The 57,040-nt window shown below is 61.6% G+C and carries 57 protein-coding genes and 1 tRNA gene (2 of these 58 cut by a window edge); 39 read left to right on the plus strand and 19 right to left on the minus strand.

Annotated elements, in window-relative coordinates; genetic code table 11:
• On the minus strand, positions 1 to 2,044 hold the 5' portion of the coding sequence (locus PCS43_RS25595) for a carbon starvation CstA family protein (protein WP_007726338.1). 239 nt of this gene lie to the left of the window's left edge; only the first 2,044 of its 2,283 coding nucleotides appear in the window; the start codon lies at positions 2,042 to 2,044; its stop codon lies off the left edge, out of view.
• A 112-nt stretch (positions 2,045 to 2,156) separates the two neighbouring features.
• The gene (locus PCS43_RS25600; protein ID WP_037132028.1) at positions 2,157 to 3,734 is read right to left on the minus strand and encodes an FMN-binding glutamate synthase family protein; all 1,578 of its coding nucleotides are present in this window, start codon (positions 3,732 to 3,734) and stop codon (positions 2,157 to 2,159) included.
• Between the two features lie 92 nt (positions 3,735 to 3,826).
• Here PCS43_RS25600 and PCS43_RS25605 point away from each other — a divergent pair, with 92 nt between their 5' ends.
• The 6 genes from PCS43_RS25605 to PCS43_RS25630 all read left to right on the plus strand — a co-directional run bounded on the left by PCS43_RS25605 (position 3,827) and on the right by PCS43_RS25630 (position 11,502).
• Positions 3,827 to 4,345 (plus strand): CD225/dispanin family protein, encoded by a 519-nt coding sequence (locus tag PCS43_RS25605; protein ID WP_020970247.1) that lies wholly within the window; start codon positions 3,827 to 3,829, stop codon positions 4,343 to 4,345.
• A gap of 70 nt (positions 4,346 to 4,415) precedes the next feature.
• On the plus strand, positions 4,416 to 5,495 hold the full coding sequence (gene ychF, locus PCS43_RS25610; RefSeq protein ID WP_019744568.1) for a redox-regulated ATPase YchF: 1,080 nt from the start codon (positions 4,416 to 4,418) through the stop codon (positions 5,493 to 5,495).
• A gap of 291 nt (positions 5,496 to 5,786) precedes the next feature.
• Positions 5,787 to 7,505: an SIR2 family protein gene (locus PCS43_RS25615; protein ID WP_058226018.1), complete on the plus strand. Its 1,719-nt coding sequence runs from the start codon at positions 5,787 to 5,789 to the stop codon at positions 7,503 to 7,505.
• The gene (locus PCS43_RS25620; protein ID WP_058226017.1) at positions 7,505 to 8,083 is read left to right on the plus strand and encodes a hypothetical protein; all 579 of its coding nucleotides are present in this window, start codon (positions 7,505 to 7,507) and stop codon (positions 8,081 to 8,083) included. Before PCS43_RS25615 ends, PCS43_RS25620 begins: the two co-directional genes overlap by 1 nt.
• Entirely contained in the window at positions 8,080 to 10,518 is a 2,439-nt protein-coding gene (locus PCS43_RS25625; protein ID WP_058226016.1) for an AAA family ATPase, read from the plus strand. Before PCS43_RS25620 ends, PCS43_RS25625 begins: the two co-directional genes overlap by 4 nt.
• A 753-nt stretch (positions 10,519 to 11,271) precedes the next feature.
• Complete coding sequence (locus tag PCS43_RS25630; RefSeq protein WP_141695733.1) at positions 11,272 to 11,502, plus strand: hypothetical protein; 231 nt, start codon at positions 11,272 to 11,274, stop codon at positions 11,500 to 11,502.
• Between the two features lie 351 nt (positions 11,503 to 11,853).
• Here PCS43_RS25630 and PCS43_RS33535 read toward each other — a convergent pair whose 3' ends face one another.
• The 3 genes from PCS43_RS33535 to PCS43_RS25635 form a co-directional block, all read right to left on the minus strand.
• Positions 11,854 to 12,069, minus strand: a complete 216-nt coding sequence (locus tag PCS43_RS33535; protein ID WP_058226014.1) for a KTSC domain-containing protein — start codon at positions 12,067 to 12,069, stop codon at positions 11,854 to 11,856.
• Positions 12,070 to 12,232: 163 nt separating this feature from the next.
• Positions 12,233 to 12,511, minus strand: a complete 279-nt coding sequence (locus PCS43_RS33540; RefSeq protein WP_442972513.1) for a TIGR02391 family protein — start codon at positions 12,509 to 12,511, stop codon at positions 12,233 to 12,235.
• Positions 12,512 to 13,014: 503 nt separating this feature from the next.
• Positions 13,015 to 13,983: a pseudouridine synthase gene (locus tag PCS43_RS25635; RefSeq protein WP_058226013.1), complete on the minus strand. Its 969-nt coding sequence runs from the start codon at positions 13,981 to 13,983 to the stop codon at positions 13,015 to 13,017.
• A gap of 188 nt (positions 13,984 to 14,171) precedes the next feature.
• On the opposite strand from PCS43_RS25635, the gene PCS43_RS25640 reads away from it, so the two are divergent.
• Positions 14,172 to 14,247: transfer RNA gene (locus PCS43_RS25640), tRNA-His, on the plus strand.
• A gap of 296 nt (positions 14,248 to 14,543) precedes the next feature.
• On the opposite strand, the gene PCS43_RS25645 is transcribed toward PCS43_RS25640, so the two are convergent.
• A complete protein-coding gene (locus tag PCS43_RS25645) occupies positions 14,544 to 15,608 on the minus strand; it encodes a glycerophosphodiester phosphodiesterase family protein (protein WP_058226012.1) in 1,065 nt (354 codons plus the stop codon).
• A 95-nt stretch (positions 15,609 to 15,703) separates the two neighbouring features.
• On the minus strand, positions 15,704 to 16,546 hold the full coding sequence (locus tag PCS43_RS25650; protein WP_037126338.1) for a PE-PPE domain-containing protein: 843 nt from the start codon (positions 16,544 to 16,546) through the stop codon (positions 15,704 to 15,706).
• A 107-nt stretch (positions 16,547 to 16,653) separates the two neighbouring features.
• Between PCS43_RS25650 and PCS43_RS25655 the strand changes: the two genes are divergently transcribed.
• The 7 genes from PCS43_RS25655 to PCS43_RS25685 all read left to right on the plus strand — a co-directional run bounded on the left by PCS43_RS25655 (position 16,654) and on the right by PCS43_RS25685 (position 21,308).
• On the plus strand, positions 16,654 to 17,619 hold the full coding sequence (locus PCS43_RS25655) for an L-lactate dehydrogenase (RefSeq protein WP_037132004.1): 966 nt from the start codon (positions 16,654 to 16,656) through the stop codon (positions 17,617 to 17,619).
• Positions 17,620 to 17,659: 40 nt separating this feature from the next.
• Positions 17,660 to 18,046 (plus strand): phage holin family protein, encoded by a 387-nt coding sequence (locus tag PCS43_RS25660; RefSeq protein WP_003945275.1) that lies wholly within the window; start codon positions 17,660 to 17,662, stop codon positions 18,044 to 18,046.
• Complete coding sequence (locus PCS43_RS25665; protein ID WP_054831824.1) at positions 18,043 to 18,408, plus strand: VOC family protein; 366 nt, start codon at positions 18,043 to 18,045, stop codon at positions 18,406 to 18,408. Before PCS43_RS25660 ends, PCS43_RS25665 begins: the two co-directional genes overlap by 4 nt.
• A gap of 75 nt (positions 18,409 to 18,483) precedes the next feature.
• The gene (locus PCS43_RS25670) at positions 18,484 to 18,960 is read left to right on the plus strand and encodes an SRPBCC family protein (protein ID WP_003945238.1); all 477 of its coding nucleotides are present in this window, start codon (positions 18,484 to 18,486) and stop codon (positions 18,958 to 18,960) included.
• Positions 18,961 to 18,992: 32 nt separating this feature from the next.
• Entirely contained in the window at positions 18,993 to 20,321 is a 1,329-nt protein-coding gene (locus PCS43_RS25675) for a WS/DGAT domain-containing protein (RefSeq protein WP_030536239.1), read from the plus strand.
• A gap of 20 nt (positions 20,322 to 20,341) precedes the next feature.
• Positions 20,342 to 20,905, plus strand: coding sequence for a mismatch-specific DNA-glycosylase (locus tag PCS43_RS25680; protein ID WP_003945221.1), 564 nt, complete (start codon positions 20,342 to 20,344; stop codon positions 20,903 to 20,905).
• Positions 20,906 to 20,957: 52 nt separating this feature from the next.
• The gene (locus PCS43_RS25685) at positions 20,958 to 21,308 is read left to right on the plus strand and encodes a hypothetical protein (protein WP_058226011.1); all 351 of its coding nucleotides are present in this window, start codon (positions 20,958 to 20,960) and stop codon (positions 21,306 to 21,308) included.
• Between the two features lie 60 nt (positions 21,309 to 21,368).
• Here PCS43_RS25685 and PCS43_RS25690 read toward each other — a convergent pair whose 3' ends face one another.
• Positions 21,369 to 23,066, minus strand: a complete 1,698-nt coding sequence (locus tag PCS43_RS25690; protein ID WP_029536802.1) for a fumarate hydratase — start codon at positions 23,064 to 23,066, stop codon at positions 21,369 to 21,371.
• A 114-nt stretch (positions 23,067 to 23,180) separates the two neighbouring features.
• Positions 23,181 to 24,302, minus strand: coding sequence for a winged helix DNA-binding domain-containing protein (locus PCS43_RS25695; RefSeq protein ID WP_058226010.1), 1,122 nt, complete (start codon positions 24,300 to 24,302; stop codon positions 23,181 to 23,183).
• Positions 24,303 to 24,573: 271 nt separating this feature from the next.
• Between PCS43_RS25695 and PCS43_RS25700 the strand changes: the two genes are divergently transcribed.
• The 8 genes from PCS43_RS25700 to PCS43_RS25735 all read left to right on the plus strand — a co-directional run bounded on the left by PCS43_RS25700 (position 24,574) and on the right by PCS43_RS25735 (position 31,904).
• Complete coding sequence (locus tag PCS43_RS25700; protein WP_019744544.1) at positions 24,574 to 24,699, plus strand: hypothetical protein; 126 nt, start codon at positions 24,574 to 24,576, stop codon at positions 24,697 to 24,699.
• Between the two features lie 315 nt (positions 24,700 to 25,014).
• The gene (locus tag PCS43_RS25705; protein ID WP_058226009.1) at positions 25,015 to 26,019 is read left to right on the plus strand and encodes an alpha/beta hydrolase; all 1,005 of its coding nucleotides are present in this window, start codon (positions 25,015 to 25,017) and stop codon (positions 26,017 to 26,019) included.
• Positions 26,016 to 27,002, plus strand: a complete 987-nt coding sequence (locus tag PCS43_RS25710) for an alpha/beta hydrolase (protein ID WP_235808369.1) — start codon at positions 26,016 to 26,018, stop codon at positions 27,000 to 27,002. Before PCS43_RS25705 ends, PCS43_RS25710 begins: the two co-directional genes overlap by 4 nt.
• Before the next feature lie 85 nt (positions 27,003 to 27,087).
• The gene (locus PCS43_RS25715; protein WP_050656019.1) at positions 27,088 to 27,567 is read left to right on the plus strand and encodes a VOC family protein; all 480 of its coding nucleotides are present in this window, start codon (positions 27,088 to 27,090) and stop codon (positions 27,565 to 27,567) included.
• A 109-nt stretch (positions 27,568 to 27,676) separates the two neighbouring features.
• Positions 27,677 to 28,639 (plus strand): ABC transporter substrate-binding protein, encoded by a 963-nt coding sequence (locus PCS43_RS25720; RefSeq protein WP_231915195.1) that lies wholly within the window; start codon positions 27,677 to 27,679, stop codon positions 28,637 to 28,639.
• A 153-nt stretch (positions 28,640 to 28,792) separates the two neighbouring features.
• Positions 28,793 to 29,491: a CPBP family intramembrane glutamic endopeptidase gene (locus tag PCS43_RS25725; protein ID WP_020908494.1), complete on the plus strand. Its 699-nt coding sequence runs from the start codon at positions 28,793 to 28,795 to the stop codon at positions 29,489 to 29,491.
• A 69-nt stretch (positions 29,492 to 29,560) separates the two neighbouring features.
• Positions 29,561 to 30,961 carry an amidohydrolase family protein gene (locus PCS43_RS25730; RefSeq protein WP_058226007.1) on the plus strand — a complete coding sequence of 467 codons (1,401 nt, stop codon included), beginning with the start codon at positions 29,561 to 29,563 and terminating at the stop codon, positions 30,959 to 30,961.
• 1 nt (position 30,962) lies between these two features.
• On the plus strand, positions 30,963 to 31,904 hold the full coding sequence (locus PCS43_RS25735) for an antibiotic biosynthesis monooxygenase (protein WP_007726302.1): 942 nt from the start codon (positions 30,963 to 30,965) through the stop codon (positions 31,902 to 31,904).
• On the opposite strand, the gene PCS43_RS25740 is transcribed toward PCS43_RS25735, so the two are convergent.
• Complete coding sequence (locus PCS43_RS25740; protein WP_054801329.1) at positions 31,892 to 32,122, minus strand: hypothetical protein; 231 nt, start codon at positions 32,120 to 32,122, stop codon at positions 31,892 to 31,894. The two genes, PCS43_RS25735 and PCS43_RS25740, sit on opposite strands and share 13 nt — an antisense overlap.
• A gap of 895 nt (positions 32,123 to 33,017) precedes the next feature.
• Here PCS43_RS25740 and PCS43_RS25745 point away from each other — a divergent pair.
• A complete protein-coding gene (locus PCS43_RS25745) occupies positions 33,018 to 33,800 on the plus strand; it encodes a DUF1906 domain-containing protein (RefSeq protein WP_042920828.1) in 783 nt (260 codons plus the stop codon).
• Here the strand turns inward: PCS43_RS25745 and PCS43_RS25750 are convergent.
• Positions 33,787 to 34,287 (minus strand): nuclear transport factor 2 family protein, encoded by a 501-nt coding sequence (locus PCS43_RS25750; protein WP_007726289.1) that lies wholly within the window; start codon positions 34,285 to 34,287, stop codon positions 33,787 to 33,789. The two genes, PCS43_RS25745 and PCS43_RS25750, sit on opposite strands and share 14 nt — an antisense overlap.
• Before the next feature lie 235 nt (positions 34,288 to 34,522).
• Positions 34,523 to 35,953: an MFS transporter gene (locus PCS43_RS25755; RefSeq protein ID WP_047270338.1), complete on the minus strand. Its 1,431-nt coding sequence runs from the start codon at positions 35,951 to 35,953 to the stop codon at positions 34,523 to 34,525.
• Between the two features lie 85 nt (positions 35,954 to 36,038).
• Here PCS43_RS25755 and PCS43_RS25760 point away from each other — a divergent pair, with 85 nt between their 5' ends.
• Positions 36,039 to 36,497, plus strand: coding sequence for a MarR family winged helix-turn-helix transcriptional regulator (locus tag PCS43_RS25760; RefSeq protein WP_003945257.1), 459 nt, complete (start codon positions 36,039 to 36,041; stop codon positions 36,495 to 36,497).
• Here the strand turns inward: PCS43_RS25760 and PCS43_RS25765 are convergent.
• From PCS43_RS25765 to PCS43_RS25775, 3 genes are all read right to left on the minus strand, one after another.
• Positions 36,488 to 36,886, minus strand: a complete 399-nt coding sequence (locus PCS43_RS25765; RefSeq protein ID WP_042448789.1) for a hypothetical protein — start codon at positions 36,884 to 36,886, stop codon at positions 36,488 to 36,490. The genes PCS43_RS25760 and PCS43_RS25765 overlap by 10 nt on opposite strands.
• Before the next feature lie 78 nt (positions 36,887 to 36,964).
• Positions 36,965 to 37,708 carry an Rv1157c family protein gene (locus PCS43_RS25770; protein WP_003945233.1) on the minus strand — a complete coding sequence of 248 codons (744 nt, stop codon included), beginning with the start codon at positions 37,706 to 37,708 and terminating at the stop codon, positions 36,965 to 36,967.
• A 271-nt stretch (positions 37,709 to 37,979) separates the two neighbouring features.
• Positions 37,980 to 38,282 carry a 4a-hydroxytetrahydrobiopterin dehydratase gene (locus tag PCS43_RS25775; RefSeq protein ID WP_003945236.1) on the minus strand — a complete coding sequence of 101 codons (303 nt, stop codon included), beginning with the start codon at positions 38,280 to 38,282 and terminating at the stop codon, positions 37,980 to 37,982.
• Between the two features lie 16 nt (positions 38,283 to 38,298).
• Between PCS43_RS25775 and PCS43_RS25780 the strand changes: the two genes are divergently transcribed.
• Complete coding sequence (locus PCS43_RS25780) at positions 38,299 to 38,724, plus strand: (deoxy)nucleoside triphosphate pyrophosphohydrolase (RefSeq protein WP_007726279.1); 426 nt, start codon at positions 38,299 to 38,301, stop codon at positions 38,722 to 38,724.
• Here the strand turns inward: PCS43_RS25780 and PCS43_RS25785 are convergent.
• Positions 38,702 to 38,878 (minus strand): hypothetical protein, encoded by a 177-nt coding sequence (locus PCS43_RS25785; protein ID WP_003945207.1) that lies wholly within the window; start codon positions 38,876 to 38,878, stop codon positions 38,702 to 38,704. The genes PCS43_RS25780 and PCS43_RS25785 overlap by 23 nt on opposite strands.
• 324 nt (positions 38,879 to 39,202) lie before the next feature.
• Here PCS43_RS25785 and typA point away from each other — a divergent pair, with 324 nt between their 5' ends.
• From typA to PCS43_RS25815, 6 genes are all read left to right on the plus strand, one after another.
• Entirely contained in the window at positions 39,203 to 41,110 is a 1,908-nt protein-coding gene (gene typA / locus PCS43_RS25790) for a translational GTPase TypA (protein WP_007726276.1), read from the plus strand.
• 151 nt (positions 41,111 to 41,261) lie between these two features.
• Positions 41,262 to 43,046, plus strand: a complete 1,785-nt coding sequence (locus tag PCS43_RS25795; protein WP_030536226.1) for an ABC transporter family substrate-binding protein — start codon at positions 41,262 to 41,264, stop codon at positions 43,044 to 43,046.
• Positions 43,043 to 43,927, plus strand: coding sequence for an N-acetyl-1-D-myo-inositol-2-amino-2-deoxy-alpha-D-glucopyranoside deacetylase (gene mshB, locus PCS43_RS25800; RefSeq protein ID WP_007726273.1), 885 nt, complete (start codon positions 43,043 to 43,045; stop codon positions 43,925 to 43,927). The genes PCS43_RS25795 and mshB overlap by 4 nt, the downstream gene beginning before the upstream one ends.
• 107 nt (positions 43,928 to 44,034) lie before the next feature.
• Positions 44,035 to 44,193 carry a hypothetical protein gene (locus tag PCS43_RS25805; RefSeq protein ID WP_003945210.1) on the plus strand — a complete coding sequence of 53 codons (159 nt, stop codon included), beginning with the start codon at positions 44,035 to 44,037 and terminating at the stop codon, positions 44,191 to 44,193.
• Positions 44,194 to 44,285: 92 nt separating this feature from the next.
• Entirely contained in the window at positions 44,286 to 44,702 is a 417-nt protein-coding gene (locus tag PCS43_RS25810) for a hypothetical protein (protein WP_030536224.1), read from the plus strand.
• A 51-nt stretch (positions 44,703 to 44,753) separates the two neighbouring features.
• The gene (locus PCS43_RS25815) at positions 44,754 to 45,599 is read left to right on the plus strand and encodes a uroporphyrinogen-III synthase (protein ID WP_030536223.1); all 846 of its coding nucleotides are present in this window, start codon (positions 44,754 to 44,756) and stop codon (positions 45,597 to 45,599) included.
• Here the strand turns inward: PCS43_RS25815 and PCS43_RS25820 are convergent.
• Together PCS43_RS25820 and PCS43_RS25825 are read right to left on the minus strand one after the other, a co-directional pair.
• Positions 45,559 to 47,130, minus strand: a complete 1,572-nt coding sequence (locus tag PCS43_RS25820; RefSeq protein ID WP_081377527.1) for a PH domain-containing protein — start codon at positions 47,128 to 47,130, stop codon at positions 45,559 to 45,561. The two genes, PCS43_RS25815 and PCS43_RS25820, sit on opposite strands and share 41 nt — an antisense overlap.
• Entirely contained in the window at positions 47,127 to 47,630 is a 504-nt protein-coding gene (locus tag PCS43_RS25825; RefSeq protein ID WP_042926352.1) for a PH domain-containing protein, read from the minus strand. Before PCS43_RS25825 ends, PCS43_RS25820 begins: the two co-directional genes overlap by 4 nt.
• 82 nt (positions 47,631 to 47,712) lie before the next feature.
• Here PCS43_RS25825 and PCS43_RS25830 point away from each other — a divergent pair, with 82 nt between their 5' ends.
• The 8 genes from PCS43_RS25830 to PCS43_RS25865 all read left to right on the plus strand — a co-directional run bounded on the left by PCS43_RS25830 (position 47,713) and on the right by PCS43_RS25865 (position 56,900).
• Positions 47,713 to 47,901: a hypothetical protein gene (locus tag PCS43_RS25830; protein WP_003945217.1), complete on the plus strand. Its 189-nt coding sequence runs from the start codon at positions 47,713 to 47,715 to the stop codon at positions 47,899 to 47,901.
• A gap of 118 nt (positions 47,902 to 48,019) precedes the next feature.
• On the plus strand, positions 48,020 to 50,578 hold the full coding sequence (locus PCS43_RS25835) for a bifunctional FO biosynthesis protein CofGH (protein WP_073512618.1): 2,559 nt from the start codon (positions 48,020 to 48,022) through the stop codon (positions 50,576 to 50,578).
• Complete coding sequence (locus PCS43_RS25840; RefSeq protein ID WP_003945247.1) at positions 50,578 to 51,336, plus strand: hypothetical protein; 759 nt, start codon at positions 50,578 to 50,580, stop codon at positions 51,334 to 51,336. The genes PCS43_RS25835 and PCS43_RS25840 overlap by 1 nt, the downstream gene beginning before the upstream one ends.
• 146 nt (positions 51,337 to 51,482) lie before the next feature.
• Positions 51,483 to 51,806 carry a ferredoxin gene (gene fdxA, locus PCS43_RS25845; RefSeq protein ID WP_003945248.1) on the plus strand — a complete coding sequence of 108 codons (324 nt, stop codon included), beginning with the start codon at positions 51,483 to 51,485 and terminating at the stop codon, positions 51,804 to 51,806.
• A 5-nt stretch (positions 51,807 to 51,811) separates the two neighbouring features.
• Complete coding sequence (gene dapC, locus PCS43_RS25850; RefSeq protein WP_073512617.1) at positions 51,812 to 52,915, plus strand: succinyldiaminopimelate transaminase; 1,104 nt, start codon at positions 51,812 to 51,814, stop codon at positions 52,913 to 52,915.
• A gap of 64 nt (positions 52,916 to 52,979) precedes the next feature.
• Positions 52,980 to 53,660, plus strand: a complete 681-nt coding sequence (locus PCS43_RS25855; RefSeq protein WP_007726255.1) for a hypothetical protein — start codon at positions 52,980 to 52,982, stop codon at positions 53,658 to 53,660.
• 12 nt (positions 53,661 to 53,672) lie between these two features.
• On the plus strand, positions 53,673 to 55,085 hold the full coding sequence (locus PCS43_RS25860) for an acyl-CoA synthetase (protein WP_007726254.1): 1,413 nt from the start codon (positions 53,673 to 53,675) through the stop codon (positions 55,083 to 55,085).
• A gap of 213 nt (positions 55,086 to 55,298) precedes the next feature.
• Entirely contained in the window at positions 55,299 to 56,900 is a 1,602-nt protein-coding gene (locus tag PCS43_RS25865) for a substrate-binding and VWA domain-containing protein (protein WP_073512616.1), read from the plus strand.
• Here the strand turns inward: PCS43_RS25865 and PCS43_RS25870 are convergent.
• Positions 56,897 to 57,040 carry the end of an HNH endonuclease gene (locus PCS43_RS25870; protein WP_230691683.1) on the minus strand. 1,077 nt of this gene lie beyond the right edge of the window, so 144 of the gene's 1,221 nt are visible here — the last part of the coding sequence; the start codon falls outside the window, past its right edge — the gene reads right to left on this strand; the stop codon is at positions 56,897 to 56,899. The genes PCS43_RS25865 and PCS43_RS25870 overlap by 4 nt on opposite strands.

Raw genomic sequence — 57,040 nt, forward strand, 5'->3', positions numbered from 1 at the left:
ACAACGTGCCCTGGATGAAGGTGTTGCGAATGACGGCATCGATGGCTTCCGGAGTCTTCGCGGAACCGTGCGCCGTCTCGCCGGCAGCCTTCGCGTCCTTGAACACGTTGTGCTGAGCCCAGTACCCGATCGCGGGGTTGTCGGAGAAGATCTTCTGGTACGACGCGGTCATGGTTACGACCAGGTCCCACACCAGCGGCACGCCGGGAATCCAGGCCCATTTGAACAGGCCCTTCTTCATGACGATCGTCATGACCACCGTCAGTGCGATCGCGGCGAGTAGCTGGTTGGCGATGCCGAAGAGCGGGAAGAGTGTGTTGATTCCGCCCAGCGGATCGGTGACACCCATGAGCAGAATCGCGCCCCAGGCAGCGACGACGATCAGCGAGCACAGCCACGCGCCGATGCGCCACGACGGGTCCTTGAACTTCTTCGCCGGACCGCCGAAGTTGCCGAGCGAGTCGGAGAGCATGAATCGAGCGACGCGGGTGCCGGCATCGATCGTGGTGAGGATGAAGAGCGCCTCGAACATGATCGCGAAGTGGTACCAGAACGATTTCAGCGAGTCGCCGCCGAAGACGTCGCTGAGCACTTCGGACATTCCGAACGCGAGCGTCGGGGCGCCGCCGGTTCGCGAGATGATCGATTCTTCGCCGACGGCCTCGGCTGCCTGAGTCAGCACGTCCGGTGTGATGGGGGCAGTGCCGAGGGGCAGATTGTTGACGTATTCGGCTGCGGTTTCCGGTGTTCCACCGGTCAGTGCCGCGGGAGCGTTGAGTGCGAAGTACAGGTGCTGATCGAGGATGCAGGCGGTGACCAGAGCCATGATCGCGACAAACGATTCGGTCAGCATGCCGCCGTACCCGATCATCTTGGTCTGGCTTTCCTTCTCGAGCAGCTTTGGCGTCGTACCTGACGCGATCAGTGCGTGGAAGCCCGAGAGCGCGCCACAGGCAATGGTGATGAACAGGAACGGGAACAGTGAACCGGCAAAGGCCGGGCCTTCGCCGTTGGAGGCGAACGGCGTCACTGCCGGCATGTTCAGCGCGGGTCGTGCGACCAGAATTCCGATGGCCAGCAGCGCGATGGTGCCGACCTTCATGAACGTCGACAAGTAGTCGCGCGGTGCCAGGAGCAGCCAGACCGGCAGCACCGATGCGGCGAATCCGTACGCGATCATCAGCCACGCGATGGTGACCTTCGAGAGTGTGAACCAGTCTGCGCCCCAACCGGTATCGGCAACCCAACCACCGGAGACGATGGCAAGGAGAAGCAGGACGACGCCGATCAAGGAGACCTCGGAAACCTTGCCCGGCCGCAGATACCGCAGGTACACGCCCATGAACAGCGCGATGGGGATGGTCATCGCGATCGAGAACACTCCCCACGGGGACTCGGCGAGCGCATTGACGACCACAAGTCCGAGCACCGCGATGAGGATGATCATGATGACGAACACGCCGATCAGTGCGGCGACGCCGCCGACAAGGCCGAGTTCTTCGCGGGCCATCTGACCGAGGCTGCGCCCGCGGCGCTTCGACGAGATCCACAGGACCATGAAGTCCTGCACCGCCCCGGCGAACACGACGCCGACGATGATCCAGATCGTTCCCGGAAGATATCCCATCTGCGCGGCCAACACGGGTCCGACCAGGGGGCCGGCACCGGCAATTGCCGCGAAGTGGTGACCGAACAGCACCCGACGGTCGGTCGGCATGTAGTCGGCGCCGTTCTCCATGATCTCGGCGGGAGTGGCGACGTCGTCGCGAGGCTTGACGATTTTGCGTTCGATCAACCGCGCATAGAAGCGGTAGGCGATCAGATAGGTACAGATTGCGGCCAACACGAACCACACAGCGCTGATGTGTTCACCGCGGACGATCGCAATCATGTACCAGGCGCCCGCGCCGACCAGTCCGAGAACAAGGAAGACGACGCGCGCAGTCGTGGAGATGGGTGTTTTGTCGATGACGCCGACAGGTGGCAGGTCAGGATCGGTTTTCAGGTACTCGACATTTGGTTCCGGCGCAGTCGTCAAGCTCATCGTCGAACTCCGTCCACTAGTGCACGTGTGGCCGCCGTCACAGCGGGCCATCTGTCACTGTAGGACCAGGAGGGTGAATCCGCGCGATCTGAAACGCGGGAGTCGACCGACGTCAGAATCGGTGAGCGTCGGCGTCGATCCAATCGGTGAGCCAGCTCTGCGGCGGGGAGTCGAGCAGTTCGCCCGGCATCAGCCAGTCGAACAGGTCGGCATAGGTGCGAGTGGTGAGACCGTCGACGCGGCGGTTGAGCATTCCCGGTTGCAGTTGGTCGAAGGAATCGATGCCCATCGACGCGATCATCTGTTGCGCGCTGGCGACGGTTGCCTTCTGGAATCGGTAGACGCGCTCGCTCTTGTCGGGGATGTCGAGTGCGCGGGTGCGTGCCGGATCCTGAGTGGCAACGCCGACCGGGCAGCGGTTGGTGTGGCACATCTGGGCCTGAATGCAGCCCACTGCGAACATCATTGCGCGGGCCGCCATCGTGAAGTCTGCGCCCTGGATGATGCGTTTGACGATGTCGGAACCGCTCGCCACCTTTCCGGAAGCGCCGACTTTCACGAGAGGGCGCAAACCAGTTCCCACCAGAGCGTTGTGCACCAGCATCAGGCCCTCGGTCAACGGCATGCCCATGTGGTCCTCGAACTCCACCGGACCTGCGCCGGTGCCGCCTTCGGAACCGTCCACGATGATGAAGTCGGGCGTGATGCCGCGTTCGATCATCGCCTTGCAGATTCCGAGGAATTCACGACGCGAGCCGACGCACAGTTTCATCCCGACCGGCTTGCCTCCCGACAGTTTTCGCAGGGTCGCGATGAAATCGACCAGTTCGACCGGGGTGCTGAACGCGGTGTGCGCGGGTGGCGAAATCACAGTCTGGCCGACGGGTACCCCGCGGGTTTCGGCGATTTCGGGGGAGACCTTGACTCCGGGAAGCACGCCACCCAACCCGGGTTTCGCACCTTGCGAGAGCTTGATCGAAATGGCCTTCACCTGGTCGGAGCCTGCGCGCTCGGCAAAACGGTCAGGATCGAATCGGCCGTCCTCGGTCCGGCATCCGAAGTATCCCGAAGCGATTTCCCAGATCAGATCGCCGCCGTGTTTGCGGTGATACGGACTGATCGCGCCTTCACCGGTGTCGTGAGCGAAACCGCCTTTGGCTGCGCCGGCGTTGAGGGCCTCGATTGCGTTGGCGGACAACGACCCGAAGCTCATCGCGGAGACGTTCAAGAGAGCGATGTCGTACGGCTTCGTGCAATCGCGTCCGCCGAGGCGAACTCGCGGAACGGTGTCGGGGGCGGTCCGTGCGCGAATCGAATGCGTCATGAACTCGTAGCCGATCGCATTGACGTCGCGCTCGGTCCCGAAGGGCTCTTCCGCCAGTGTTCCCTTTGCCCGCTCGTAAACCAGATCTCGCGTTTCGCGATCGAATGGCATTCCATCGGTGGATGATTCGACGAAGTACTGCTGGATCTCCGGTCGAATCTTCTCGAGGAGGAATCGCGCGTGCCCCAGGACCGGATAGTTACGGAGGATGCTATGGGACTTCTGAGTGAGGTCGTAGGTGCCCATCGCCGCCAGCGCGAGAGTGACGACAGCGATCACCCACCATCCGGGCGAGGCGACAATTGCGAGCGCGGCGGTGCCGAGACCCACTATCCATATCAAGAGCACGATCAGCATCCGAGTCACCTCGAGAGCGTAGGCGCTCACTGTGACACGGCAGCGGTAAGTCTCCACTAGGTTCTGCGATAGAGAACCGAATCCGACTCTTTGGGGGAATCATGACCGAACCGCAATATCCGACCGACCCGCAGGATCCGAAGGAGCAGCAGTATCCGAAGGAACAGCAGTATCCGGCGGGCCAGCAGTATTCAGCCGGTCAGCAATATTCAGCAGGCCAGGAGTATCCGACGGGCCAGCAGTACCCGACCGACCCGCAGTACTCAGCCGGACAGCAGTATCCGACCGGTCAGCAGTACAGCGCGACTCAGCAGTACAGTGCCGCTCCCACGTACGCGGCGCCTCAGTACGGTCCGCCGAAGTCCAACGCGGGATGGGCCGTCGCGTCGATCATCTTCTTCTGGCCTATCGCGTTCGCCGCGTTCAACCATCTCCACGACATCTACCCGAAGTGGGCGATGGGCGATCACCAGGGCGCGCAGTACGCGTCCGAGCGGGTGAAGAAGCTCGGGCAGATTTCGCTCCTCATAGCCGTCATCTGCTGGGTGTTGTTCATCGCGTTCTACGTCATCTTCCTGGTTGCGATCGTGTCATCCGTCGATTCGTATACCTACAACTGATCACCTGCCGCGACGTGACGGTGGGGCGAGTACCCGTCACGTCGCCGCGAGGCCGTAGAATCCACAGACCGTGAGCCTTACCCTCGGAATCGTCGGACTGCCCAACGTCGGCAAGTCCACCCTTTTCAATGCACTGACCAACAACGACGTGTTGGCAGCGAACTACCCGTTCGCGACCATCGAACCCAACGTCGGTCTGGTCGAGCTGCCCGATCCGCGGCTGCAGAAGCTCGCCGAGATCTTCGGCTCCGAGCGCATCCTCCCCGCGACCGTGTCGTTCGTCGACATTGCCGGCATCGTCAAGGGAGCGTCCGAGGGCGCAGGCCTGGGTAACAAGTTCCTGGCCAACATCCGTGAAGCGGACGCCATCTGCCAGGTAGTTCGCGTCTTCGCCGACGACGACGTCATCCACGTCGACGGCAAGGTCGACCCGGCCTCCGATATCGAGGTCATCGAGACCGAACTCGTGATCGCCGACATGCAGACCTTGGAGAAGGCTCTCCCGCGTCTGGACAAGGAAGCTCGCAAGAACAAGGAGCTCAAGCCGGCCCACGACGAGGCACTCAAGGCTCAGGCCTTCCTCAACGAGGGCACGACGCTCTTCAGCGTCAAGGACAAGCTCGACTTCTCGCTGCTGCGTGAACTGAGCCTGCTCACCACCAAGCCCTTCCTGTACGTCTTCAACGCCGACGAGTCTGTGCTCACCGACGCAGCGAAGGTTGCGGAATTGCGCGCATCCGTCGCACCGGCCGACGCTGTGTTCCTCGACGCGAAGGTCGAGCAGGAACTGCTCGAGCTGGACGAGGAAGATCGCCAGGAAATGCTCGACTCGATCGGTCAGACCGAGCCCGGCCTGCACGCGCTTGCACGCACCGGCTTCCACACCCTCGGACTGCAGACTTACCTGACGGCTGGTCCGAAGGAAGCTCGCGCCTGGACCATCCACAAGGGTGACACCGCTCCCCAGGCTGCCGGCGTCATTCACACCGACTTCGAGCGCGGCTTCATCAAGGCTGAAATCGTGTCCTTCGACGACCTCGTCGAGGCCGGTTCCATGGCCGCAGCCAAGGCTGCCGGCAAGGTCCGCATGGAGGGCAAGGAATACGTCATGGCCGACGGCGATGTGGTGGAGTTCCGCTTCAACGTCTAAATCTGAAAGCCAGCTCGATTCATTTGGGTGGCAGATCCTCCGCCAAAGTGGAAGACGCACGAATATCTCTCAGGGTCATCGTGCGTCCGGTCATTTCGCCATCAGGCGCACGGCCAAGTCCAATAGGTCACGGTTCTTGTCTAACCGGAATTGCGCTGTCGGAGGAGACAACACTCGCGCTGCCTGACAAATCGATTATGTGGTGGTGCGGGCTCATGCTCGGTACGGTAAGAGCGAATTGAATGGGTGCCCCGTAGCCCCGCCCCGAACAGATTCACAGAGGAGCATGGCGTGACCGGTGACCCGGGCAAAATGTCGATCGGTGAAGCTCTCGCTCTATTACGCAGGCAGTCACCTGGATTGCTTGAAGACCTCTCAACCGCTGACCGGGTGCTGTGGGTTGGTTCCGGTGTCTCGTATGGCCTGGTTCCGGGCTTGAAGAAGCTCCTTTGGAGTGTCCTGGATTTCCTGCAGCGTCGTATCAATGACCCCGCCGAGGGTGAAGATCATCGGCGAGCGTTGGAAGAGATTGTCGCAGAACACCTTCCACACGAGCTTGTGGCCTTCCGTGCCGACCCAGCCAATTGGGCCATTCCAGGCGACCTCGCGGCGCTCGTCAATTCCTACAGTTCGATTCTTGGAACCGAGGTCGGTCAGCACCCATCGGATTACCTCCTTTGGGAGGCTATCGATGTACGCGAAACTTACGGTGCACTGACGCTGCAGCCTGGCGCGCAACATCGATTGATCGCATACCTCTTACATGAAGGCATCATCGAAAAGATCGTCACTACAAATTGGGATGGTTTGATCGAGAAAGCTGTCGACGAGTCCAGTGGTCGAGGGCAACCCCCGTTACTTGGCGTCCTTATGACCAACGAGTCGTTTCGAACTGCTCGTGGTGCGACAATGCTCGTGAAGCAGCACGGATGTGCCGTAATGGCACGAGAAGATGTCTCATATCGAGAGTACCTGGTTTCGCAGACCAACGATATCGCTATCTGGTTGAATAGCAGCATCTACAGTCGCGTTGTCAGTGAGGTGCGGGCGGTCGCTAAGGATCGCAAGTCTCTGATGCTTGGGTTTTCGGCCCAGGACTACAACGTCCTTGTGCAGATAGCTGCTGCGAGTCAGGACATCCCGTGGACATGGGACATTTCTGCTCCTGCCTACATATTTGCTGAACCACAGGTCAATGCTAGCCAGAAAGCGCTGCTCAGTGCAGTCTATGGGGACGAATACCCGCAGAATAGGCCGGAGATCTGCGCTGCGTCGGCAGCAGGGATGTACTCAGGGCCGTTGCTTGGTGCGGGGGTGCTTCACCTCGTAATTGAGAAGTTCATGATTGGCGTTGATTATGCCCATGCCTTCGCGGTATCGGCGAAGGTGGTTGAGCAACTTAAGGTGGGGTTGACGCGACTTGAGGCTCACATCGCGGACGAGGCCGAATCCGACCTCGACCGGCTTGTCGAACTTCTCCGCTCAGGGGTGTCCGCACTGACGAGACGATACTTCCGCCCAGCGGATGGACTTATGTCCGGGGAGTATATGCCGGTCTATGGCAAGAGTCTAAAGAACGGTGCTGGGGAGGAATTTAAGAATCTCCGAATATCGGAGTTGGCCGTTGCGCTCGGATTGCTCGGGCTTGGATGTGAGCAAGGCTATTGGGCACTCACTCTGAGGACCGGTTTGGCTAGTGAAGGCGGTGTGATCGAGTTGACTCCGGCTAGGGCGACGGCCACGCCGCTAAAATTCGTGGTCACGAAGGACTGGGAGGCTACGAACTCGCTCAAAGGTACGGATCTGTGGGCTTTGGAATCGGGTGAACTGGTGGTCATTCAGGCGACAGGTGACGAGGCTCCGGCGCTGTCACGGGGTATTGGACGCGGTATCGGAAGCGGGCGCAAGGTCAAAAATGCGAGGCGTTCCGTGTGGTTGTCAGACTTGGCGAAATTCGCCGCGGATCCCATCGATTTGATGGGCGCGTTCCGTGCTGAGGTATCCGCATAATGTCGACTGCAGATAGGACGGCGACTCTGACGGCGATCGACGTCGCAATGCTCGGGGGTGGGTTCAAATCGATCGGCAGTTCTCTTGTCGTCGCAGGAGTGCCCTTCGATGTGATTGCCTCTTACGTAGGTGGGCCGGGGTCACTTGACCTCATTGTTGTTGTGGACGCGACCGAGGGGACATCCGAACAATTGCAACGCGGGTACTGGCTGGTTGAGCGTGTGGCGCGGGCGCTTGATCAAGTGGGGTCACGTCGTCCACTGACCGCGATAATCTTGCATGATCATGCTGCAGCAAGAGTGCCAACCGAAGACTTTTTGCGATTGGCTAGGGTGCTTCTGATAACGCATCCAGATCACGTGCAACGCGAACTTGCGCCGATATTACCGCTCGTCTTCGAAACTGGTTCAGAGATTGCTCACGATTCGCTTGACGAATTACTTGAACGAAACCAGTCTGGCAATGACGTAAACAAGCGTACATCTCTGATCGAGGCGGCGCAGCGGGGTGCTGAGCAAGTTGAGTCCGAGTTCCGGGAATGGTTGGATCAAGTCTTTGGCGAGGGGAGAACTCAATGACACGTCCGGCTCTCAAATCGCTTCTGATTCGCGACTTCCGGAGCATCTCGGGGGAGTGGAAAATTCCACTTGATGCGGGGATTGTTCTTGTACACGGCCCTAATGGTGCTGGAAAGACAAGTCTCTTATCAGCGCTCGAACTGGCGACCACAGGAACGATTTCCTATCTCGATCGTCTCGGCGATGACACGTATCGTAAACATCTCAACCATCGCGGATCGAAATCTGGCTTAGTCTCCATCGAGACGTTCGGGCTTGCAGAGGGTAACTTCGGCAGCGCGGTGTTGAATGCGACAGGAGTTGATTGCACACCCCTGCTTGCCGGGCAAATGGCCCAGACATTCGTAGAACGTTGCTTCTTGCCCCAAGCGACGCTCGGTCGACTCTTTGAAGTGTACGCAGCCAAGGAGAATCGCGGTGCGGTTACTCCTCTCGCGCGTTTCGTCAAGGAGATCCTTGGTCTGGACGCGATTGATGCGCTGATTGATGGATTGCAATCGACAAAACATATCGCGCGAGTTGAGAAGCTCAGCTGGAATTGGACCGCTGCTGAACGTCGACTCGAAGCCCTGAAAAAGGAGAAAGGGGCCGCAGCGACCACCCAGAATGCTGCGGCGGCACTGGTGAAAGACCTACGCGCGAAATTGACGAAAAATCTGGGGATTGACGAAGAGGAAGTCGCAGACGAGGACGTCGACCTTGCGATCAATGCGCTGATTGAGGCCGAGGCATTGCGTGCTAAGGAATCAGCTCAGTCGAGGGAGGCGCTTCTTCGTTTAGATGCCATTGAATCCACCGTCAGTCAAGAGCGCTTGCTTAGCACAGATCCGAATGATGCTCAGGACTTGTCTGAGATATCCTCGTCCGAAGCTCGCCTGGCAGAGTGGCGTTCGTCGCGCTCTGTACCGCTCGTCGAGTGGTTCGCAACCGCGACTGGCAGAGATAGCGTTAGGAATGAGCCCGAACCGTCGATGGTTCTGCGGGAATTGAGGTCAAAAGTTTCTGACCTTGATGCGGCTGCGGATGAGGCTCGGCGCCGTTTGGTCACTCTCGATGATTTCACTCAACAATTAGTGAGAACTCAAGAGTCGCTTGCAGATGCCGATCGTCGACTTTATGACCATAATTTGCGCTGGAATGAGACATCGAGCAGTTCCGCGTCAGCTGAGCTTGCTTCCTTGCTCGTTTCCATTCTTGATCACGTCGATGGCGACCGGTGTCCGGTATGCAGTCAGCATGTCGGACCCCCCGGTTCCCTTCGCGGAAGTGTGATCTCAAAGGTCGAGTCACTCAATCAGGATGCCGCCAGGCTCCTGGAAGCGGAACGCGCGAGGGCCCGATTGAATGGCGAGCGCAGTAGTATCGCGGCGCAGCTTCAAGATATCGAGACGCAAATCACACGTCTTGACCGAGCGGTTATCGAGAGCCAAATACGCGATGCAACAGCCAGGGCCGCAGTGCTCAGATCATTGGAGCCAATAGCTGAGGCAGGCCAGGTTGCGGTCGATGAGGTTGCGCGTCTGCGGGCGACCCAAGCATCATCAATCCGCAAGCGCACGCTCTTGGACGAATGTTTGGCAGAACTCATCGGGGTTGCGGACCTGCTCCGGGTCGAGTCTCCAACGGGCCTTATTACTCAAAGAATTGCGTCCCTTAAATCGGTGGCGCAGGCAGTGATAAATGAAGGCAGTGTGGCAAAGAATCGACTGTCAGATGTGAACCGTCTAAGTGAATCGTTATCTGCGGCGGTCGCAAGCCTTGAAGCCGAGAACGCAGCTGTTGCAGAGGTGGACACAGGTATTCAGGCACTCGCACGCCAATTCGGAGAAGCGAAACGAAGGAAGGAAGTCGCCTCGGATTTGCGCAAGGACGCCGAGCGTCTACGGACAGCTATTTCTAGTCGGGTATTTGGTGAACAGTTGAATGGGTTGTGGGCCAAAATCTTTAGTGCCCTTGTGCCATCCGAGCCCTTCGTTCCGCAGTTCAAGGCGATACCGGCAGGGTCCAGGCAAGACACGGTGGAAATCGAAACGATTCATCGCGATGGTCTTGAGGCGGCCAGCCCCGCGGCCATGCTAAGTCATGGAAATCTCAACACCGCGGCCCTGTCACTCTTCGTCGCCTTGCACTTCGCGGCGTCGTCTCGCCTGCCTTGGATCATATTTGACGATCCGGTTCAGTCGATGGACGAGCTTCATATCTCGAATTTCGCCTCGATGGTGAAACAGCTGACGCGCCAGAACGGTCGTCAGGTAGTAATCGCTGTTCATGAACGAGAGTTGTTCGACTACTTGTCGCTTGAATTAACGCCGGCGTCCGTGGGTGAGGAAGTCCTGACTGTTGAGCTTGAAAGAACTTACGGCAGAAGCGTCATCACATGGGATCGATTGCAGTTCAGGGAAGATACAGCATTGACCCCAATTCATGCAGCCTGAGTCGAGAAAACTGGACGGCGCGTCTAGTGCTGTCCAACTGGAACACGACTCTCCCCGGCAGTGGCCGTTTAAGGATTTGTGGTTAGTGACCGTTAGTATTCGTGCTCAAGGTCTGCGGCCGAACTGAGCCATACTTCTCTCAGTGGCGCAGACTTGATGGTTACGCTGCTTCTTCGATTCTAGTTGTGAGTGGATCGATTTCGTGGTTGACGTTGGTTAGCTACACAACGCGGTAGAGTTCCGTTTCAAAATCTTGACCCCTGTGGGAAGCAGTGAACATAGACGAGTCTCGCTCGCCTACATCTATCTCAGCACCATTTGCGCAAACGAAGCCCGTCTACGGGTCTAGAGCCATGGGGTCGACGATACCAATACGGGGCACGCGGCGATTGTCACGCGCTGAGAGTATGCCGTCGAAGTCTCCGATTGCGGTGCCCCTGCGATAGCGATCGTCGTAAAAGGCGCCTTGGTCTCCGTAATGTGGGGCGATCTAAGGTGCATCTCAAGAACCGCTGGGTCGATGGGTTCAACTTCACGCCACTCGGTGTACCAGTAGCGCTGGTATCGCGCAGGGGGAGACATCACTGACTCCTCGGGAGATTGCCAGACATCTGGAGGGGTACTGTGCTGTCCGTAGGGGTCGGTCCGAAGGCATCGAACGACAAGGACCGCGGACTCGTCGATCCGGCAATGCCGCGGCAAATCTGACCCAATTCGTGAAGATCGGATTACTGTACGGCCTGCATCTCGAACTTGAACGCACGCCAAGTGTTGCTCGGCGCTGGCACCGACGCCGAACTCAAGGGCTTCCTGACCACATCCGAGATTCAGGGCCAGGCGTCCGCCATTGAGCTGCTGACCACGGCGCGTAATGCGACCACCAGGTTGGAGACGAGTTGCTGCGCTGCAGGCTTCTTCGCGCTCAGCGATTGGGAACCCCTCGAGTTCGCCGCACTGATACCTCTGCAGAATCGGGCTTGGTAGTCCGATCGAGCGGGCACATACGCTCTGAGCGTCCCTCTGGTCATTTCGAAAGCTCTGGGTGTCCCTGTGGTCACCTCGAACCAGTCCTTAGGCAAGATTGGCGTGCTCGTCGACCTCGCGTTGTGAACGTGGCTACGGACAGGCATCTTTGAAACCCGTTGGTCGGAGACCCAGGGGACGACTTCGGCAGCAATCAGATCCGCGCACGTTGTGAGCGCCGGTCGAGACCGAGATCGACCAGTCGCTTGGCATTGTCAAGCTGGTCACTCCCGAAGCCTGACCAATTAGCACAACGCGCCCCACCTCGATATCGCAGAGATGGGACGCTTTACTGCTGTGTCGGAAGAAAACTCAGCCGATCTTCTTGTAGGGGTACTGCCTAATCCGACTATTCGTACGCGTCCAGGGGTTCGGGCCCCCGTCAGCCAGTTCGTGGTACAGGCCGATAGGTATGTTGTAGTACTCGTAGAGTCCGCCGTTAGCGAACTCGATCCGCATGGTGTTTGCGGACGCGTCGTAGCCTGCCGCACGGAGATTTGTGGAGATGGCGATCGGTATGAGGATCATTTGCTACTTTCGGGCTAGTTGAGTCGGATACGAGTCGGTCCGGAGACAAGAACGGTCGGCTTGCTCGATTGGTTCCCGGGGTAAGGCCTCCTGATCGCCAGGAAACCTCTGCCGATCCAATTCGGCTGGAGAATTCTCAATAAACTAATAGAACGACATGCCATTAATCCAAAATGGTCACCAGATCACATCCCTCGACACACCGCGCTAGAAGGCTGAGGGTGGAAAGCCTCTCGAGTGCTTCCTGTTCTGTCATTTCGGTAGTCCCGTGTGCAGCGGAATTCCGGATCGCGAGCTGCACTCCTAGTGCAAAGAGCTGTAAGTCATGAACGAAGTATGGCGGTTGTTCGACTTCCCTGGGATGAGTTCGATTATGGTGAAGTCTCCGGTCTTGAGGGCGAGTCACACTCCATTTCGGGGCATTCGTCAGACAGATGTTCACTAGGTGGAGGTGTCCGCAATACCGACACGCCTTCGGTACGCAGTAGATCCGAAACGCCCTAGATCAGGCTTACGGAGAGATCTGACGGTCTACTGGTTAAGGCACATTCCCGAGCCTTGCCGGTTTCTGTAAACGCCCTAAATTTGATTCCGCTTCAACGTGAAAGGCCCTGGTCAGCGTCCTGTTTTAGGTCGTCCATCGGCAGCAGCATCCGCCGAGACGCGGAACAGTTCGTCCGCGCCCTGCGAGTTTTGTCGTCCGCGTCGGGGACAAGGTTCGGTGCCAGGTCACGCCGGAAACAACTCTGCCGTCTGATCGACAGCGCCGATGAATGGCCGCACGTGTTCCGCGAGGAACTCAAGTAGTCCGTCTGACGCGGGGATCTCCCCAGCAGCGCTCCCGAGGTCTGCGTTGTCACCGGACGTCCACCTGCATGACTTTGCCTGGGTGCCAGGCCAGTGGCAGTCGCCAGGTGCCTGAGGGCACAGAAGGCAGACGGGCGCTCAGCAGTCAGACGCGGGCATCTCGCTGAGCGTCCGACGGGTGACGAACCGCCGCGCTCTCCCCGACAACGGGTCGGTGAATTCGAGTTCCCTCGCGAGCAATTGGAGCGGGAGGGAATGATCGTCTGGCGCGTCGGGCAGCAGGTCGGGGTATCGCCGGTCGCCCAGGATCCCGGCGCCGAGAGCTGCCAAATGCACCCGCAACTGGTGCATCCGTCCGGAGCGCGGACGTAGAACCGTGTGCAGCACAGCACGTCCGGAGGCACTCACGCCCATCCCTCGCGCCTCGATCATGGTCTCGGAGTTGGGTTCACGGCTGTCGTCGACGACGACTCGCAACTCGCCGCGTCGAGCTTCGATGTGGTTGCGGTAAACGAGAGGGACGTCGAGCGCTGGTGCATCCCGGCCCCGCCGGGTCGGTCGCGCCGACACCGCCTCGTAAACCTTCGTGACCTGACGCTTCTCGAACAGTGACTGGTACGCGCCGCGCGTCGCGGGGCGGGCCGAGAACATCACCACCCCTGCGGTGCCGCGGTCGAGTCGATGGATCGGGGTCAGATCTGGGTTGTCGAGACGAACCCGCAGGCGGATGAGCGCCGACTCACGCAGGTATCGCCCGCTCGGAGTGGTCGGGAGAAAATGTGGCTTGTCGATGACGACGAGATCGTCGTCGATGTGCAGGATCTCTTCGTGGAACGGCACCGGGTCCTCCGCCGGCAACTCGCGGTAGTACCAGACGAACCGGTGCGCACTGAGTTCTGTGCTCCGGCAGAGCGACTGGCCGTCGATACCCACGAACTCGCCGTCGTCGAACCGCCGATACAGGTTCTCGGCGTCCAGATGGTCGAACTTGGCCACGACGTACTCGGCGATCGTCGCCCACGGCCCCGAGAGCGGGATGCGTAGGCGCGTCGGGCCAACCCCGTTCTTGACGGGCAGCGGTGGAGACATGGACACGCAGGTCATCATTCCATCGACTGCTGGTCAGCGGTGATTCGGTGTGGCCTTGCCGAGGACGTCCCCGCGGGGACGCGGAAACCGAACTCACAGCGGTGGTCGGTGTAGATCGTCTACTCGAAAATCAGTAGCGCGGAAGAGATGCGGGCCCGTATGGTTCGGCAGAGAAAGATCGCAGTCGAAAAGCACTGCGGGCCATACCTTCTGTAGCTCAATTGGTGAGAGCACCCGACTGTGACTCGGGCGACGGCGGATCGTAACCGCCCAGAGGGACCAGCTCAGATACGGTTGAGGTCGGGCCTCTAGGCGCAGAGGCCGGCGGCCCTTTGCCTGCACAGTTGTCGAACGAGCCTGAGCCGGTATTCCCTGAATCGCCGGACCGCATTCCAGTCACCCGCCATTTCCGCGTCGGCAAGTAGGTATTCGCAGTTGTCCAACTGATCCTTCAAAGACATCATCAGAATTCACCTCCGATCACCCGAGCAAGTACCTGTCCAGGATGCGGCCGACGGGACCCCGGGGACATCGGCCGTAGTACCTGTTCAGGTACCTGCTTCGGTGCGCGGTGGAGGCTACTTCTTGACCGCAGGTGCAGGTAGTGGCATGCCTCGCTCGGCCAGAACGGCTCGGAGACGATCGGGGTAGTCGGTGATGATCCCGTCGACACCGAGGTCGATCAGGGCGTGCATGGTGGCGGGATCATCGACGGTCCACGGGATGACCTTCATGCCACGCGCATGTGCGCTCGCGATCATGTCGGCTGTCGGATAGAGGGTGAAACCGGGATCCTCGACCTTTCCGCCCTGCGGAGTTCCTTGGACGGGGGAGTAGGCGGAGGCACCAAAGGTTGCCACCGCAGCGATTCCGTCGCCACCGAAATCATCGATGTCCAGACCGCCGAGCCACGGTGATGCTCCGTCCTTGCCTACCTGGAGAAAGTCGCCATTGGTGAGCGCGACGACAGGCACACTCGGCGCGAGTTGACGGGTGAGCATGAGTGAGCCCCAGTCGAAGCTCTGAATGGTGACGCTGTCCAACAATCCGGCTGCCCGGATCGTGTCGAGGACAACAGAGACGAACTGCTCACGCGGGGCGGTCTCGTGAGGCGCTCCCGCTTCCACCTTGGTCTCGATATTGAGCTTGATTCCGGGTGCGTTGTACGACTTCACCAGGGCAAGCACTTCTTCGAGCGTCTGCATTTTCGCTCCCGGAACATTCTGCTGCTCAGGGTATCCGGCAAGGGGGAGAGTGCCGCAGTCCATGGTCTTGATCTGCTGCAGGCTCAGCGTGTTGACGAATTTGCCGACGTACGGGAACTCCGGGTCACCCGCAGTTGCGGGCTCGGTGTCGAGGCATTTCTTGTTCGAGATCTTGCGATCGTGCGTGACGACAGCGATCCCGTCCTCGGTGATCTGGGTATCGAGTTCCATTGTGCTGACGCCCATTTCGAGAGCATTGGAGAACGCGGCCAGGCTGCTCTCCGTGTACAGGCCGAGCCCGCCGCGGTGGGCTTGGACGTCGAACGTCGAAACCGGCTGGGGTGCTGAACTACCGAACGAACCGGACCAGTCGAGACTGCCGGTTGGCGATGCGTCGGCCGGGGTCGCCAGGGCGGTGAGGGGGAGTGCGACGGTCACGGCGGCACACGACAATATTCTGCTCAGTTGCATGAAAGGAACGTAGAGGCGTCGAATGGCTCGCCGGGGTTCGTTAGGTAAACTAACGGTAAAGGTCAGGCCGCGTGAATGCGCTGCCCGACGCCGCTCGCGTGGACCTTCATCCACGACGCCAGAAGCTCACACCCGGTCAGTCCGCTCTCGTCGAGAGGTTCGATCGCGTAGCTGATGTGTCTACCGCCGCGAGGGTTCTTGAGCTGAAATCGGTTCAGGTTCAACTTCGTCGGCAGGTAACCAAGTACTTCGAGGAACGCGGTGCGAATACGTCGTAGATCGGTACGCCACTGTTTCGGACTGAAACGAGTCTTCTGCGCATTCTGGAAAGCATTGCTACGAAGTAGTTCCCAAACCTTTCCTGCCCACACGCGTGCCTGCGAGAAGGACATCCAGCGCGTCAAGTCTGCGATGTCGCGAATGTAGCTGTCGTCGCTGGCATTACAGATCATGTCCTGCGGGTGCCCGATCCACTTGACCGGAATCCACGGCTGGATCTCGGGTCCGTCGCCGGCAACTCCGTGTCCCTCACAACCTTCGATCACGCCTGCCGGTTGTTGAGGATCGGAGATCAGTCCGACTCCGATGATGTTGGCGCGGTTCAGCGTCGGAAGAGCCGAGCGGATCACGGTGCATCCCTGTGAGTATCCGATCAGCATGACCGGGCCGTCTGTCTGTGCGATTTCGGCGGTGAGGGCCTTCACACCCATCGCGGTGCTGTGCCGAAAGCTCAGGCCACCGTCGGCGACCGGACCGTACGATGCGGGATAAGCGACCCAGCGAGAATCGAATCGACTGTCGAGTTCGTCTGTGACGGCACTGAGGAGTCCGCGCACACGGGCGCCGTGGTCGCCGACGTGGGATTCGCCGGTGCCGCCAACTGCAAGAACGGTTACCTCAGCCATGTCAGCGATCATCCACGTCGATTCTGAGAGGTCTGCATCCAAACCCTGAGAAGAGACTGGCAATCCGTTGTACTGCGAAATCGTTATCGAGCGAGCACCATTTACCCATGACGACGCCGAATCGTTCATCCAGACGAAAAGTGTCCGTTGTCGGTGCGGGAAGCGTCGGCACCGCAATTGCGTATGCGTGCCTGATACGCGGATCGGCCGACGCGCTCGCCCTCTACGACACCAACAGCGCAAAGGTCCGGGCCGAAGTTCTCGATCTCAACCACGGCACCCAGTTCACACCGCCGTGCACTGTCGACGGAGGCGATGACATCTCGGTCACCGCGGGATCCGACTTGGTCGTCGTCACCGCGGGCGCCAAACAGCATCCCGGTCAGTCGCGGCTCGAACTTGCCGCGGTGAACGTCAAGATCGCGCAGACACTGACCGAACAACTGTTGGCGGTGTCACCGGACGCGGTCCTTCTCTTCGTCACCAACCCGGTCGACGTGGCGACCTACGCAGCTATCCAGGCTGCGGGACCGTCGTACCGCGGCCGAATTTTCGGATCTGGGACCGTGCTGGACACGGCCCGATTGCGATTCCTGCTGGCTACCGAACTCGGAGTCGCGGTGGAGAACGTTCATGCCTTCATCGTGGGCGAGCACGGGGATTCCGAGATTCCGCTCTGGTCGAGCGCAACCATCGGCGGAGTGCCCGCAACCTCGTTCGTGGGACCGTCGGGTGGCGTCCTCGGCCCCGACCTACGCGCGAAAGTAGCGAAGTCTGTAGTCGAGAGTGCTTACGAGATCATCGAGGGTAAGGGTGCGACCAACCTCGCCATCGGATTGTCGAGCGCATTCATCGCGGAAGTCGTGTTGCGGGACGAACAACGGGTTCTGCCGGTGTCGACTTTGCAGAGCGGCGTCCACGGACTCGAGCACGTTTGCCTGTCCCTTCCCACGATGGTTGGTCGTGCTGGTGCCGGCCGAGTCCTCGAAGTACCGCTATCGGAAAGAGAGGCTTCGGGGCTCCGATCTTCTGCCCGGACATTGCGAGAGGTGCAGGAATCTCTGGGATTGTGAATATCTGTTCTCCTCGATATCCGACATATAGGATCAACAAATGATCAGCTTCCTGATTCGCGCCGCGATCTTCCTGGGTTCTGCCGCTGTCGGGCTTCTTGTTGCGTCGTTGATTCTTTCGGGCTTCTCGGCGCCCACATCCGGATTCATCGTTGCGGTCGTGATCTTTGCGATTGCGCAGTCGGTCCTGGCGCCGTTCATCGCCACGGTGGCAAAGCGCCATGCACCGGCATTTCTCGGCGGAATCGGATTGGTGTCGACATTTGTCGCGCTGTTGGTGGCGTCGCTCTTCTCCAATCTGTCGATCTCCGGTGTCTCGACGTGGATTCTGGGAACCGTCGTCGTGTGGCTGGTAACCGCCGTTGCGACGTTGGTTCTTCCGTTGTTGTTCGTGCGTAAGAAAGTTCAGGAGAAGAAGGCACAGTGACGCGCCCGAACATCGGTATGGACTACGCAGTCCTGGACTGCCCGGATCCGGCTGCATTGGCCAACTTCTACGTCCAGGTCCTCGAGTGGAAAAGTGTTCGCGACGAGGATGATTGGCACGTGATCGAAGGGCCCGGCGGGGGGCGGCTCGCATTTCAGCTCGCTCCGGATTTCGTTCCGGTGGACTGGCCGACCTCCGGTGTCGGGATCCATCTGGATCTGTTCGTGGATTCTCTCGACCCCGCCGAGGCTTGGGTGATCAGCCTGGGTGCGCAGCGGGTGACCGACATTCCGGAACATCAGACTTTCCGCGTGTACCGCGACCCGGTCGGTCACTTTTTCTGCCTGTGCCTGCGGGACTGAGTGTCGACTCGCTCCGATCTCGTCGACCGTGGATAATTCCGAACACTTGTCACGCCCGAGAATTGGAGATCGACGATGGCTTCGCAGAATTCCGACGAATTCCTGGTAGAACGTACGACGATCGTCAAGGCAGAAGCACCGGTCGTCTTCGCGTTGATCAACGATTTCCATCAGTGGACTCAGTGGTCGCCGTGGGAAGGTCTCGACCCGGCGATGCAGCGTACGTACGCGGGTCCTGACGCGGGCGTCGGGGCTTCGTACGCCTGGGCGGGAAACAAGAAGGCGGGCTCCGGTTCGATGGTGATCACCGAATCCGTCCCGAATGAACGAGTAGTTTTGGACCTGGCCTTCCTCAAGCCGTTCAAGGCGCAGAACGTCACCACGTTTCTCATCTCGCCGAATTCCGGTGAAGTTCAGGTGACGTGGAAGATGACCGGAAAGAAGAATCTGTTCTTCAAGATCTTCGGTTTCATCTTCAGCATGGACAAGCTTGTCGGAAAGGATTTCGAGAAGGGCCTGTCCCAGCTGAAAGCTGCTGCAGAAAAGAGCTGACAAGCCGGTGGTACCGTCTCCCGGTGTTACGGATGACGCCCACCGATGCCCAAACCTTCTGGATTTCGGAGAAGATCCCGAACGATCAGCTGCTGCTCTACTGTTTCGACGGGCAGAGCCAGCACATGGACGAGCTACGACGCTCGGTGGTCGAAAGAGCGTCGCTCATTCCGGATCTCAATGTTCGGATTCGTGAATCGCCGTGGCACCTCGACTATCCGGTGTGGGAGCCCATGCCGGTCGACGCCTCCTTGGTGAGAGTGCATGAGCTGCCCGAAAACTCGTGGCTCTCGTGCATTCACGGAATCGAGAAACTACTCGAGAACCACGTCGACCCGCGCGAGTCCCCGTGGACGCTGCACCTGTTTCACGGCGTCACCGGCGTGCCGCGCTGCAGTGGCCCGGCGCTGATCGCAGTTCTGCAGGTCGCTCATTCTCTGGCGGACGGCAAACGCGCGTCGGCGATTGCTCGCCAGCTGTTCTCGCCGCAACCGCCCGCGAAGCAGAAGACGGACGTGCGGCGTAGCGGATCAGCCGAGATTCTGGGCCGCGCCGCCCTGCGCCTTCCGGGCCAACTTGTTTCGCTGTTCCGCGACGGCCGGGCGGGGCACCGCGCGCAGTTACAGCTGCAGGCGGACACCGAATCGGGAGTTGTTGCGCCGCAGGCGGCGAGCCGTCCCAAGGTGCGCTCGAACATCCCTCCCGGACCGCACCGACTGGTGCGCATGGTCGTGCGGGACAGCGCAGATTTCCGTGGCGACGGCGTATCCGTCACAGTCGGAGCGATGACAGCCATCTCGGTAGCGATGGCGAACTACCTCACCGAGCGAGACGGCTCGGTACCGCCCGAATTGGGAGCTGAGGTGACCATCGCCAAGGCAGGTACACCCACGGCGCGCAATCACTTCCGCAATGCAGGTGTCGGGCTGTTCCCGGAAGTCGATGATCTTCGTGAGCGAGCCCAATTGATCAGGGAGTCGATGGACGAGCGTCGCGCACGTGCGTCCCATCCATCCAGCGCAGCGTCGGATCTCGCGCTGAACGCTGTTCCCGGCCCGCTGGTCCGTTGGGGCGTGCAGCAATACGATTTCACGGCAGTACCCGACGAGGTCACTGGAAACACCGTGGTGTCGAGTGTCGCGCGCGGTGACGCGGATCTGGTGCTCGGAGGCGGCGTCGTTCGGTTCACAGCGGGCTTCCCGAGTTTGTCGCCGGTCATGTCGTTGACCCACGGCGTACACGGGATCGGGGACACTGTGACGATCAGCATCACCAGCAGTCCGGCCTCGATTCCGGACATCGATGTGTACGAGCAGATGATGCACGACGCGATCGACGAGGTGCGCGAAGCGCTGTCGTGACGGCCTGATGTACTGGCTGCATGGGATTCACGCGCGCCGAACTGGAATCGTTCCGAGACGCCGAGATCGAGGATCTGATCGGGCCGGATTGCCGGCTGTTGTTCGTCGGTATCAATCCGGGACTGTGGACGGCGGCGACCGGCGCGCATTTCGCCAGACCGGGTAATCGGTTCTATCCGGCACTGCTGCGGGCAGGCATAATCGAGCATGCGATCGATCCTTCCGCGGGTATGTCGGACGCTGACACACAGCATCTGATCGATCGGGGAGTGGGCATCACCAATTTGGCGGTGCGGGCAACTGCGCGCGCCGATGAATTGACGTCGGAGGAACTCGCAACTGGCGGAGTTCGGGTCCGAAACATCGTGCGCGCAACCAATCCAGTAGTCGTTGCCTTCGCCGGGATCACCGCCTATCGAACAGCTTTCGGTGACAAGAAGGCGAAGGCCGGGCGTCAGGACCGTGATTTCGAGGGGGCAAAACTGTGGATCGTGCCCAATCCCAGTGGTCTCAACGCACACGAGACGGTGGACACCTTGGCAGCGAAATATCGTTCCGCCGCATCCGAAGCCGGAATTCTCTGAGAGAAGTCGCAGTTCCGTTCGGCCAGAACAAGGTACAAGTTAAAGTGCTTGTATGTCTGTTCTATACAACGTCTTTGTAGTGATTCACCTACTCGGCATGGCTGCCCTGGTCGGTAGCTACTTCACCGTCCTCAAGGCTCCTTCGATCACCGAGGTCATGGTGTGGGGTGCCAGGATGCAGTTCGTGTCCGGCCTGATCATCGTCGGGTTGGGCGAAGGCGCCCTGGACAAGAACTACATTCACGCGAAAATCGCTGTGAAGTTGGTGCTTTCGCTGGTCATCGTGGCGCTTGCCGAGATCACCCGGGCGAAGCAGAAGAAGGACCAGCCCAATCCGAATCTGGTGCACGTCGTCGGCGGGTTGTCGATCGTAACCGTATTCGTGGCCGCGCTCTGGACCTGACAAAGACACAAAAGAACCCCGGCGATCGAAACTCGCCGGGGCTCTTTGCTGTTGACGTGTCTACAGACCCGGACGCTTGCCGATCGTCAGGGTCACTTCACCGGTGTGCGCAAAGAAGTCGTTGCCCTTGTCGTCGACGACGATGAAGGCGGGGAAGTCCTCGACGTCGATCTTCCAGACGGCTTCCATTCCCAGTTCGGCGTACTCGAGGATGTCGACTTTCTTGATGCAGTCGAGTGCCAGGCGTGCTGCCGGTCCACCGATGGATCCGAGGTAGAAACCGCCGTGGGTGTTGCAGGCGTCGGTGACCTGCTTGGAGCGGTTTCCCTTGGCCAGCATGATCATCGAGCCACCGGCGGCCTGGAACTGCTCGACGTACGAGTCCATACGGCCGGCCGTGGTCGGGCCGAACGAACCGGACGCCATGCCGTCGGGCGTCTTGGCGGGGCCGGCGTAGTACACCGGGTGATCCTTGAGGTACTGCGGCATCTCTTCGCCTGCGTCGAGGCGTTCCTTGATCTTGGCGTGCGCGATGTCGCGTGCCACGACGAGCGGACCGGTCAAGGAGAGACGAGTCTTCACCGGGTGCTTGGAGAGCTCGGCCAGGATCTCCGACATCGGCTTGGTCAGATCGATCTTGACCGCAGCGCCCTTGCCGGTACCCGAAATGCCATCCGTCTCTTCGTCGAGCTGAGCGTCCGTGACCTCGGGCAGGAAACGGCCCGGGTTGAATTCGAGCTGTTCCAGGAACACGCCCTCCGGGGTGATCTTGGCCTTCGCCTGTCGATCTGCCGAGCAGGACACCGCAATGGCGACGGGCAACGAAGCGCCGTGGCGGGGGAGTCGAACGACGCGGACGTCGTGGCAGAAGTACTTACCGCCGAACTGTGCGCCGATGCCGATCTTCTGCGTGAGCTCGAAGACCTTCTTCTCGAGTTCGTGATCGCGGAAGCCGCGGCCCGTGATGGCGCCTTCGGTGGGCAATTCGTCGAGGTAGTGCGCGGACGCGTACTTGGCCGTCTTCATCGCGAACTCGGCCGAGGTACCGCCGACGACGATCGCGAGGTGGTACGGCGGGCAGGCCGCGGTGCCGAGTGAGCGGATCTTCGCCTCGAGGAACTGCATCATCGAGTCGGGGTTCAGGATCGCTTTGGTTTCCTGGTACAGGTAGGACTTGTTGGCGCTTCCGCCGCCCTTGGCCATGAAGAGGAACTTGTACGAGTTCTCGTGTCCGGCAGCAGTATCGGCGTACAGCTCGATCTGCGCGGGCAAGTTGTTGCCGGTGTTCTTCTCGTCCCACATCGTGATGGGGGCGTTCTGCGAGTAGCGCAGGTTCAGACGCGTGTAGGCGTCGTAGACACCGCGGGCAATGGACTTCTCGTCGTCGCCGGGGGTGAGCACATGCTGTCCACGCTTGCCCATGACGATGGCGGTTCCGGTGTCCTGGCACATCGGCAGAACGCCGGCAGCGGCGATATTGGCGTTCTTGAGCAGATCGAGCGCGACGAACTTGTCGTTGTTCGACGCTTCGGGATCGTCGAGGATGCTCGCGAGTTGCGTCAGGTGATCCGTGCGCAGGTAATGAGAGATGTCGTGCAGCGCCGTTTCGGTCAGCAAGCGCATCGCTTCCGGCTCGACCTGCAGGAAGGTGCGGCCGTCCGGTCCCTCGACTGTCGACACCCCTTCGGTGGTGAGCAATCGGTACTCGGTGGTGTCATCACCGATCGGCAACAGGTCCTCATAGAGGAAGTCGGCCATCATCTCTCCTGAACAAGGGTGCGTGCGAAGGTCGCATTCAGGTTATCGTTGGGGGTTTCCTTCTCCGAATCGGGGCGGGTGTGAGCTGGAATTATCCGGATGCCACTGGCTCGATCAAGATACTTCGACCAGTTCGGAGAGCTCGACGCCGCGAAATTCGGCAAGTATTTCGGCCTGCTGGGCCACTGCTGCGCGGGCCGATCGTGACCACGTTCCCCACGGGGTGATCGCGACCTTCAGCTTCTTTCCGGATGCTCGTGGTCGCCACAATCCGGTGATCGTGCCACCGACCACCACCGTGCCCGGTCGCCCGAGGGTCGGCCACACCGTCTTCTGGGCGGTCGGATCGGGAACCAGGGTCTCCCGATCCTTGAGCTGTACATACGGATCGAAAGGCCCGAGCAAGCGCGTACTCGAATCGGTGGGGGAGCCGAACAAGTCTTCGCGGTCCTGTTCGAGAATCCACCGCTTCTCGCCGTTCACCTCGATCTCCTCGGCATCGACTGGCCAGTGGGCTTTGACGTCCCTGACCGGAGCATCGAGAAACGACGCGACGTGAGCAGGAGTCGCGGGGCCGTAGAACCGCAGATAACCCCGGATCACGTCGAAGCGGGAATCTGCGTCTGCGCCCGTGGCGCTGAATGGGCGTCGGCGCCAACCCGGAATGCGTTCGAGCACTGGGGGAGATGTGTCCGGCTGTAGCTCGAGGCCTGCCTGCAGTGCCGCGAGCCGGAACGGCATCTCGTACAGATGAGTGGCGTTGCACGGGCGGCAGAATCTCAGATAGGGCTCGGTCACTCGGTTGGTCAACTGCGCGGACATCTCGCCCTTGACGGTTGGTTTCGAGACGATGTCCCGCATCGCAGCAGCAACTGTTTGCAGGGCAGTCAGCGTCGGGATGCCGGCGGCCTTCAGGGGCCGATTCGCGTCGTAAATGCGCTTGGCTGCATCGGCTTCGCTGAACGGCGACGTGGCGGCGGCGACGGCAGGCAGGTCGCCCCGACGGTAATAGTGGGGGGCTCCGCGCAACGTCCAGGCAAGAGCGAGCTCAGTGGCGTCGACGCGGACGCCGCGGATCCGCAGGGCCCAGGCGGCTCCGTCAGGTCCGGTGTTCTGAATCCCGAGATCGAGAATGCTGCAATCGCTGTGATCGGCGTCACCGACAACCGCTCGGTCGAGTTGATGGCGGTGCCACCGGAAATTAGCTACCTGCGTGAGTGAGGTTGCGCTAGACATGATTTCAGTTTACTGGTGGGTAACCGCAGGATTTGGGGCGGTTGATCAATGCGGCGACAGAATTGGTCAAATTCGACCGATTGGCCGGAATTTTTTCAGTAGCAGACCTTATTAGTCGAAATAATGACCCCATTGTCGGAATCCTTTGCCAACTGGTCGTTCGTATGATTACTGTTACCCACGTCACGGATACATTACAGATGTGACGCAGCTGTCACAGCACTGTCGGGTGCTTTTGGCAGCTGACCTCTGACCTCTCAAGGAGATTCACATGGGTTCAATGGAAGGAATTCTCGGCGCTGTTGTTCAGGGCCTGGGATCACTGTTCAGCGCTGACGGTCTGCTCAAGACCTTCATGGGATCGGTAGAGACCATCTCCAAGGACCCCACCCCCTAATTCAGCGCGACATTGCCACGCCCGCTCCGGGTGTAGTTACTTCAATTTCGACAAACTGCAGGAGGAAACTCATGGGATCTCTCGGTGAAGCCATCGGAAGCGTCAACAACCTCGGTCAGCGTCTCGTCGACGCACTGACCACGCTCAGCGGCGGCACGGTTACGCCCAAGTAAGCGTCGTCTGACGAGAAAGGCTCACGCACTCGGTGCGTGAGCCTTTCCGTGTCGACCGGATCGAGTATTTCCGATCACGTCGGGTTTGCCTGTTTCAGGCGGTACCGTTCGAAAGGTTCCGCTGCGGAAGAGAGTGACCCGGATGATCGAGACTCGTGCGTTACGAACGGTTTTCCGTGTCTTCGTGGCGTTGGCCACGGCAGTGTGTGGGCTCCAGCTCCTCACCGCACCGGGTCACGCTCAGTCGGCGGACAGCAGGCTGGTCGACATCTCGGTGTACTCACAGTCGATGGGGCGCGACATTCCGTTGCAGGTCTTGCGGCCGGCTGATACTTCGACGCCTGCTCCGACGCTCTACCTACTCAACGGAGTAGACGGAGGAAAAGACGACGCGACGTGGTCGGTGCGGACCGACGCACCGAAGTTCTTCGCGGACAAGCACGTCAACGTGGTCACGCCTCTCGGTGGAGCATTCAGCTATTACACCGATTGGGAGCGGCCGGACCCCGGCCTCGCGAAATCCGGCAACAACAACGGGGTCAACATGTGGACCACGTTCCTGACGGAAGAACTACCGCCAGTCATTGATTCAATGTTCGCGACGACCGGCGAGAACGCACTGGCAGGCCTGTCGATGGCAGGCACGTCGGTACTGGATCTGGCTATGGCGGCGCCCGCGCTGTACAACAGTGTCGGGTCCTTCAGCGGGTGCGCGATGACGAGTCCGGGCATCGGGCAGAACTTCGTGAAACTCGTGGTCGCCGTGGGTGGGGGTGACGCGGAAAACATGTGGGGTCCGTACCATGGTCCGGGTTGGCCGGCTCACGATCCGGTTGTCAACGCGGACAAGCTACCTCGAGTCCCTATGTACATCACAACAGCAACCGGAATTCCGGGTCCGTACGACACACTTGCCGATCCGCGGATCGGCAACGACGTCACAGATTTGGCGTTGCAACTTGTTCTCGGTGGCGGAATCGAGGCGGCAACTCACTACTGCACCACCCAGCTTGCGGACAGGACGAACGCATTGGGTATGAACAACATTCGCTACAACTTCAAGCCGGCAGGAACGCATTCATGGGGATACTGGGAAGACGACTTACACGACTCGTGGCCGATGATCGCCGCGTCGCTCGGCGTGTGAGGCCCCATCGAGCAAGCCTTCGAAGCGTCGTTCTCGTCGGCGCGCTCGCCTTGATTTCACTACTTGCGTTGCCCTCGACCGCGCTCGCCGACGAGACCCCGAAGATAACGAGTGTCACCGAACTGTCTTCGCGCTTGGTTCTTCTCGACGTCGCGAGTCCCGCCATGGGGCGCACCATGCAGGTGAAAGTGCTGCTTCCTGCCGACCGCTCGGAACCGCGCGGGACGCTGTATCTCCTGGACGGCAATTCCGGGCAGATCGAAGAGAACAACTGGCTGGCTCCGGCTAACGGCGATATCGTCCCGTTCTTTGCCGACAAAAACGTGAACGTCGTACTCCCCATCGGTGGAACCGGCACCATGTACACCGATTGGCAGGAAGACCACCCGAAATTCGGTCGTCTGAAGTGGGAGACGTTCCTGGCGAAAGAGCTTCCCCCACTGATCGACACGAGCTTCGCCACCAACGGGCACAACGCAATCGGCGGGATTTCGATGGGCGCAGAAGCCGCGCTGATTCTGGCCCAGCGCTCAGCCGGGTTGTACGACGCGGTCGCCGGCTACAGCGGCTGCTACACAACTGTCGGGGGATTCGGCAAGGCGTTGACCGATCTTGTGGTGATCAACGGAAATGCCCGTTCGGAGCAGATGTGGGGTCCGGCCGGCAGTGAGGCTTGGCAAGAGCACGACATCTTCGCCAATGCCGACAAGCTGCGCGGCACCAAGGTGTATCTCGCCTCGGGATCGGGACTACCAGGTCCGCACGAAACTCTCGATACTCCTGCCCTGGGCCGGGTATTGGTCGTTGGCGGGGTCATGGAACTGGGATCGAACCTGTGCACCGACCAGATCACTCAGGTGTTGCGTGATCGCGGAGTCGATGTCACCCGCAGCGCTCAGCCGGTGGGGACGCACGGTTGGCCGTACTGGCGCGACGAACTCGTTCGTTCCTGGCCGATGCTCGAATCTGCGTTGTCCGCTTGAGCAGTTCCTGGCGATGAGTTTTCGTTTCGGGTCGGGTCTATAACCCTGTACACCTGTTTCGTAACCTCTCCGACAAGGACAGAACATGCCTTCCATCACTCCCTGTTTGTGGTTCGACAACCAAGCAGAAGAAGCAGCCAACTTCTACATCTCGGTGTTCGGTTCCGGGCAGATACTCGGAATCGAAAGGTACGTCGAGGGATCGCCCTCCGGAATGCCGGCAGGCTCGGTGATGACCGTCAGCTTCGAACTCGGCGGTCAGCGATTCACCGGATTGAACGGCGGGCCGATGTTCACGTTCTCGGAAGCAGTGTCTTTCGAAATTCCGTGCGTCGATCAGGCTGAGGTCGATCACTACTGGTCCAGGCTGACCGAGGATGGGGAAGAGGGCCCGTGCGGATGGGCCAAGGACAAGTTCGGATTGTCCTGGCAGGTAGTCCCGAATCGCCTTCTCGAACTGATGAAGGATCCGGATCGGGCCAAGGCGCAACGCGCCACGGACGCGATGATGAAGATGAAGAAGATCGACATCGCGGAGCTCGAACGGGCCGCAGACGCGTCCTGAACACGATCTGGCCGATGGGCGACAGCCTTCGTTAGCTGATGCTAGCCTTCCCTAATTCTCGCTGAGCGTTGGAGGAGTGCTGGTAACCATGCGAATCAAAGTCTCTCGAATGAAGATTGCAGTCACCGCCTTGGCGGCCTCGCTCGCCGTCGCCGGACTTGCCGGCTGCAGCAGCGACAGCGCTGACGCACCCGCGGAGGCGGGAGCAACCGTCTCGACCATGTTCGGTGACGTCGAGGTCCCGGCCAACCCGGAGCGCGTCGTCGCGCTCGGTTGGTCGGACGCCGAGACGGCACTCGCTCTGGGCACTCAACCAGTGGGCGTCGCGGACTGGATGGCGTTCGGTGGCAAGGGCGTCGGACCCTGGATTGCGGACGAGTTCACCACGGACCCGAAGATCCTCGGAACCATGGACCTGAGCATCGAGGACGTCATTGCTCTCGACCCGGACCTGATTTTGTGGACGAGAAGCGACAACACGCAGGCCACCTACGACAAGCTCAGCGCCATCGCGCCGACGGTCGGGCCGCCGCCGGGTCTGTCCACTGCGTACGGGACGACGGTCGAGCAGCAGACCGAACTCGTCGCGAAGGCTCTCGGCAAGGAAGCAGAAGGAAAGGCGCTACTGTCCGGCCTCGACGCCAAGTTCGACGCTGCAATTGCCGCCAATCCGAGTTTTGCGGGTAAGACAGCGGCCGTCGGCGCCTACAGTACCGACGGTTACGGCGCGTACGTACCCGGCGACGCACGCGCAGACTTCATGACCCGTCTCGGCTTCACGATCCCGACGGCGATCACCGAAAAAGCCACCGGAAACTTCTACATCCCGGTTGCCAACGAGAACCTGAATCTGTTCGACGCCGACCTGACCGTGCTGTTCCCGATCTTCCTCGACAGCAGTGCGTTTGCGAACGATCCGCTACTGCGCGCAATCCCGTCGGCCCAGGAGGGACATCTGTTGATCCTCGATGACCCGGCACTCGTCAATGCGTTCTCGAGTGGCTCGGTACCGGGGTTGACCTACGCAATCGACAACGCCGTTCCGAAGTTTGCGAGCACGCTCGTCGCCTGATCAGAGCTGTTTCGGGACCTGCCCGTCACTGTGAGCGTGTTCGCAAACAGTGGCGGGCAGTTCTCGTGCGTCAGTACACTGGAAAAAGTGAACTTTCAGCTAACGAGCGGCGGCCCAGTGGAGATCGAAGCGACCGCTCCTCGTTTTCCGCGGATGCATGCATACGTGGATATCGCTGTTGTGATCGTGGTGCTGGTGGGAACCAATCTGATCGCGCATTTCACCACCGCCTGGGCAAGCATCGCGACGGTACCCATCTCTGCTCTCGTCCTGTTGGCGCTCACCAAGCGCCGGGGAATGGGGTGGGCGGAATTGGGGCTGTCCCCTCGTGACCTGCGGCGAGGTTCGAAGTACGCGCTTGCTGCCGTCGGCCTGGTGCTGACCGTTGTCGCCGTCGGCGCCCTGCTTCCGCTCACACGTCCTTTCTTCATGGCGGATCGCTACGCCACTATTTCCGGCGCGATCATCGCGTCGATGATCGTGATCCCGCTGCAGACCGTCATTCCCGAAGAGTTGGCTTTCCGTGGCGTCCTGCACGGCACGTTGAACCGGGTCAGTGGATTCCGCGGCGTCGCCGCTGCCGGTTCTCTGATGTTCGGACTGTGGCACATCGCGTCGTCGATGGGTTTGACCAGCGGTAACGAAGGGCTGTCCGGCTTTCTCGGTACCGGAGTCGTCGGCCAGGTCGCCGGCATCCTCGGAGCCGTTCTCGCCACCGCTGCGGCCGGTCTCGTATTCACCTGGCTTCGTCATCGCAGCGGCAGCCTCATTGCGCCGATTGCTCTGCATTGGTCGTTGAACGGTGCCGGTGCGCTGGCTGCGGCTCTTGTTTGGCATGCAACTCTTGCTTGATCCCAATATCTGACAAAAAGGACAGCATTCGCCGCGCGACGCCGGGTAGTTTTGTGCTTTGCTCAGTAAGTGACGCACCTTCATCGAGGCCATGTCTTCCACATCTCCGGTCGTCCGACGGTAGAGGATGCGGCGCAGTCGCTCGTCTCGATCCCCGACGGCGTCTTGGCGATCGACGATGCCGGAACGATCGTCTACTGCGGAGAATTCGGATCACTCCCGAGCGGTCTCGAAGGCGCTGAAACCCACGACCACCGACCGGGTTTCCTGCTGCCCGGATTCGTCGATGCACACATTCATTTCCCGCAGACCTACGCCGGCGACGCATACGGCGGCGGCCAACTCCTCGAGTGGCTCGACCTGTGCGTCTTTCCCTCCGAATCGCGATTCGCTGATCCGGAGTTTGCCCAGCACGCTGCCGAGGCCTTCTGCGCTCGCCGAATCGCCACGGGAACCACGGCCGCGATGGTGTTCGGATCGGCCTTCCCGCACGCGCAGGACGCCCTGTTCTCGGAAACTCTGAAACGCGGCCTTCGGGTGGTCAGCGGACGTGGGGTTCAGACCACCGGCCCGGCCTCCGCCGCCGCGCTGATCACCTCGGAAGAGGACGCGATCAGACTCACCCGCGAGGAGATCGACAAGTGGCACGCGGCCGACACCGGCGACGTGAACACTGCGCTCGTTCACGTCGCAGTGGTTCCCCGCTTCTCTCTCGCGGTGACAACACGGACGCTGAAGGATTTGGGGGAGTTGTACGACTCCGTCCGTGACCGGGGCGTCTACTTCCACAGTCATCTCAACGAGAACAATCGGCCCGGAACCGGCGAGGTGGCAACCACACTCGCCGAGTACGAGGTCGAGACCTATCTCGACACGTACGACGGCAAGTTCCTCCCCGGCTCACAGGTCGGCGGAAAGAGCTTCCTGGGTCCACGCGCGATACTCGCGCACTCGGTGCACTGCCAGGACTCCGAACTCGCACGAATGGCCGAGACCGGAACCTCGATCGCACATTGCCCTACGTCCCAGCAGTTTCTCGGCTCCGGCACCATGCCGTGGAAACGAACCGTTGCGTCAGGGGTCAACATCGCGATCGGATCGGACTTCGGTGGCGGCGACGAGTGCCTGCTCACCCGAGTCCTCGGCGACGCCTTCAAGGTTCACATCTCCGAAGCCGGAGACGACGGAGTGTCGATGCACCCTGCCGAACTGCTGTTCACCGGAACACTCGCCGGTGCTCGCGCGCTGGACATGGAGAACCGGATCGGCAACTTCGACGAGGGCAAAGAGGCCGACTTCCTGGTGATCGATCCGTCCGGGTGGCCGCCGCTCGCCGGGCTCGTCAACTACGGAACGCGTTCGGATGATCCGATACTCGCCCGCGACCAGACGCTCTTCGGGCTCCTGATGGCGATGCGCGAGCCCGCGATTGCGCACGTGTACGTGCAAGGGCGCCGGATATCGGGCTGACGTGTCCGCAACTGCCATCACCGGGTACCACCGAACGAGTTCGGGATTCCGGGCGTGGGTCGAGCGTGCGGCCGAGACCGCCGGTCGATTCGACGGCTACCTGAGCTGTGGCATCAGTGATCAACCGGAACCGGTGTCGCACGGCGTGTCCGTCACTTTCGACAGTGCCGACGATCTTCATCGTTGGCTGGAGTCGACTGATCGCCGCGATCTCGAAAGATCAGCTGCTGCAACGGGAATTCTGGCGCAGACGAGTGATCTCGTTCTGATCGACGGCGTGCTGCCGCCGCCCGGTATCGGTGTGTACGACCACGCCGTCGTCGTGGGTAAGGAGAACGAGTTTCTGCGAACGCAACGACACCTCATCGATCTCAGTTCGCGATTCTCCGGCTACGAGTCGGTGATGTTGTTGCGGTCGGTCACCGACTCCACCCAGTGGAAGTCCGTCCTTCGGTTTCGGACAGAGCAGCAGTTGGCGGTGTGGATGGCGTCGCCCGAGAGGGCCGCAGCACTACCGAAACTGCGGGCCGAGTTGGCCGAGGACTTCACCGAGACCACGCGGTCGACACCGTTCGGCACCATTCTGCGCACGGAGAACGGGCAGACTCGCGCGACGCCGAATTGGAAGACGGCGATGATCATCCTGCTCGTCCTCTATCCCACGGTGATGACGCTGTCGAGGTTTCTCGGGCCGCTGCTCGACGGGATCGGAGCGCCGCCGTGGCTGTCGATGTGGTTGAGCCAGATAGTCAGCGTCGGCGCCATGACGTGGTTCCTGATGCCGACGGTCACGAGATGGTTCCGTCATTGGCTGGACCCGGTCGACGGCGCCGTTCCCCGCACCAACTGGCGCGGCGTCGCGGCGGTAATTGCGGTGTACGCAGTGACTCTGACGCTCTTCGCGTCGGTGAAGTGGCTGCAGTTCTGGGACTACTTCGACTGAATCCGGCCTCGGCGGAAGTAGGTGAGTGGCCCGAAGAAGTTGACGAAGATGATCGCCGCCCACTTCTTCTTGCTGCCGTTGACCGTATCGGCAGGGCGTCGCGCCAGGTCTGTCCACGCGGCGATCGCCAACAGGGACTGAATCGTTGCGAGCACGGCGACGACGCGGCGTTGCGCGGGTGACAGCTCACTCCAGGACTTCTTCTTTGTGAGGTTCATGAACTCCACTGTGCCCTCGAACGTCCAATCGGTGTCGAGATCCGGTTGTTATCGGTGCCGGGAGTTCCTCAAATCAGTGTGAATAGCGTCACCATGATGACCGATAGGTACGGTCCCGCGGGCCGTCGGGCCGGTCGTTTTCGGCGTAAAGATCTCGCTAACTGAAGTTATGGCTGAAAAATTGCGCACACGCTCAGGATGCAATGTGCCCTGGATGGGGAAATTTGGCATCGATTCGCAAGTAAGAGACTTTGACGGCGAATCTCTCAGGGTGGGGAAGTCGAGCCCTCTGTTCTTGCAGCACCGGTCCAGCGGTGATGCTGCACGATAACTGATCTCGGCAACCATGTTCGAATTTTGTCAGGAATGCGCAATATGGTGACAAATTGTTCACCGTGACTGGTTGTTACCTGTGGATATGAGGTCACTAGAGCGGGCCTGAAATGTAACGTCCCGGACACATTTGGTGTCGTAAAAGTAACGGAAGGGCTCTAGTGTTAGCCCCGGCAGCCAGCCAGTGGCCCGCCATCACGGACAGTTCATCACTGACAGGAGCAATATCAATGCCTACTATCGGTTTCGGCGACATCTCAGACTTCCTCGGCGCTTTCGCTGACCTCTTCGGATTCCTCGACTTCATCTCCGGAAGCGTTGAAGGCCTGTCGGCAGAGTAAGTCCCGCAGAGCAAGAAGTGCCCCCGAGCCTGTGGCGCGGGGGCACTTCTCTGTTTCATCGAGCTGCGCGGTGGAGTGGGCACCGAGCCCATTTGTCGCAAATGTGGCTCATGTTGGCCAAGTGCATGGCGGGGATGATGTGACTGTGGTGGAATGCGAGCGAAAGAAGATAGCTTGCCTGCCCGCCACTTCGAGCGGGACACGCCGATGATCGGAGCTTTGTGCACGTCTCGCGAAGAAACCTCTTCAAGTACGCAGCGGCTGGATCGGCGGCTGCCGGACTCGCTGCATTGAGCGGTACGACGTCGGTGGCCAATGCCGGTTCGCTCGGGACCCTGCTCGATTACGCCGCCGGTGTGCCGTCCGCTCAGGCAATCAAGGCCGCCGGGTATGCGGGCGCCATTCGGTACGTCTCGGACAGGCGCCCGGGCGCCGATTGGATGGTCGGCAAGCCCGTACTGGCGCGGGAAACCGACGCGTTGACCGCGGCCGGACTTCAAGTCGTTTCTTGCTATCAATTCGGCAAGGGCGGAACGGCGGACTGGCGCGGGGCCCGCGAAGCGGGCAAGCGTCATGCTGCCCGTGGCCTCGAACTACATGCGGCGGCTGGTGGGCCGTCCGGTCGCCCGATCTACGCGTCGATCGACGACAACCCGACCAGTACTGAAATCACTACGCTGATCGCGCCGTACCTCGAGGGGTGGGCCTCGGTTGTCGGCAACGGAGCGCTCGGCGTCTACGGAAACACTCGCGTGATCGACGCCATGATCAGTGCCGGCGTCGGAACCTGGTTCTGGCAGCACAATTGGGGCTCGCCCGCAGGGTATGTGCACCCGCGGGCAAACCTGCATCAGTTCGAGATCGACAAGCGCAAGGTCGACGGCGTCGGCGTGGATCTGAACTCGATCCTCACTCGGGACTACGGGCAGTGGTCGTTGGCCGGTGCGGTCGGTCCGGCTCAGCCGGTCGGATCCTCGTTGCCGACAGGATCTATCGCACCATAGCGCCGAATTTGGCGAGCCAGGCCTTGGCGTCGTCGGGGAGGGTGCCCGCCGCTTCCGCGGCGAGGCACCATGCTTTTGCCATCGACAGGAAGTTCATCGGGTTGTAGGCGTCTTCTTCGCGAGACCACAGTCCGTTGCCGGCGTAGTGCAGGATCGTGATGTTGGCGGCTCCGTGCTTGGATCCGTCACCCGGATCCTCCATCGGGTTGTCGATCTCGCACACGATCCATCCGCGCTGCTCGTCGACCACGAACCAGTTGGCTGGAAATTCGGTCATGCGGTGCCCCGGGAACTCCGTCATCGTGCGAGTAACCCACTTGCGTACGGCCTCTCGGCCATTGAGGGTGCCGAAAGCGTGTTCCACGTAGACGACGTCCTCGGTGAACATGTCCGCGAAGGCGTTCCAATCGCCGGAACGAGTGCACTCGACAACGGTGTTCTGGTAACCCGCGAAGGCGTCTTCGAGTTCGGTGCGTGTCCAGGTCATGAAAGGCTCCTCGGGTAGTCGTCGCCTCAAATTAGAACACGTTGCAGAATTGATTGTCGGCGATTCGATGCAGGAGGGTTCTGCGGTACCGTCGTTGGCGGGTCGGGGACCCGTTATGTGAGAGGGCACCACGTGGATATCATCATCAATTTCATCTACACACTTCTGTCGAAGTTGCAGACGGGCAGCATCGAAGGCTCTTCGGAGAAGTGAGTCCTCCGCCGGGTTGATTCCCCTACGAGACTTTCTGTTTGGGAATCAACCCGGCGAACACCATCGTCACGACGGCGGCGGCGATGGAGATCAGGAACGTGGCACGAAACGCCTCGAACGAGGGGATCACTGCGGTGCCGACGGTGATGGTCATTCCGGCCAGGACGACGCTCACGATCGCGGCAGACGTCGACGTGCCGATCGATCGCATCAGTGAGTTCAGTCCGTTCGCGGCTGCAGATTCCGTGATGGGGACTGCGCCCATGATCAAGGCCGGCATGGCCGAGTACGAGAGCCCGACGCCCGCTCCGATGAACATTCCGGCCACGGCGACCTGCCAGACGCTCGACACCGTGAAATATGCGAAGGCGTAACCCAATCCGATGACCAGGGCGCCGAGCATCAACGTGATTCGCGGGCCGCGCCAAGCCGAAATTCGAGCGGAGACGGGCGAGAGCGCCATCATGACGAGTCCGCCGGGGGCCAGTGCGAGCCCCGCTGCAACCATGGACAGTCCGAGTCCGTAACCGGTGGACGTCGGTGCCATGAGCAGTTGGGGGAGCGTCAGGGAATTGCCGTACATGGCAAAACCGACGGCGATCGACGCGAAGTTGGTGAAGAGAACTTGCGGCCGGGCCGATACGCGGAGGTCCACCAGCGGTGCGTTGCGTCGAAGTTCCCACCATCCCCACATCAGGAAGCTGAGCGCGGAAACCGCAAGGAGCCCCAGGGTTTTCGCGTCGCTCCATCCCCAGGTTCCGCCCTTGGTGATGGGGAGTAACAGGGTGATCAGACCAACGGTGAGGCCGAGCGCACCGACGAAGTCGAAACGTCCCGGGCGTCGTACGGTCGATTCGGGAATGACGAACGCAACCAGTGCGATGCAGATCAGCCCGAACACTGCCGATGTGACGAAGAGGAAGTGCCAGTTGGCATTCTGGGCGATCACCGCGGCGATCGGCAGTCCGATCGCACCGCCGACGCCGAGGGTGGCGCTCATGACCGCCATCGCGCCGGCCACTTTCTTCGGTGGAAGAACGTCACGAATGATGGCTATGCCCAATGGAATTGCCCCGACCGATGCTCCTTGAAGTGCACGGCCGACAACGAGCACGATCAGTGATGGTGCGATCGCGCAGATGGCCGAGCCCAGAACGACCATCGCGAGACTGACCAGCAGCATTCGTTTCTTGCCGAACATGTCGCCGAGGCGCCCGCTGATCGGCGTGATCACCGCGGCGGCGAGGAGTGTTGCGGTGACCGCCCACGAGGTGTCGGCGGGAGTGGAGTTCAACAGGTGCGGCAATTGCGGAATGATGGGGACTACCAGCGTCTGCATCAAGGCGACGACGATTCCGCACAGTCCTAGAACGGTGAGCACTGGACCCGAGGATGCGTAGTTCGTGTCGGGGATTTTCTCGTCGACATTGGACGACCCTGCGTGAACGGACATGCGGCTCCCGCCATGGCGTGTTCTGATTGGTGCGTTCGCCCCAGTGTGCACGCTACACATCGTGTGTAGTCTGCACAATATGAGGATGGACCGGGACCCTGATCTGGTGAATATCGAGTACGAGTTGACTCTGCTCTCGCGTTACCACGCGCTCGCACAACGGGCCGAACTTCATCTGGACCGGTCGGCGTATCTACTGCTCGGTCGACTGGAATTGCAACATCCCATGAGCCTCAAGGAGCTCTCCTGCGCTTTCTCGCTCGACATCTCCACCATCAACCGGCAGATCGGCGCGCTGAGGCGTCAGGGCTTGGTGGAGCGAGTGGAGGATCCGGACGGAGGGCTCGCGCGAAAGGTCCGGCCGACGGCGCAGGGGCTGTCGAAACTTCGTGCTGATCGCGAACATTCGACAGCCGGTGTCGAAAAGGTCCTCCGCGAGTGGACGCCGGAGCAGCGTCTCGCGCTCGGTGACCTACTGCGGCAATTCAATACCTCGGTCGAAGCGCTGGAAGGCCGCGAATGGCCGCGACCGAATCAGGTCTGAGAGTGCGAGACGGATCGTAGTGAGCGGTCCGGATCGCTCGAATCCGATTCCGGCGCAATGACAACAAGTTTCGGGTGTTCTTCGGGGGCTGCATGATTTCCACGCCAGGAGAGCAGTGACCAACGTGAGAGACCGGACAGCGCGGACCCGAGACTGGCGAACGAGCCCGAACTCAGGACCGACGCCGTAGACCCGATGCTTCCGATCGAGAGAAAAGAGCCGACGCTACCGATCGACAGGATCGAGTACGCCGATCCGATCGAGAGAATGGACCCCTCGGATCGGATGGACAGTATCGATCGCGTCGACTTGTGTGACCGTATCGACTGGTCTGGGCCGGATTTCTTCTCTGGACGACCGTGCGTGATGTCCACTCGTAGATGTCCCATCTATCGGGTCTATCACGGTGATCGGAGATGCAAAAGGGACCCACCGAAATTCGGTGGGTCCCTTTCACAAGACTTCGATCAAGCTACCGCGAACATGCCCACGGTCGGAAGGAAGCTGCAGGTGATGCGATCTGCGCCTTCCGGCTGGGTGGTCAGCGAACCGCTGATCACCGAGAGAACGCGTCCGGGGCCGGTATCGGCGATAGCCGACAGAGTGGCTGGGCCGTCCGGGTTGATGCGTGCGGCGTTGGTCAAGTTCTGGGTGGCGCTGCGCTGGTTGTCGATGTTGACCCAGGTGACGGTCATCGGCACCGGCTGGTCGTCGACGGCGGGAGCCGTACCGAGAGCGGTGAAGACGAATCCGGCCTGACCGGCAGCGGGACCGGGAGGAGGCAGGTGAGCCGGGCCGGGAACGGCAAGTGCGGTTCCGACCGAATCGGCGGTGGCCGAGATGCAGCCCTTGCCAAGCGTCGGGTAGAGGAACTGCGCGATGACGGGGGCGTTCTCGTCCGGGATCGCCGGTCCGCCGCCGCCGCTGCCGTCGAGGAAGGTGATGACCTTCTCGAGGGTGGCCTTGATCTCGGGCGGAATGCCGGGGGAGTTCAGGATCGCGCGAGCCTGGTCGAGCAACGCTTGCTGCGGTCCGCCTGCAACATCGGCCGGACCTGCGGCGGCGCCGATGATGGCGGGCGCAAACGATGCGAGGAACTCGATCGGCACACTTTCGGGTGCGGGCGGTGCTGCCGGATCGGCCATTGCCTGTGCCGGCAATGCCAGTCCTGCTACTGCGGCAATAGCGACGGCGGTGAACGCCTTTCGCATACCTCGGGTTCGAAGCACTGTTTCCCCATCCTTAGTCATACCGCGCGGGCGCCTAGGCGAGCTCCGCGTTTGACGGCTCGAGGGGTCACTCTATGTACAGAGCCCCCGGGTTGTACAGCTGTTCAGTTGCTGAGCAGCTACGCACCGGGGGGAGTCTATGGCATGACCGGCCTCGATCGTGATTTACGGCGACCATACCTGTGACTGAAGTGATCTATGTGAAAGTTGATGCAACTGTTACGTCAGATTGCGAGGTTTGTTCACTCGAAGATCAGTCGAAACGGACCGAATCGTCGACGAGTACGTCAATTCGACGGGCAAGGTCGAAGTCCAGTTCCGTGAGACCGCCCGCCGAGTGTGTCGAAAGCGTGTACGTGACCTTTCGCCAGCGAACGTCGATGTCGGGATGATGATCCGCGGCCTCGGCGACTGCCGCGATGCGTTGAAGAAGCGCGATGGCGTCCGGGAATGTCGCGGAGTCGACCGTGCGAGTGATCGACCCTGGCGACAGTTGCCAGGCGGGCAGTTCGTCGAGAGCGTTTTGGATCGCGGAGTCGGACAACAAAGTGGCCATACTCCATCATGGTGCGATGAGTGATGCACCTGCAAGGGATCGGGAAGTTGTCGCCGGTGCGATCTTCCGCGAGGGAAGGCTGCTCCTCGCGCAGCGGACGAGTCCGCCGGCTTTGGCCGGTCGTTGGGAGCTGCCGGGCGGGAAGGTCGAAGAATTCGAATCGCCACAGAACGCGTTGGCGCGGGAGCTGCTCGAGGAACTGGCGGTCGAGGTGAGATGCGGCGCCAGAATCGGTGTCGACGTGCCACTGTCGCCTGGGTTGGTCCTGCGGGCCTACCGGGCGGAGTTGGTGTCGGGAGAACCGGTCGCGCTCGACCATGCTCAATTGACATGGGTCGACGCCGAAGAACTGTTGTCGATGGATCTGGTGGACAACGATCGAGCCTGGATCCCCGAGTTACTCGCGGAATTGAGCGCGCTTACGCCGCACGAGCCTTCTTGAGACCCGCTTTCAGTTCCTTCTTGGATGCGCCCTCGTTCTCGAGCTTCTTCATCCGCATGATGACGACGGGACACTTGATGCACCGCGTCTTCTTGCGGCAGCACTTCTTCTTCGGCTTGAGCTGCGAGACCTTGCTTGCCTTGACTTTTCCCATGTGACGCTGCGGCTTTCCTGTTTCACTACGGCGGAGAGCCCGCTCTTGGAACGAGGTTAGCGTACCCTTAAATGACCTGTTTCTCCAGGTCGTAATCCTACGCGCATCGGCGTGGTGCAGATCACTATTCGCTGGTGGGGGCGGTGATAGAGGCCGCACAATGCAGGAGTATCAGCCCGGAGCGAGTAGTATTTACTAGGCCGCGGTGCCTTCTCAGGCGATTCGTGCCCTGATTCGGATCACACACTCGTGCAGCGGCCACCAGAAGAGCCGTGCGACTTGACTTTCGCGTGGCCGAATCAACTCAGCCAGGAGAGCCATCGCGTGACCATCACCAGCTTCCGTAACGTTGCCATCGTCGCACACGTCGACCACGGCAAGACCACCCTCGTCGACGCCATGCTTCGTCAGTCCGGCGCGTTCGAGGAGCGCGCCGAGCTGGTCGATCGCGTTATGGACTCCGGCGACCTCGAACGCGAGAAGGGCATCACCATTCTCGCGAAGAACACCGCAGTACATAAGGTCAACGAAGACGGTTCCATCACCGTCATCAACGTCATCGACACCCCCGGCCACGCCGACTTCGGTGGCGAGGTCGAGCGCGGCCTGTCCATGGTCGACGGCGTCGTCCTGCTCGTCGATGCTTCCGAGGGACCCCTGCCGCAGACGCGTTTCGTGCTGCGCAAGGCACTCGCCGCTTCGCTGCCCGTCATCCTGGTCGTCAACAAGACGGACCGCCCCGACGCCCGCATCGAAGAGGTTGTCACCGAGGCTCAGGACCTGCTCCTCGACCTCGCATCGGACCTGTCCGACGAGGCCGCCGAAGCCGCTGAGCTCGCACTCGAACTTCCCGTCCTCTACGCGTCCGGTCGCGAAGGCAAGGCATCGACCGTGCAGCCCGAGAACGGCAAGGCTCCCGACGCCGAGGACCTCACCGCACTCTTCCAGGTGCTGATGGAGTACGTCCCCGCGCCGAAGGGCTCGGTCGACGCACCGCTGCAGGCTCACGTCACCAACCTCGACGCATCCGCATTCCTCGGTCGCCTCGCACTCGTTCGCATCCACAACGGCGAGCTGCGCAAGGGCCAGACCGTGTCCTGGTGCCGCGAGGTCGACGGCGAGCCCGTCGTCACGAAGACCAAGATCACCGAACTCCTCACGACCATCGGTGTCGAGCGCGTTCCCGGTGAGGTCGCCGTCGCCGGCGACATCTGCGCCGTCGCAGGATTCCCGGACATCATGATCGGCGACACCCTCGCCGATCTGGAGAACCCGGTCGCACTGCCCCGCATCACCGTCGACCAGCCGGCAATCTCGGTCACGATCGGCACCAACACGTCACCGCTCGTCGGTCGCGTCAAGGGTCACAAGCTGACTGCACGCATGGTCAAGTCCCGCCTGGACCAGGAGCTCGTCGGTAACGTCTCGCTCAAGGTCCTCGACATCGGTCGCCCCGATGCGTGGGAGGTCCAGGGTCGTGGAGAGCTCGCGCTCGCCATCCTCGTCGAGCAGATGCGTCGTGAAGGCTTCGAACTCACCGTCGGTAAGCCGCAGGTTGTCACGCAGCTCGTCGACGGCAAGGTTCACGAGCCTTTCGAAGAGCTGACCATCGACAGCCCCGAGGAGTACCTCGGCGCGATCACGCAGCTCCTGGCCAACCGCAAGGGCAAGATGGTCCAGATGTCGAACCACGGCGCAGGCTGGGTTCGCATGGAGTTCATCGTTCCTTCGCGTGGCCTCATCGGCTTCCGCACGGACTTCCTCACGGAAACCCGCGGAACCGGTATCGCCAACGCCGTGTTCGACGGATACGGCCCGTGGGCCGGTGAGATTCGTGCGCGCCACACCGGCTCGCTCGTCTCGGACCGCTCCGGCACGGTGACGCCGTTCGCCATGATCCAGTTGGCCGACCGCGGAACCTTCTTCGTCGAGCCCGGCGCAGACACCTACGAGGGACACGTCGTCGGTATCAACCCGCGTCAGGAAGACCTCGACATCAACGTCACCCGCGAGAAGAAGCTGACCAACATGCGTCAGTCGTCCGCAGACGTGATGGAGACCCTCGCAAAGCCGATCAAGCTCGAACTCGAAGCAGCGATGGAGTTCTGCTCCAGCGACGAGTGCGTCGAGGTCACCCCGGAGGACGTCCGCGTCCGCAAGGTGCACCTCAACGCAACCGAGCGCGCTCGCGAGCGTTCACGTAGTAAGGCACGCGACAAGGCTGCTCTGTAGTCTTTCGTCGGTTACAACCTGACAGGCGGATGTGCCTTTCAGCCGAGTTTTCGGCGGAAAGGTACATTCGCCTTCATGGTTTCCAGGCGAAAGATCTGCCAGGGAATCGAGTGCAAAGGGGCGACGCGGCCCCGTACGGAAGGAATTGTCTGTGGCCTCAGGACGTCGCTACCTGGCGTTGGCAGTGGCAGTGACGGCGTTGTCACTGACTGCATGTACAGCCGATCCGCCGCCTCCGGTCGAGAGCACCGAAACCGTCAAGCCCACACCGACTCCGGTCGTTCCGGCGATGAAGCAGGTCACTGTGGCAATCGACGAGGTGGGAGGCGGATTCAACCCGCACCTGCTCGCGGATCAGTCGCCGGTCAACTCCGCAGTCGGCAACCTCGTACTGCCCAGTGCGTTTCGCCCGATCAATTCGCCCACACAACCTGGCGCGACGGAGTGGGCGATCGACGATTCTTTCCTCGTTTCCGCTGAAGTGACGTCGGAGGCCCCGTTCACGATTCGCTACCAACTGCGCAACGAAGCCCAATGGTCGGACGGCGCTCCCATTGCGGCAGAAGACTTTCGCTACCTGTGGCAGCAGATGATCTCGGTTCCCGGTGTGGTCAATCCCGCGGGCTATCAGATGATCGACGACGTGAACTCGTCCGGCGGCGGCAAGACGGTCAACGTCGTGATGCGTGCGCCGTATCCGGCATGGCGAGAGTTGTTCACCGATATTCTTCCGTCCCACCTGATCAAGGACACTCCCGGCGGTTTCAGCACCGGCCTGAGTGAGGGGATTCCGGTGTCGGGAGCCCACTTTCACGTGCGCTCGGTCGACCGCGGCCGGGACGAAATCGTGCTCGAACGCAACGACCGATTCTGGGGCAAGCCTTCAGACCCGGATCAGATAGTTCTGCGACGCGGAGGAACGGCTGCACAGTTGGCGGATGCGCTGCGTACCGACGATGCCCAAGTGGCGCAGGTTCATTCGGGTAGTGCTACGGATATTCAGCTGTCTGCAATCCCGGGTGTCAGGACGGCATTCTCCTACGTTCCGCGCACTCTCGACATCAACGTGAACGGGCGAAGCAAGAACTTCGCAGATGTTCGGGTGCGTAAAGGTGTTCTGGGACTGCTCGATCCGGACCTGCTCGCCGTGGTGGCGGCAGGGAGTGAATCGGCGTCCGCCCCGGTGAAAGCTCAGATCCTCGCTCCGTCGGATCCGGGATATGCGCCCACCGCGCCGCCGAAACCGACCAGGGAGCAAGCACTGGGCGAGCTGACTGCAGCCGGCTACCTGACGGCACCGCCCACCGGAATCGTCACGGGCACTGGAACGGTCGGATCGATCGTCCGTGACGGCGCCCAGTTGACACTGCTGATCGGCGCTCCCGAAAACGACGACATCGCGATCGCCGTGGCAAACACCGCTGCCGACGAATTGCGTGACGTGGGAATCCTGGCGACCGTCGAATCGGTGGCGCCGGAGGAACTCTACGGCGAGGACCTGACGACAGGACGCGTCGACATGATCGTCGGTTGGAGCCGGGCAGGCGCCGACACGGCCACTTCGCTGGCCTCGCGGTTCAGTTGCCCGAGCGCACCTTCCACTCCGGCAACAAGTTCGGCAGTGCCCGCACCGACGCCGTCGCAGACACCGGAGCCCATCCGAACGACAAGCGTCGAGGCTCCGAGCAACCTGTCCGGGCTGTGTGATCCGGCGTTGCAAGGTCGGATCGACGAAGCGCTCAGTGGCATCGGGGATCTGGGGTCGTTGATCGCCGATGCGGAACCCAAGCTGTGGGATCTTGCGGCGGTTTTGCCGATCGTGCAGAGCCGAGCGCTGGTCGCGGTCGGGACCGGAGTCGAGGGCGTGGTCCTCGACGGGCCGGTGCAGGTGGGGATATTCGGAAACGCTACGGACTGGGTGAGGGTGGAAAAGTGACCGCGTCGGCGAAGCGACTTCTGTTGGTACACGCACATCCGGACGACGAAACGATCACCACCGGTGGCACCATCGCGCGATACGCGTCCGAAGGCGTCGAGGTCACAGTCCTCACCTGCACGTTGGGGGAGGAAGGCGAAGTGATCGGTGATGCGTGGGCCGGGCTCGTGGCTTCCGAGGCCGATCAACTCGGTGGCTACCGGATCGCGGAACTGAGCGCTGCTTTGTCGGCTTTGGGCAGTGCCGCTCCTCGCTTCCTCGCCGGTGCCGGTCGGTATCGCGACTCCGGAATGATCGGCACACCTTCGGCCGCCAATCCCCGTGCTTTTGTCAATGCTCGACTCGACGAAGCAGTCGGCGCGGTGGTCGCCGTCATTCGTGAGATTCGGCCGCACGTCGTGATCACGTACGACCCCAACGGCGGCTACGGGCACCCGGATCACATCCAGGCGCACGCGATCACGACAGCGGCCGTCGAAGCTGCAGGAACGACCGCGTATCCCGAGACCGGCGAGCCGTGGTCGACTCCGAAGTTCTACTGGACCGTGACCGAGCGCAGCGGACTCGAACGCGGCATCGCGGCGATTTCCGAGTTCCCGGAGAACTGGCGTCTGCCCGAGCCCGGGGAATTGCCGAGCGTCGAGGACACAGACGTGACGACGGCAATCGACGTTCGAGGCGTCATCGATGCGAAGGCGAGGGCATTGAGCGCCCACGCCACTCAGGTGACGGTAGCCCCGAGCCGAGCCGAGTTCGCATTGTCGAACAACGTGGTCCAACCGATCCTGACGGTCGAGCATTTCGTATTGGCCGCCGGCGCGCTCGGTCCGGTGGGTGAGGACGGCCGCGAGCGCGATCTGTTCGGCGGGCTGCACAGCTGACCTGGGCGTCGGCTCACAGGCATTGCGATCGACGCCGTAGTGGTGTGTGATGCGTGTCACCGGATGGGTGGTCCTTTCGGTAACAGCAAAGCCTGGGGGCTGAAGAAATGTACAACTGGGACCTGCAGAACCAGATCGTCGCCTTCGTCGATTCGTTGCGTCCGATGGCTGGTTATTACCACGACTTGTATTACGGGTCGCTCTACGCATTCGCAGATCAGCAGAGTCATTTGCTGACTCTGCTCGGGTTCCCACCGGTTCCCTGATCAGCTTCGTGCTTTTCGGGCGCGAGCCGGGGTGCTTGTCGGGAGGGACCCCGCGCTCGCGCGATGACGACCGATAGACCACTATCAAAACCATGACGACCGTCGAGAACAACACGGACGCCTCGACAGGAACGTCGCTGTCGTGGCTCGACCCTGTCATCCTCGGCGTCCTGATTTTCGACGGATTCTTGTGCGCGGTGTTGTCCGTCCTGTTCTTGCCGACTCATCTCGGTACGACGGCATTTCCCATCAGCATTCTCGTAGCCGCGACCGCGAACCTCGTATTGGTGATCGCCGCCCGCACGGTTACGACGCCGGGTAGGGCCGCATTGCCGCTCGCCGGTTGGATCGTCGGGTTCTTGGTGTGCATGGTGGGCGGCCCCGGCGGCGACGTACTCGTGCTTTCGTCCCCTCTGACCTTCCTGCTGCTGGTCGGTGCGATCGCTCCGGCCGCCGTTTTCCTCTTCAAGGTGGCGATCAACAGACTCGCCACCCTCAGCTCGCAATAGTTCTCGGCGCGCGCGTAGGAAACTGACCCGTGCATAAGGGACACTCAGCCTGTGGCTGAACATGATTTGGCGGGTGCGACTATCGCCTTGACCGCAGAACGGCGTGTCGAAGAATTTGCGACGCTCCTCGAACGTCGAGGCGCGGAGATCGTGCGGACACCGGTGATCCATGTGCTGCCGTTGGTGGACGATCGAGACCTGAGGACTCAGACGTCCGCTTTGATTGCCGATCCTCCGGAATTGGTCGTGATCAGTACCGGGATCGGCTTCAGGGGTTGGCTCGACGCCGTCGCTTCGTGGGGTTTGACCGACGAGTTCCTCGGGGCTCTCGCCCACACGCGCATCATCGCCCGCGGCCCGAAGGCGACGGGCGCCATCCGAGGCGCCGGACTGCGCGAGGAATGGTCGCCTTCGGGTGAGTCGTCCGAGGAAGTTCTGGCACATCTCGGAAGCGAGGGAGTGGCAGGCTTGCGCATCGCAGTCCAGTTGCACGGCACCATCACCGAATGGGAGCCGTTGACGGACCTGAGCGCCTCCCTCGCCGACATCGGCGCGGTTGTCACTCCGGTATCGGTCTATCGGTGGATCCGGCCGCCGGATCAGTCGCCGGTCCGCGCGTTGGTCGCTGCAGTTCGTTCCGGTGCGATCGACGCGCTGACCTTCACCAGTGCCCCCGCGGTCTCCTCGATGCTCAGCACGGCAAAAGAAATGGGCGAGTTGGAGCGGTTCGTCGCAGCGATGCGCGGACCGGTACCGACCTACTGCGTCGGACCGGTCACGGCCGCTCCGCTGGAACTCCTCGGTGTTCCGACCATCCAGCCCGAGCGATCGCGTCTCGGTTCGCTGGCGAGGCTCATCATCGACGACCTGCCCACACGTCGCCACCGCCCGGAGTGACGGCTTCGATCAATTCCCACGCGTTCTCGGCGGGGAGATCGATCACCTCGTAGCTTCCGGTGCCGGCGGGCGTCGCGGCGACGACGGTTGCCACTCCCGCGCGTCGTTGGAAGAACGTCTCGCGCACCGTCCATCCAATGACACCTTCGGATTCGAGACTGTGACGCTGGCGATCGAGCGAGCCGTTTCGGGTGATCAACCATCCGGGTAGTACTGCGTGGCCGAGGCCCTTGTATCGGTCGTAGGCGAGGGCGGTGCCACCGATGGCGAGTACGGCGACCCCGAACCACGCGTAGATCGGTACATCGAGTCCAGAAGCCGCGCACGCCACACAGACCAGGAACGCCACCGCGGCGAGGAACAGTGCTCGGGTGTACCGGCGACGCCGCGCGGCCGGGCCGTGCGGGATCAGCGGGGCGGACGCCTGGCGTGAGTCACCGATCACGGTGGCCATCACTCGCTCGGCTTCCCTGCGCGGTCCCTGCGGGAGCAGTAGCGAAGATTCCTTCTTCTCGGCGCTGACCCCGGTCATGATGGCGTCGAGCCGCGCGCCGCGGGCCAATCGCAGCAGGAGCGGTTCCTTGAGCGTCGTGCCGCGGAGGCGGGCGCGGTCGAGTGTGGTTTGCCGAGTCTTCAACAGGCCGTGACTGACATGCAGGATGCGGCCGTTGTCGGTGAGTTTCATGTTGCCGAACGCGATCAGGTACTGGACGCAGGCGAGTGCACTCGACAGCACCAGCAGCACGACGAGTGCGATGACGACCATCAGTGCGATGCCGAGGCTCTCGAGTGAGTCGAAGCTGTCGCTCACTGCCGAGGATTTCGCGACGGCAGTGCCGATGCCGTATTGGAACGAGATGCCGATGATGGCTGCGATGATGGCGATTCCGGTGAACGAAAAGGGGGCGTAGCGAACCCAACTCGGTTCCCAGTGACCGATTTCGGTGTCGACCGGTTCGGTGATGCTTTCGACCGGCGTGCCCGGGGTTTCCAGTCGCCGTGCTTGCTGGGCGCCGGCCAACAGTGCGGCGCGTAGGTCCGGAACCAGGGCGGTCGACAGGGCGTTGAGCTCGAACTTGTTCGAATCGTGGCCGCTCCCGGCGCGCTGGCCGGTACCGATGCGCACGATCGACAGTCCGAGCAACCGGTGCATGACCCCGGCCTCGACGTCGACGGATCGGATGCGGCTACGCGGGACGGAGAGCAGCTTTTTCTGGAAGACCCCGGTGCGCAGTTGAACGTGGACGGGTCCGATTCGGTACGTGGTGGTGAAATACCGCAACAAACCGAAGATGACGAGCAGAGTGACGACGCCGAGTCCCCACCAGTGGTTTCCGGATTGGCTGCCGAGAACTACGGAGACGAGTAGGACCGGGAGCAGTTTGACGACTTCGTTGACGGGGTGGACCAGAAGCATGCGTCGGTCGAGGCGGAGCCAGGGCTGTTCCTCTTCCGCGGCCTCGGCAGCTGCCGTTTCCGCCTCTACCGGGATCTCGATCGCGGTCGGGTCGCCCAACTGTTTCTCGTTCACGTCGCGTCTCCCACGTTGGTACCCGCGATCTCCGTCAGTTGAGCCACCGTGCGGTCGGCGACTTCCTGGTCGAGTGCGGAGATCTTCACGGCCCCGGCCGACGACGCTGTCGTGACCGTGACGGTTGCCAGACCCAACATGCGGTCGATCGGTCCGCGCTCGGTGTCCACGGTCTGCACGCGCGAGATCGGTGCGATGCGTCGCTCCTGGGTGAACCAGCCGGTGCGGGTGTATACCGCGGTGTCACTGATCTCCCATCGGTGGACCCGATACCGCCACGCCGGGACCATCAGAATGTAGGTGGCAGCGAAGAGTACGGTGACTGCGAATACGGTGCCGACCACCCAGGACGGGATTCCGGGCACCAAGACGGCACAGACGATTTCGGCGACGATGACGGGTACCCAGAACAGTGAGGCAGTGATTGCCCACAGCCTCGGGGCTTTGGTGCTGGGTCGCCATAACGGGTCGGCCATGGTCAGCGGTTGCGGCGCAGTCATGGGCACTACTTTGGTCGAGTGAGGGGCGATCTGTCGACATCGGCCCTATCGTGGAGTGTGGCGACCGCGAAGGGAGCACGTGATGACCGAACAAGATGCGACATTCGACCCGGAGGCTCCGGAATCAGATGCGCTCGAACAATCGACACCCGTAGATCCGAACGCCCCTGAAGAACCCGATCTGACCGACATTCCGCTCGACGCGCCAGTGGCTGACGTCGTGGATCAACGAGTCGAGGTTGCGGTCGACGACGACTACCGGCCGTCGTGATCGAGGCGGTGTCGGGGCGGTGAGGCCTCCTACTTCTGGCACCGGGTGGCACTAGTCGTCCCACATGGCGCATGATCGCTAGGTGAACCGAACTGGTGATGACTCCGGCAAACCCACCATGCTTCCGATGCCAGGTATTTCCGCGTCCGCCTCGTCCAGTCCGTCGCCCGGCCCGTCAGCGTCGGCGATGCGGCGAGTTCTCCGTCGTGCACGCGACGGAGCGACCCTGAACGTCGACGAGGCGGCAACGCTGCTGCAGGCACGGGGAACCGATCTGACCGATCTGTGTTCTTCGGCGGCCAAGGTTCGCGATGCCGGTCTGCTGGCAGCGGGTCGGCCGAACACCGTGACGTATTCGCGGAAAGTTTTCATTCCGCTGACCCGTCTGTGCCAGGACAAGTGCCACTACTGCACATTCGTCACGGTGCCAGGGAAGCTGCGTGCCGCTGGGCACGGCATGTTCCTGGAACCGGACGAGGTTTTGGACATTGCCAGGGCAGGCGCCGAATTGGGCTGCAAGGAAGCGTTGTTCACGCTGGGGGATCGCCCCGAGGCTCGCTGGCCGGAAGCCAAGCAATGGCTGGACGAACGCGGCTACGACTCCACCCTCGACTACGTGCGAGCGATGTCGATCCGGGTACTCGAGGAGACAGGCCTGCTCCCACACCTCAATCCCGGTGTGATGAGCTGGCAGGAACTCTCGCGGCTCAAGCCCGTTGCGCCGTCGATGGGCATGATGCTCGAGACGACCGCTACCCGGCTGTTCACCGACAAGGGTGAGTGCCACTACGGCAGCCCGGACAAGGACCCGGCGGTTCGGCTACGCACCCTGACCGACGCAGGCCGACTGAACATCCCCTTCACCACGGGAATTCTTGTGGGCATCGGGGAGAACTTCCTCGAACGTGCCGAGTCGATCATGGCGATACGCAAGTCGCAGAAGGCGTTCGGCCACATCCAGGAAGTGATCATTCAGAATTTCCTGGCCAAGCCCGATACCGCGATGCGCAATACGCCTGATGCTGGACTCGACGAGTTTCTCGCGGCCATCGCCGTCGCACGCCTGCTGCTCGGGCCGACGATGCGGATTCAGAGTCCGCCGAATCTCGTCTCGAACAGCGAGTGCCTCGCGCTGCTCGGCGCAGGCGTCGACGACTGGGGCGGGGTATCACCGTTGACCCCCGATCACGTCAACCCCGAGCGTCCGTGGCCGAACCTCGAGACCTTGGCCGAGATCAGCGCCGAGGGCGGCTTCATCCTGACCGAACGCACCGCAGCTCAGCCGGCGTATGTTTTGGCGGGGGCTCCGTGGATCGATCCGCGCATCGCAGGCCACGTTCAGGCGCTCGCGGACCCCAAGACCGGCCTCGCCTTGCCAGACACCAAGCCGGTGGGTCGGCCGTGGCAGGAACCGGACGAGTCGTGGGAATCGAGCGGACGCGTCGATCTCAATATCGAGATCGACACGGACGGGCGCAACACCGAGACCCGCAGTGACCTGGGCAGTGCGTTCGGCGACTGGGAGACCGTGCGCGAACAGGTCCTCGAGCTCAGTGCTCCGATTCGCGTCGACACCGATCTGCTGGCTGCGCTCCGCAGTGCCGAACGCGACCCGGCCGGATGTTCCGACGACGAGTACCTGGCCCTTGCCACGGCGGAGGGCCCGGGCCTGGAAGCCGTTGTGGCACTGGCGGATGCGCTGCGCAAGGATGCCGTCGGCGAGGACGTCACCTACGTGGTGAACCGGAACATCAACTTCACCAACATCTGCTACACGGGCTGCCGATTCTGTGCGTTCGCGCAGCGCAAGGGTGACGCCGACGCGTTCACGCTGTCGGCAGAGCAGGTCGCCGACCGTGCGTGGGAAGCGCACGTCGCCGGCGCAACCGAGGTGTGCATGCAGGGCGGTATCGATCCGGAACTTCCCGTCACCGGTTACGCCGACCTGGTCCGGGCCGTCAAGAAGCGCGTGCCGTCGATGCACGTCCACGCGTTCTCTCCGATGGAGATCGTGAACGGTGCATCGCGCAGTGGTGAGAGCATCAGGGATTGGCTGACGGCCCTTCGTGAGGCGGGCCTGGACACCATTCCCGGTACGGCAGCGGAGATCCTCGACGACGAGGTGCGCTGGATCCTCACCAAGGGCAAACTGCCGACGGCGGAATGGATCGAAGTGGTCACCACGGCGCACGAGGTGGGGCTGCGGTCGAGTTCGACGATGATGTACGGGCATGTCGATCAGCCGCACCATTGGGTCGGGCACCTGAACGTTCTTCGCGGAATCCAGGACCGTACAGGCGGATTCACGGAGTTCGTGCTGCTGCCGTTCGTTCACCAGAGCGCGCCCCTGTACCTGGCGGGCGCTTCACGGCCAGGGCCGACCAATCGGGACAACCGCGCTGCGCACGCGCTGGCACGCATCATGCTGCACGGCCGCATACCCAACATCCAGACCAGCTGGGTCAAACTTGGTATCACCGGAACGCAGATGATGCTCAACGGCGGCGCCAACGACCTCGGCGGAACGCTGATGGAGGAGACGATCTCGCGGATGGCCGGCTCCGAACACGGTTCCGAGAAGACCGTCGCAGAACTGCGCGCCATCGCCGAGGGAATCGGACGTCCGGCACGCGAACGAACCACCACACATGCACGACGCGAAGGAGCGATTGCCTGATGGCTGACGTACTGGGGGACCGCAAGGTCGTCGAGGTTCTCGATCGAGCGGTGTGGGGGATCAACCCGGTTCTCGACCTCGCCTACAGCGATCCGCTCGGTATCAAGCGTCGGACGTTCGAGCCGACCGATCCCGAGCGAAACGCTGCTGCGATGGTGTTGGACGCGGCCGCTTGGGTCCTCGACGTCGTCAAGTTCCCCGGGACGGCGGCGTGGTCGGTGATGACCGACGAGCAGCGCTCGAAGTGGTGGACGACCCGGTTGGGTGCACTCAACACCGTTGCCGTGGCGTTCCCCGGCATCTTCGGCGTCCTCCTCAATCGGTTGCCGATCCAGGACCTGCTGGCCTTCGCGAATCAGGCCGTTGTGCTCGTTGCGGTTGCCCGTGAACACGGAGTGACCGAACGGGATCAGCAGGTGGACCTCCTGGCGTCGGTGCTGTGCCGGCGTGAGACGAAGTCTCGAGAGCTTCTGACCGGAGAGGACTTCGCCGAGAAATCAGCCGGCGGCGCCGACGAGACCTGGCGCCCGTTCGCGCTCATCGGAACGTTGTGGCGCACGTCCAAGACTTTTCGTGCCATCACGGACGAGTTGCACAAGCGGCCGTCTCGGACAAAACCGTACGAGATCATCGGCAAGATTCCGGTGGTCGGCGTCGTGGCGGATTACCTCGGTGAGCGGGGCGCTCTAGTACGCGCGGCCGCTCTGGGGGAGAAGTGGATCGCGATTCGGTCGAGGAACATCACCGCAGTAGGCTGAAATGTGTTACCCCCGCCTGCTCGGAGTCGGTCGGCAGGGGGATAATAGGCTGTTCCCGCGGTACGTGAGAGTCGTATCGGATTTTCGGCCCCTTGCAACTGCGTGTTGCGGCGGCGATGCACGACAGGAAGGCAGGGAGATCGGCAGTGACCTACACGATTGCTGAACCGTGTGTAGATGTGATGGACAAGGCGTGCATCGAAGAATGCCCTGTCGACTGCATCTACGAGGGTGGACGCATGCTTTACATCCACCCCGACGAGTGTGTCGACTGCGGCGCGTGTGAGCCTGTCTGTCCCGTCGAAGCCATCTTCTACGAAGATGACGTCCCGGACCAGTGGAACGCATACATCAGCACCAACGTCGATTTCTTCGACGATCTCGGCTCACCGGGTGGAGCGGCCAAGCTCGGCAAGGTCGACTACGACACGCCGTTCATCAAGGCGCTGCCTCCCATGGGTGAGGAATAGCGATCTTGTCTCGTACTTCGGTGGCCGCTGGGCTTCCTGATTTTCCGTGGGATTCGCTTGCCGACGTCACGGCGAAGGCGCACTCTCATCCCGACGGCATCGTGAACCTGTCCGTGGGGACGCCGGTGGATCCGGTGGACCCGGTGATTCAGAAGGCTCTGGCCTCTGTTGCCGAGGTGCCCGGATACCCGACGACTCATGGCACGCTCGCGCTTCGCGAGGCCGTGGCGGAGTCACTGGATCGCCGCTACAACATTCCCGACGTCGATCCGGCAGCGGTGCTGCCGGCCATCGGTACCAAGGAAATGATCGCGTGGCTGCCGAAATTGCTCGGTCTCGGAGCCGGCGATCTGGTGGTCATTCCGGAGTTGGCGTACCCGACGTACGAGGTCGCAGCGAAACTGGCAGGTGCTCGTGTCCTGCGCGCCGACGGCTTGAACAAGCTCGGTCCCGAGTCGGCGGCGATGATCTTCGTGAACTCGCCCTCGAATCCCACCGGCAAGGTGCTCGGCCTCGAGCACTTGCAGAAGGTCGTGGCCTGGGCGCGCGAGCGCGGCGCCATCGTCGTCTCCGACGAGTGCTACCTCGGATTGACGTGGGAAGCCGATGCGCTCTCCATTCTCGATCCTCGTGTCAACGACGGTGATCTGACCGGTTTGCTTGCGGTCCACTCACTTTCGAAGACGTCCAATCTCGCGAGCTATCGCGCCGGGTTCGTCACCGGTGATCCGGCTCTGGTGTCGGAACTGCTCGAGGTGCGCAAGCATGCGGGCATGATCCTGCCGCTACCGATCCAGGCGGCGATGACCGCAGCCTTGGGCGACGACCAACACGAGAACATCCAGCGCGAGCGGTACCGCGAGCGTCGTAGTGTGTTGATCGAAGCTGTTCGAGGCGCCGGATTCACCGTCGACAATTCCGAGGCAGGTCTGTACCTCTGGGCGACGCGCGGCGAGGAATGTCGAGCGACGGTCAGTTGGTTCGCCGATCGTGGGATCCTCGTTGCCCCCGGTGAGTTCTACGGACCGAGCGGGAGCAAGCACGTGCGGATCGCGCTCACTGCAACAGACGAACGAATCGCCGCGGCAGCAAAGCGCCTCTCCGCCTGAATCGTGTGCTTTCCCAGGTGTCAGGTTCCCTGATGTCGGTATCGGTCCGATGTAAGGTCGCGCTGTGACCACCTCAGGGACCGGCGGCTTGGACGCGGTACTGATTTTTGCTGTCGTTGCTGCCTCGGTTGCACTGATGCTCGTGTGGTTGAAAAGTCGTCGAGTTTTCGGAGAATTCCCACTCTCGGCGGCTCTCCTCTGGCTGATGGTTGCAGTGCCTTCCATCTTGCAGGCGGCGATGCCGGGACTGCTCGAGATGTTTCGTCGTGATCCCGCGTTGATTCGTGACGGGCAATGGTGGCGCATTCTGACCTCCGTGCTCGTTCAGGACGGAGGGGCCGCAGGAACTGTCACCAATCTCGCGACGCTGGCCGTGGTTGCACCGCTTGCGTTTCGGCTCTGGGGCGCCGCACGTGGCTGGGCTCTCTTCCTGCTCGGTCAACTGTTGTTCGGTTTGCTCACCACCGCAGTCTTCCCGTCGACCGGCGCAGGCAACTCCGGTGCCACGCTTGCTCTGGCAGCGGCGGCCGCGGGGATCGGCGTTCTGGTGCGCCCGCGAATGCCTGAGATTGTTCTGACGGTCGTGATTGTCGTCGGCGGCGCAACATTGGTGACGGTCGACGACGCACACGGATTCGCGGTGCTTTCCGGGGCGCTCTTGGGGGCTGCGCTGGTGACGCTGTTCCCTCCGCACTCGATGGACGCGCGTCGGGCAGGAGAAAGTTTGCGACCATCCGCGCTGTGAGATGCTGTCGTGGTGCTGCTGAGATCCTTGAACCCCCTTGCTGTTGCCCGCGGTGACGACCTCGACGACGCCGTGACGATCGGTGACACGGTTCTCTCGCGGAGTGCCATTCTCGGTGCCGCGACCTCGGTCGCGGAGCGAGTGGCGCAGGCCGATCGGGTTGCCGTATTGGCAACTCCCACAGCAAAAACGATTCTCGCCGTCGTCGGGGCGTTGATTGCCGGCGTCACCGTTGTGCCGGTCCCGCCGGACTCGGGGAAGGCTGAGCGAGAGCACATTCTGCGTGACTCCGGTGCCCAGGCGTGGCTCGGCGAAACGGACGACCACTGCGAAGGCCTGCCCGTGGTTCCCGTCCGATTGCACGCTCGCTCGTGGCACAGCTATCCCGAACCGGCACCGCAGTCCACAGCATTCGTCCTGTACACGTCCGGAACTACCGGCCCACCGAAGGGCGTTCTCCTCAGTCGCTCGGCTATCGCAGCCGGGCTCGACGCGCTCGCCGAGGCCTGGGACTGGACGTGGCGAGACACCCTCGTACACGGGCTTCCGCTCTTCCACGTGCACGGACTGATTCTCGGAATCCTCGGCCCCCTCCGGATCGGCAGCCGGGTGATCCACACCGTCAAGCCGACGCCGGAAAACTACGCAAGGGCCAAAGGCTCCCTCTACTTCGGTGTCCCCACCGTCTGGTCGCGTATCGCCGAAGACGAAGAAGCTGCCCGCGCGTTGTCCGGTGCCCGACTTCTGGTCTCCGGTAGTGCGCCGCTTCCCGTGCCGGTCTTCGAAAAGCTGCGGGAGCGAACAGGATTGACGCCCATCGAGCGTTACGGCATGAGTGAGACGATGCTGACCCTGAGCACGCGTTTCGACGGCGAGCGACGCCCGGGGTGGGTCGGCGTGCCGCTGCGCGGAGTCGAGACTCGTCTTCGTGACGAGAAGGGCAACGATGTGCCGCACGACGGCGAGAGTATCGGCGGCCTACAGGTACGTGGGCCGATGCTTTTCGACGGCTACTTGAACCGTCCGGACGCAACCGCCGAGTCCTGGACGGAGGACGGCTACTTCAAGACCGGTGACGTCGCCGTCATCGACGAGGGTGGGTTCCACCGAATCGTCGGCCGCGAATCCATCGACTTGATCAAATCCGGTGGATTCAGAGTCGGCGCCGGCGAGATCGAGACCGCCATCCTCGGGCACCCTTCGGTGTCCGAAGTTGCGGTGATCGGTGTCCCCGACGCCGATCTGGGGCAGCGGATCATCGCCGTCGTAGTCCGTAAGCCCGGGACTCCCGAGGTCACCGAAGCCGAATTGGTCGAGTTGGTCGGGGCGGAGTTGTCGGCGCACAAGCGTCCCCGTGAGGTTCGATTTGCCGAGACTCTGCCACGTAACGCGATGGGCAAGGTTCAGAAGCGTGAGCTGCTCTAGGCAGGTCAGTTTGCTGAAAAGTCGCTGCGACGCTTGAAGGTTCGTGAATTCGGCCGGCCTGTCCCGAAATGTGGGCTCGCCGGTTCTCCGACGATTCAGCGCTAGTTGGAATTTCTGTGTTCTTGGCTACACTACCGCCCGGTAGGGACAGTTCCAGTCGCGCGCATACCGTCGGTATGCCTGAGTGCGAGTGGCCTCGGAAGGGCAGATTTCATGGCGGGCGGACGGCATTCGAGTCCTGACAGCGGGCGGTCGATCGGGTTCTACGCAGTGGGTGGGTTGGTTGCCGTCGCGGTAATCGCCACCGGGGTGGTGGTCTTCAAGGCAACACAGTCCGATTCCTGCGAGAGCGTCGACGAGTACTCGCTGGCAGCGGATCCTGCGATCGCGCCGGCAGTCACGGAGATCCTCGCAGAATCGTCGCCGGAGCAGACAGGCTGTTCGCGGATCACGGTTACCTCTGCGCTGCCCGGGGACGTTGCGGGAACCCTGGGTAAGGGCGTGGACGCGCCGGACATGTGGATACCGGATTCGACAGCGTGGGTGGGCAAAGCTGCATTGACGGCCAAGGGGCCGGTCGCTGCCGCCGGCGGTTCGATCGCCACCTCGCCTGTCGTTCTCGCCTCCGGCGGTGGCGAACAGTTTGCCAGTTGGCTCGCGGCGCTACAGGTTCCCGATCTGGCGTTGGGCAATCCGTTGTTCACAGGGGTTGCGTCGGCGCCCATTCTCGGAGCTCTCGCGGAGACCGGGGCTACCTCCGAATCCGTTCGAGCGGCACTCGTACCCCATGCGCAAGCGGAGAGTGTTCGTACCGAAGATCAGCCGGTAGGACAGAAGATGCTCACCGAATTGGTCAGCTCCGGAAAGGTCGGTGTTTCGACCGAGCAACAGGTCGTCGAGTTCGCGAAGGCTGAGTCGAAGATTTCCGCGACAGTACCGGCGACGGGAACCATGATCATGGATTACCCCCTGGTGGTCAGTGCTTCGGCACCGGACCGGCACTACGCCGCAGCCAAGAAGAGTGACGCCATCGCCGAGCTGTTGCACAGTGAATCTGCTCAGGAAGTGCTGACGCGCAGCGGGTTCCGTACTTCCGGCGGTGGAGCCGTCGAAGGTGGAGTCGGTGACGTCACGGCACTGACCGTGTCCGAACAGTCGGTGGCCGATCAGACACTGGGCGCTTGGGCTCTGATGGCCAAGCCGATCCGGACACTCGTTGCGATCGACGTGTCTGCGTCGATGGACTACCCGGCGGCAGGCGGCAAGACGCGCATGCAGTTGACCACTGCTGCTGCTCTGGCCGGCAATCAGGTCTTCCCAGACAGCGTCGCTGCCGGTCTCTGGGCGTTTTCCCAAGGTATGAACGGAACCCAGGACTTCCAGGAATTGGTGCCGATCAGGCGCTACGACACGATCGTCGACGGTGTGACTCAACGAAAGTTGATGGCAGATCAGGCGAACCGGCTCACCGAACTCAAACGTGGCGCCACAGGTTTGTACGACACGACGCTGGCCGCATTCCGTAAGGTTCAGGAATCGTACGATCCGCGAGCGGTCAACAGCGTCATCATCTTGACCGACGGCGCAAACGAAGATCCTGACAGCATCAGCCGTGAACAGTTGCTCGATGTTCTTGCACGCGAGCAGGATCCGGCGCGTCCGGTCATCATCGTCACCATCGGAATCACCGATGACGCAGATGCGGCGGCGCTCGCCGATATCTCCCGCGTGACGGGCGGTTCGACGTACATCGCTCGTGACCCCTCGGAGATTTCCGAGGTGTTCGTGAACGCATTGGCTCACCGAGGAACTTAGGCCGCATCCGGACTGGTCCAGGGTGCCGGAAGTGGCGGAGCCTCAGACGAATACCGGTGCCCGGTAGGTGTCGTTGTGGTGAAGGTGTGCCGGTTACCTGGTACAGGTTCGGCAGTCCAGTCCGAGCCCTGTTTCGCGTA

Origin of the sequence: Rhodococcus sp. C-2 (genome assembly GCF_027854095.1) — a bacterium.
GTDB lineage: Bacteria > Actinomycetota > Actinomycetes > Mycobacteriales > Mycobacteriaceae > Rhodococcus_F > Rhodococcus_F qingshengii.

Excerpts from the sequence above, each read along its gene's own strand:
- PCS43_RS25695 (WP_058226010.1), bottom strand. The coding sequence starts at position 24,302 with ATGTCTAGCGCAACCTCACTCACGCAGGTAGCTAATTTCCGGTGGCAC.
- PCS43_RS25650 (WP_037126338.1), bottom strand. The coding sequence starts at position 16,546 with ATGGCTGAGGTAACCGTTCTTGCAGTTGGCGGCACCGGCGAATCCCAC.
- PCS43_RS25780 (WP_007726279.1), top strand. The coding sequence starts at position 38,299 with ATGAGTGATGCACCTGCAAGGGATCGGGAAGTTGTCGCCGGTGCGATC.
- PCS43_RS25685 (WP_058226011.1), top strand. The coding sequence starts at position 20,958 with ATGTCTGTTCTATACAACGTCTTTGTAGTGATTCACCTACTCGGCATG.
- PCS43_RS25865 (WP_073512616.1), top strand. The coding sequence starts at position 55,299 with ATGGCGGGCGGACGGCATTCGAGTCCTGACAGCGGGCGGTCGATCGGG.
- PCS43_RS25605 (WP_020970247.1), top strand. The coding sequence starts at position 3,827 with ATGACCGAACCGCAATATCCGACCGACCCGCAGGATCCGAAGGAGCAG.
- PCS43_RS25755 (WP_047270338.1), bottom strand. The coding sequence starts at position 35,953 with ATGTCCGTTCACGCAGGGTCGTCCAATGTCGACGAGAAAATCCCCGAC.
- PCS43_RS25785 (WP_003945207.1), bottom strand. The coding sequence starts at position 38,878 with ATGGGAAAAGTCAAGGCAAGCAAGGTCTCGCAGCTCAAGCCGAAGAAG.
- PCS43_RS25750 (WP_007726289.1), bottom strand. The coding sequence starts at position 34,287 with ATGACCTGGACACGCACCGAACTCGAAGACGCCTTCGCGGGTTACCAG.
- PCS43_RS25840 (WP_003945247.1), top strand. The coding sequence starts at position 50,578 with ATGGCTGACGTACTGGGGGACCGCAAGGTCGTCGAGGTTCTCGATCGA.
- PCS43_RS33535 (WP_058226014.1), bottom strand. The coding sequence starts at position 12,069 with ATGATCCTCATACCGATCGCCATCTCCACAAATCTCCGTGCGGCAGGC.
- PCS43_RS25770 (WP_003945233.1), bottom strand. The coding sequence starts at position 37,708 with ATGCGAAAGGCGTTCACCGCCGTCGCTATTGCCGCAGTAGCAGGACTG.
- PCS43_RS25655 (WP_037132004.1), top strand. The coding sequence starts at position 16,654 with ATGACGACGCCGAATCGTTCATCCAGACGAAAAGTGTCCGTTGTCGGT.
- PCS43_RS25720 (WP_231915195.1), top strand. The coding sequence starts at position 27,677 with ATGAAGATTGCAGTCACCGCCTTGGCGGCCTCGCTCGCCGTCGCCGGA.
- PCS43_RS25765 (WP_042448789.1), bottom strand. The coding sequence starts at position 36,886 with ATGGGACATCTACGAGTGGACATCACGCACGGTCGTCCAGAGAAGAAA.
- PCS43_RS25690 (WP_029536802.1), bottom strand. The coding sequence starts at position 23,066 with ATGGCCGACTTCCTCTATGAGGACCTGTTGCCGATCGGTGATGACACC.
- PCS43_RS25670 (WP_003945238.1), top strand. The coding sequence starts at position 18,484 with ATGGCTTCGCAGAATTCCGACGAATTCCTGGTAGAACGTACGACGATC.
- PCS43_RS25805 (WP_003945210.1), top strand. The coding sequence starts at position 44,035 with ATGTACAACTGGGACCTGCAGAACCAGATCGTCGCCTTCGTCGATTCG.
- PCS43_RS25835 (WP_073512618.1), top strand. The coding sequence starts at position 48,020 with ATGCTTCCGATGCCAGGTATTTCCGCGTCCGCCTCGTCCAGTCCGTCG.
- PCS43_RS25705 (WP_058226009.1), top strand. The coding sequence starts at position 25,015 with ATGATCGAGACTCGTGCGTTACGAACGGTTTTCCGTGTCTTCGTGGCG.
- PCS43_RS25700 (WP_019744544.1), top strand. The coding sequence starts at position 24,574 with ATGGGTTCAATGGAAGGAATTCTCGGCGCTGTTGTTCAGGGCCTGGGA.
- PCS43_RS25725 (WP_020908494.1), top strand. The coding sequence starts at position 28,793 with ATGCATGCATACGTGGATATCGCTGTTGTGATCGTGGTGCTGGTGGGA.
- PCS43_RS25680 (WP_003945221.1), top strand. The coding sequence starts at position 20,342 with ATGGGATTCACGCGCGCCGAACTGGAATCGTTCCGAGACGCCGAGATC.
- PCS43_RS25675 (WP_030536239.1), top strand. The coding sequence starts at position 18,993 with ATGACGCCCACCGATGCCCAAACCTTCTGGATTTCGGAGAAGATCCCG.
- PCS43_RS25635 (WP_058226013.1), bottom strand. The coding sequence starts at position 13,983 with ATGATGACCTGCGTGTCCATGTCTCCACCGCTGCCCGTCAAGAACGGG.
- PCS43_RS25620 (WP_058226017.1), top strand. The coding sequence starts at position 7,505 with ATGTCGACTGCAGATAGGACGGCGACTCTGACGGCGATCGACGTCGCA.
- PCS43_RS25825 (WP_042926352.1), bottom strand. The coding sequence starts at position 47,630 with ATGACTGCGCCGCAACCGCTGACCATGGCCGACCCGTTATGGCGACCC.
- PCS43_RS25760 (WP_003945257.1), top strand. The coding sequence starts at position 36,039 with ATGGACCGGGACCCTGATCTGGTGAATATCGAGTACGAGTTGACTCTG.
- PCS43_RS25715 (WP_050656019.1), top strand. The coding sequence starts at position 27,088 with ATGCCTTCCATCACTCCCTGTTTGTGGTTCGACAACCAAGCAGAAGAA.
- PCS43_RS25740 (WP_054801329.1), bottom strand. The coding sequence starts at position 32,122 with ATGAACCTCACAAAGAAGAAGTCCTGGAGTGAGCTGTCACCCGCGCAA.
- PCS43_RS25810 (WP_030536224.1), top strand. The coding sequence starts at position 44,286 with ATGACGACCGTCGAGAACAACACGGACGCCTCGACAGGAACGTCGCTG.
- PCS43_RS25775 (WP_003945236.1), bottom strand. The coding sequence starts at position 38,282 with ATGGCCACTTTGTTGTCCGACTCCGCGATCCAAAACGCTCTCGACGAA.
- PCS43_RS25625 (WP_058226016.1), top strand. The coding sequence starts at position 8,080 with ATGACACGTCCGGCTCTCAAATCGCTTCTGATTCGCGACTTCCGGAGC.
- PCS43_RS25830 (WP_003945217.1), top strand. The coding sequence starts at position 47,713 with ATGACCGAACAAGATGCGACATTCGACCCGGAGGCTCCGGAATCAGAT.
- PCS43_RS25660 (WP_003945275.1), top strand. The coding sequence starts at position 17,660 with ATGATCAGCTTCCTGATTCGCGCCGCGATCTTCCTGGGTTCTGCCGCT.